47 protein-coding genes and 1 pseudogene (1 of these 48 running past the window's edge) are annotated in these 56,976 nt (G+C 71.6%); 26 read left to right on the top strand and 22 right to left on the bottom strand.

Annotation, left to right across the window (positions count from 1 at the left end; all coding sequences use genetic code 11):
- A protein-coding gene (locus ACFWYW_RS04570) for a cytochrome P450 (protein WP_379609656.1) crosses the window boundary here: on the bottom strand, window positions 1-584 show its start. Its footprint begins 673 nt before the window's first position; only the first 584 of its 1,257 coding nucleotides appear in the window; it begins with the start codon at window positions 582-584; its stop codon lies off the left edge, out of view.
- Between the two features lie 25 nt (window positions 585-609).
- Between ACFWYW_RS04570 and ACFWYW_RS04565 the strand changes: the two genes are divergently transcribed.
- Window positions 610-1,017 carry a PaaI family thioesterase gene (locus ACFWYW_RS04565; protein WP_379609655.1) on the top strand — a complete coding sequence of 136 codons (408 nt, stop codon included), beginning with the start codon at window positions 610-612 and terminating at the stop codon, window positions 1,015-1,017.
- A 50-nt stretch (window positions 1,018-1,067) separates the two neighbouring features.
- Here the strand turns inward: ACFWYW_RS04565 and ACFWYW_RS04560 are convergent, their stop codons facing one another.
- Window positions 1,068-4,358, bottom strand: coding sequence for a BTAD domain-containing putative transcriptional regulator (locus ACFWYW_RS04560; protein ID WP_379609654.1), 3,291 nt, complete (start codon window positions 4,356-4,358; stop codon window positions 1,068-1,070).
- 73 nt (window positions 4,359-4,431) lie between these two features.
- Here ACFWYW_RS04560 and ACFWYW_RS04555 point away from each other — a divergent pair, with 73 nt between their 5' ends.
- The 4 genes from ACFWYW_RS04555 to ACFWYW_RS04540 all read left to right on the top strand — a co-directional run bounded on the left by ACFWYW_RS04555 (window position 4,432) and on the right by ACFWYW_RS04540 (window position 10,617).
- The gene (locus ACFWYW_RS04555; protein ID WP_379609653.1) at window positions 4,432-4,845 is read left to right on the top strand and encodes a DUF4267 domain-containing protein; all 414 of its coding nucleotides are present in this window, start codon (window positions 4,432-4,434) and stop codon (window positions 4,843-4,845) included.
- A 15-nt stretch (window positions 4,846-4,860) separates the two neighbouring features.
- Window positions 4,861-7,377 (top strand): CocE/NonD family hydrolase, encoded by a 2,517-nt coding sequence (locus ACFWYW_RS04550; RefSeq protein WP_379609652.1) that lies wholly within the window; start codon window positions 4,861-4,863, stop codon window positions 7,375-7,377.
- The gene (locus ACFWYW_RS04545; RefSeq protein WP_379609651.1) at window positions 7,374-8,279 is read left to right on the top strand and encodes an ABC transporter permease; all 906 of its coding nucleotides are present in this window, start codon (window positions 7,374-7,376) and stop codon (window positions 8,277-8,279) included. Before ACFWYW_RS04550 ends, ACFWYW_RS04545 begins: the two co-directional genes overlap by 4 nt.
- Window positions 8,280-8,574: 295 nt before the next feature.
- Entirely contained in the window at window positions 8,575-10,617 is a 2,043-nt protein-coding gene (locus tag ACFWYW_RS04540) for an ATP-binding protein (RefSeq protein WP_379640904.1), read from the top strand.
- A gap of 1 nt (window position 10,618) precedes the next feature.
- Here ACFWYW_RS04540 and ACFWYW_RS04535 read toward each other — a convergent pair whose 3' ends face one another.
- Together ACFWYW_RS04535 and ACFWYW_RS04530 are read right to left on the bottom strand one after the other, a co-directional pair.
- Window positions 10,619-11,626 carry a hypothetical protein gene (locus ACFWYW_RS04535; protein ID WP_379609649.1) on the bottom strand — a complete coding sequence of 336 codons (1,008 nt, stop codon included), beginning with the start codon at window positions 11,624-11,626 and terminating at the stop codon, window positions 10,619-10,621.
- A 70-nt stretch (window positions 11,627-11,696) separates the two neighbouring features.
- A complete protein-coding gene (locus ACFWYW_RS04530; RefSeq protein WP_379609648.1) occupies window positions 11,697-12,077 on the bottom strand; it encodes an ankyrin repeat domain-containing protein in 381 nt (126 codons plus the stop codon).
- An 86-nt stretch (window positions 12,078-12,163) separates the two neighbouring features.
- Here ACFWYW_RS04530 and ACFWYW_RS04525 point away from each other — a divergent pair, with 86 nt between their 5' ends.
- Window positions 12,164-13,066, top strand: coding sequence for a proteasome assembly chaperone family protein (locus ACFWYW_RS04525; protein WP_379609647.1), 903 nt, complete (start codon window positions 12,164-12,166; stop codon window positions 13,064-13,066).
- Window positions 13,067-13,079: 13 nt separating this feature from the next.
- Window positions 13,080-14,120: a Gfo/Idh/MocA family oxidoreductase gene (locus ACFWYW_RS04520; protein ID WP_379609646.1), complete on the top strand. Its 1,041-nt coding sequence runs from the start codon at window positions 13,080-13,082 to the stop codon at window positions 14,118-14,120.
- 2 nt (window positions 14,121-14,122) lie between these two features.
- Here the strand turns inward: ACFWYW_RS04520 and ACFWYW_RS04515 are convergent, their stop codons facing one another.
- A complete protein-coding gene (locus tag ACFWYW_RS04515; protein WP_379609645.1) occupies window positions 14,123-14,902 on the bottom strand; it encodes a tyrosine-protein phosphatase in 780 nt (259 codons plus the stop codon).
- A 52-nt stretch (window positions 14,903-14,954) separates the two neighbouring features.
- Between ACFWYW_RS04515 and ACFWYW_RS04510 the strand changes: the two genes are divergently transcribed.
- Window positions 14,955-15,827 carry a hypothetical protein gene (locus ACFWYW_RS04510; protein ID WP_379609644.1) on the top strand — a complete coding sequence of 291 codons (873 nt, stop codon included), beginning with the start codon at window positions 14,955-14,957 and terminating at the stop codon, window positions 15,825-15,827.
- Here the strand turns inward: ACFWYW_RS04510 and ACFWYW_RS04505 are convergent.
- Window positions 15,808-18,318: an ATP-binding protein gene (locus tag ACFWYW_RS04505; RefSeq protein WP_379609643.1), complete on the bottom strand. Its 2,511-nt coding sequence runs from the start codon at window positions 18,316-18,318 to the stop codon at window positions 15,808-15,810. The two genes, ACFWYW_RS04510 and ACFWYW_RS04505, sit on opposite strands and share 20 nt — an antisense overlap.
- A 102-nt stretch (window positions 18,319-18,420) precedes the next feature.
- On the bottom strand, window positions 18,421-20,529 hold the full coding sequence (locus ACFWYW_RS04500) for a M6 family metalloprotease domain-containing protein (RefSeq protein WP_379609642.1): 2,109 nt from the start codon (window positions 20,527-20,529) through the stop codon (window positions 18,421-18,423).
- A gap of 100 nt (window positions 20,530-20,629) precedes the next feature.
- On the opposite strand from ACFWYW_RS04500, the gene ACFWYW_RS04495 reads away from it, so the two are divergent.
- The 3 genes from ACFWYW_RS04495 (at window position 20,630) to ACFWYW_RS04485 (ending at window position 24,351) form a co-directional block, all read left to right on the top strand.
- Window positions 20,630-21,772, top strand: a complete 1,143-nt coding sequence (locus ACFWYW_RS04495; protein ID WP_379609641.1) for a PucR family transcriptional regulator — start codon at window positions 20,630-20,632, stop codon at window positions 21,770-21,772.
- A gap of 121 nt (window positions 21,773-21,893) precedes the next feature.
- Window positions 21,894-22,835 carry an amidohydrolase family protein gene (locus ACFWYW_RS04490; RefSeq protein ID WP_379609640.1) on the top strand — a complete coding sequence of 314 codons (942 nt, stop codon included), beginning with the start codon at window positions 21,894-21,896 and terminating at the stop codon, window positions 22,833-22,835.
- A 337-nt stretch (window positions 22,836-23,172) separates the two neighbouring features.
- The gene (locus tag ACFWYW_RS04485; RefSeq protein ID WP_379609639.1) at window positions 23,173-24,351 is read left to right on the top strand and encodes a Cmx/CmrA family chloramphenicol efflux MFS transporter; all 1,179 of its coding nucleotides are present in this window, start codon (window positions 23,173-23,175) and stop codon (window positions 24,349-24,351) included.
- Between the two features lie 557 nt (window positions 24,352-24,908).
- Here ACFWYW_RS04485 and ACFWYW_RS04480 read toward each other — a convergent pair.
- Entirely contained in the window at window positions 24,909-25,325 is a 417-nt protein-coding gene (locus ACFWYW_RS04480; protein WP_184974820.1) for a MarR family winged helix-turn-helix transcriptional regulator, read from the bottom strand.
- Window positions 25,326-25,404: 79 nt separating this feature from the next.
- Between ACFWYW_RS04480 and ACFWYW_RS04475 the strand changes: the two genes are divergently transcribed.
- The 3 genes from ACFWYW_RS04475 (at window position 25,405) to ACFWYW_RS04465 (ending at window position 29,710) form a co-directional block, all read left to right on the top strand.
- Window positions 25,405-27,138, top strand: a complete 1,734-nt coding sequence (locus ACFWYW_RS04475) for an ABC transporter ATP-binding protein (RefSeq protein ID WP_379609638.1) — start codon at window positions 25,405-25,407, stop codon at window positions 27,136-27,138.
- A gap of 59 nt (window positions 27,139-27,197) precedes the next feature.
- A complete protein-coding gene (locus tag ACFWYW_RS04470; RefSeq protein WP_379609637.1) occupies window positions 27,198-28,736 on the top strand; it encodes a gamma-glutamyltransferase family protein in 1,539 nt (512 codons plus the stop codon).
- Window positions 28,737-29,401: 665 nt separating this feature from the next.
- Window positions 29,402-29,710, top strand: a complete 309-nt coding sequence (locus ACFWYW_RS04465; protein WP_379609636.1) for a DUF5709 domain-containing protein — start codon at window positions 29,402-29,404, stop codon at window positions 29,708-29,710.
- On the opposite strand, the gene ACFWYW_RS04460 is transcribed toward ACFWYW_RS04465, so the two are convergent.
- From ACFWYW_RS04460 to ACFWYW_RS04435, 6 genes are read right to left on the bottom strand one after another with little or no spacing between them, the layout of a single operon-like run.
- Complete coding sequence (locus ACFWYW_RS04460) at window positions 29,689-30,354, bottom strand: HAD family hydrolase (RefSeq protein ID WP_379609635.1); 666 nt, start codon at window positions 30,352-30,354, stop codon at window positions 29,689-29,691. The two genes, ACFWYW_RS04465 and ACFWYW_RS04460, sit on opposite strands and share 22 nt — an antisense overlap.
- A gap of 43 nt (window positions 30,355-30,397) precedes the next feature.
- Complete coding sequence (locus tag ACFWYW_RS04455; protein WP_379609634.1) at window positions 30,398-30,799, bottom strand: DUF1992 domain-containing protein; 402 nt, start codon at window positions 30,797-30,799, stop codon at window positions 30,398-30,400.
- Window positions 30,796-31,200, bottom strand: a complete 405-nt coding sequence (locus ACFWYW_RS04450; protein ID WP_379609633.1) for a DUF5360 family protein — start codon at window positions 31,198-31,200, stop codon at window positions 30,796-30,798. The genes ACFWYW_RS04455 and ACFWYW_RS04450 overlap by 4 nt, the downstream gene beginning before the upstream one ends.
- Complete coding sequence (locus tag ACFWYW_RS04445) at window positions 31,184-31,732, bottom strand: TetR/AcrR family transcriptional regulator (RefSeq protein ID WP_379609632.1); 549 nt, start codon at window positions 31,730-31,732, stop codon at window positions 31,184-31,186. The genes ACFWYW_RS04450 and ACFWYW_RS04445 overlap by 17 nt, the downstream gene beginning before the upstream one ends.
- 33 nt (window positions 31,733-31,765) lie before the next feature.
- Window positions 31,766-32,401: a response regulator gene (locus ACFWYW_RS04440; protein ID WP_379609631.1), complete on the bottom strand. Its 636-nt coding sequence runs from the start codon at window positions 32,399-32,401 to the stop codon at window positions 31,766-31,768.
- Window positions 32,398-33,477 (bottom strand): sensor histidine kinase, encoded by a 1,080-nt coding sequence (locus tag ACFWYW_RS04435; protein WP_379609743.1) that lies wholly within the window; start codon window positions 33,475-33,477, stop codon window positions 32,398-32,400. Before ACFWYW_RS04435 ends, ACFWYW_RS04440 begins: the two co-directional genes overlap by 4 nt.
- A 113-nt stretch (window positions 33,478-33,590) precedes the next feature.
- Here ACFWYW_RS04435 and ACFWYW_RS04430 point away from each other — a divergent pair.
- The 4 genes and pseudogenes from ACFWYW_RS04430 to ACFWYW_RS04415 all read left to right on the top strand — a co-directional run.
- A pseudogene (locus ACFWYW_RS04430) lies at window positions 33,591-34,250 on the top strand (ABC transporter ATP-binding protein); the annotation flags it as partial.
- 50 nt (window positions 34,251-34,300) lie between these two features.
- On the top strand, window positions 34,301-35,023 hold the full coding sequence (locus ACFWYW_RS04425; protein ID WP_379609630.1) for an ABC transporter permease: 723 nt from the start codon (window positions 34,301-34,303) through the stop codon (window positions 35,021-35,023).
- Window positions 35,024-35,067: 44 nt separating this feature from the next.
- Entirely contained in the window at window positions 35,068-35,667 is a 600-nt protein-coding gene (locus ACFWYW_RS04420; RefSeq protein ID WP_379609629.1) for a Uma2 family endonuclease, read from the top strand.
- A gap of 120 nt (window positions 35,668-35,787) precedes the next feature.
- Window positions 35,788-36,381, top strand: a complete 594-nt coding sequence (locus ACFWYW_RS04415; protein WP_379609628.1) for a Uma2 family endonuclease — start codon at window positions 35,788-35,790, stop codon at window positions 36,379-36,381.
- On the opposite strand, the gene hrpA is transcribed toward ACFWYW_RS04415, so the two are convergent.
- Window positions 36,371-40,237 carry an ATP-dependent RNA helicase HrpA gene (hrpA, locus tag ACFWYW_RS04410; RefSeq protein WP_379609627.1) on the bottom strand — a complete coding sequence of 1,289 codons (3,867 nt, stop codon included), beginning with the start codon at window positions 40,235-40,237 and terminating at the stop codon, window positions 36,371-36,373. The two genes, ACFWYW_RS04415 and hrpA, sit on opposite strands and share 11 nt — an antisense overlap.
- A gap of 257 nt (window positions 40,238-40,494) precedes the next feature.
- On the opposite strand from hrpA, the gene ACFWYW_RS04405 reads away from it, so the two are divergent.
- The 3 genes from ACFWYW_RS04405 to ACFWYW_RS04395 are packed head-to-tail and all read left to right on the top strand — an operon-like array spanning window position 40,495 to window position 42,494.
- Complete coding sequence (locus tag ACFWYW_RS04405; RefSeq protein WP_379609626.1) at window positions 40,495-41,256, top strand: hypothetical protein; 762 nt, start codon at window positions 40,495-40,497, stop codon at window positions 41,254-41,256.
- Window positions 41,257-41,307: 51 nt separating this feature from the next.
- A complete protein-coding gene (locus ACFWYW_RS04400) occupies window positions 41,308-41,478 on the top strand; it encodes a hypothetical protein (protein WP_184974785.1) in 171 nt (56 codons plus the stop codon).
- On the top strand, window positions 41,475-42,494 hold the full coding sequence (locus ACFWYW_RS04395) for an aKG-HExxH-type peptide beta-hydroxylase (RefSeq protein ID WP_379609625.1): 1,020 nt from the start codon (window positions 41,475-41,477) through the stop codon (window positions 42,492-42,494). The genes ACFWYW_RS04400 and ACFWYW_RS04395 overlap by 4 nt, the downstream gene beginning before the upstream one ends.
- 51 nt (window positions 42,495-42,545) lie before the next feature.
- Here ACFWYW_RS04395 and fxsT read toward each other — a convergent pair whose 3' ends face one another.
- Entirely contained in the window at window positions 42,546-45,089 is a 2,544-nt protein-coding gene (gene fxsT, locus ACFWYW_RS04390; protein WP_379609624.1) for an FxSxx-COOH system tetratricopeptide repeat protein, read from the bottom strand.
- A 139-nt stretch (window positions 45,090-45,228) separates the two neighbouring features.
- Between fxsT and ACFWYW_RS04385 the strand changes: the two genes are divergently transcribed.
- Window positions 45,229-46,212 carry an SIR2 family protein gene (locus ACFWYW_RS04385; protein ID WP_379609623.1) on the top strand — a complete coding sequence of 328 codons (984 nt, stop codon included), beginning with the start codon at window positions 45,229-45,231 and terminating at the stop codon, window positions 46,210-46,212.
- Complete coding sequence (locus ACFWYW_RS04380) at window positions 46,212-48,071, top strand: tetratricopeptide repeat protein (protein WP_379609622.1); 1,860 nt, start codon at window positions 46,212-46,214, stop codon at window positions 48,069-48,071. The genes ACFWYW_RS04385 and ACFWYW_RS04380 overlap by 1 nt, the downstream gene beginning before the upstream one ends.
- Here ACFWYW_RS04380 and ppgK read toward each other — a convergent pair.
- Entirely contained in the window at window positions 48,037-48,771 is a 735-nt protein-coding gene (gene ppgK / locus ACFWYW_RS04375) for a polyphosphate--glucose phosphotransferase (RefSeq protein ID WP_379609621.1), read from the bottom strand. The genes ACFWYW_RS04380 and ppgK overlap by 35 nt on opposite strands.
- 90 nt (window positions 48,772-48,861) lie before the next feature.
- Here ppgK and ACFWYW_RS04370 point away from each other — a divergent pair, with 90 nt between their 5' ends.
- Both ACFWYW_RS04370 and ACFWYW_RS04365 read left to right on the top strand, forming a co-directional pair.
- On the top strand, window positions 48,862-49,974 hold the full coding sequence (locus ACFWYW_RS04370) for a TIGR03118 family protein (RefSeq protein WP_379609620.1): 1,113 nt from the start codon (window positions 48,862-48,864) through the stop codon (window positions 49,972-49,974).
- A 168-nt stretch (window positions 49,975-50,142) separates the two neighbouring features.
- Window positions 50,143-50,778, top strand: a complete 636-nt coding sequence (locus ACFWYW_RS04365) for a TenA family protein (RefSeq protein WP_379609619.1) — start codon at window positions 50,143-50,145, stop codon at window positions 50,776-50,778.
- On the opposite strand, the gene ACFWYW_RS04360 is transcribed toward ACFWYW_RS04365, so the two are convergent.
- From ACFWYW_RS04360 to ACFWYW_RS04350, 3 genes are read right to left on the bottom strand one after another with little or no spacing between them, the layout of a single operon-like run.
- Window positions 50,768-51,346: an HAD family hydrolase gene (locus ACFWYW_RS04360; RefSeq protein WP_379609618.1), complete on the bottom strand. Its 579-nt coding sequence runs from the start codon at window positions 51,344-51,346 to the stop codon at window positions 50,768-50,770. The two genes, ACFWYW_RS04365 and ACFWYW_RS04360, sit on opposite strands and share 11 nt — an antisense overlap.
- Window positions 51,343-51,951, bottom strand: coding sequence for a response regulator (locus tag ACFWYW_RS04355; protein ID WP_379609617.1), 609 nt, complete (start codon window positions 51,949-51,951; stop codon window positions 51,343-51,345). Before ACFWYW_RS04355 ends, ACFWYW_RS04360 begins: the two co-directional genes overlap by 4 nt.
- 9 nt (window positions 51,952-51,960) lie before the next feature.
- Complete coding sequence (locus ACFWYW_RS04350; protein WP_379609616.1) at window positions 51,961-53,475, bottom strand: carboxylesterase/lipase family protein; 1,515 nt, start codon at window positions 53,473-53,475, stop codon at window positions 51,961-51,963.
- Between the two features lie 118 nt (window positions 53,476-53,593).
- Here ACFWYW_RS04350 and ACFWYW_RS04345 point away from each other — a divergent pair, with 118 nt between their 5' ends.
- Window positions 53,594-54,412, top strand: a complete 819-nt coding sequence (locus ACFWYW_RS04345) for a DUF4253 domain-containing protein (RefSeq protein WP_379609615.1) — start codon at window positions 53,594-53,596, stop codon at window positions 54,410-54,412.
- Between the two features lie 66 nt (window positions 54,413-54,478).
- Here the strand turns inward: ACFWYW_RS04345 and ACFWYW_RS04340 are convergent, their stop codons facing one another.
- Both ACFWYW_RS04340 and ACFWYW_RS04335 read right to left on the bottom strand, forming a co-directional pair.
- Window positions 54,479-55,306, bottom strand: a complete 828-nt coding sequence (locus ACFWYW_RS04340; RefSeq protein ID WP_379609614.1) for an SAM-dependent methyltransferase — start codon at window positions 55,304-55,306, stop codon at window positions 54,479-54,481.
- Window positions 55,307-55,620: 314 nt separating this feature from the next.
- Complete coding sequence (locus tag ACFWYW_RS04335) at window positions 55,621-56,859, bottom strand: Scr1 family TA system antitoxin-like transcriptional regulator (protein WP_379609613.1); 1,239 nt, start codon at window positions 56,857-56,859, stop codon at window positions 55,621-55,623.
- Between the last annotated feature and the right edge of the window lie 117 nt (window positions 56,860-56,976).

Below are 56,976 nucleotides of genomic sequence, written 5' to 3'. Positions count from 1 at the left end.
AGCCGTCCCATGGGGCTCAGCCGCCGCGCGTCGGCCGTGGACAGGCCCGCGTAGTCGGCGTCCTGGTAGCCGATCACCCGCGAGGCCCAGTCGTGCAGCAGCCGCCGGTCGCCGTCCGGCACGCCCATCACGTGCGCGAGCGTCCAGACCGGCAGGTCGGCCGCCACCTCCACGAAGTCGCACTCGCCCGCCGCGAACAGCGCCGCCGCCCGCCCGGCGATCGTGCGCTCCAGCAGCCGCACGGCCCGGGGCGAGAACGCCGCCGCCACGATCCTGCGCAGCCTGGAGTGGTCCGGCGGGTCGGTGTTGAGCATCATCGCCCGCACGAACGCGAGGTCGGCCGGCGTCGCGGGATCGCGGATCTGGGTGGCGCCGCGATGGGAGGAGAAATCCTCGGGTGTACGCAGCACGTGCTTGACCTCTTTATGCCGAAATACACTGAAGTATCCGGGCCCTGCCTGCCACGGCCCCACCGCGGGCTCCGGAATCCAGTGCACCGGCGCCTCATCCCGCAACCGGGCGAACAACTCGTAGGGCACGCCACTCTCGTACGTCGACGGCAGAAAAACGGTCTCCACACCCATGGCCCCCAGCGTGCATGATGACCACGTGACACCTGAAGAAGGCGACGCGATTCTCCGGGACTACTTCGCCCCCTGGATCCAGGACCTCGGGCTGCGCGTGGAAGAGGTCGGCGAACGCCACGCCGTGGTCCGGCTGCCCTGGTCCGACGCGCTGGCCAGGCAGGGCGGCGGCCTGTGCGGGCAGGCCATGATGGCCGCCGCCGACACGGCCACGGTGATCGCGATCTCCTCGGCCAGGGGCGGCTTCGTGCCGATGACGACGGTGCAGCAGTCCACGACGTTCCAGCGGCCGGTGGCGGGCAAGGACGTGCTGGTGCACGTGCGGATCACCAAGCTGGGCAGGACGCTGGCGTTCTCCGACGTCACCCTCACCCCCGACGGCGCCGCCGACCCGGCCGCCCACGCCAGCACCGTCTACGCCATCCTGGCCTGACCCGCCTCACGCCAGCCGGCGGCCCGCCATCACGGGAGCCGGAGCCCGCATCACGGCAGCGGGCGGCCCGCATCACGCGAGCCGACCGCCGCTTCACGGGAGTCGGCCGCCCAGCGGTGGGCGCCCCAGCGGGCGGCGATCTCGGCGGCGCTGGTGAAGTGGGCGCGGGCCGTATCCTCCTCGCCCAGCAGGCGGGCCAGTTGCCCGAGCGTGTGCGCGGGCGGTGGCAGCGCGACCGACATGCTGCCCGCGCCCGCGGGCGGCCCGCCGGCGTGCGGGAGCAGCGCGTCGTACAGCTCACGCGCGCCCGCACGCTCGTCCAGCGCGACCATCGCCATCGCGCGGAAGGCGGCGAAGACGGGGAAGAAGTAGTCGGCCCTGATCGGCACCGCCCGCCGCCGCATCTCGCGGGCCTCCTCCAGCCGTCCCTCCGCCGCCAGGACCACGGCGACCAGGTCCGCGGCGAGCCCGCCGTACTCCTGCAGCAGCCGCCACGCCACCTCCGGCAGGTCCTCGTCCATGAAGGCGGCCCGCACGAGCAGCAGGTACCCGTGCGCGTGCAGCGAGCCGTGCGCGGCCATCCGCGCCGTGGCCTCGGCATAGGTACGGCGGGCCGCGACGTCGTCCCCCCGGATGCGGGCGAGGGTGGCCAGCGCGCACTCCCCCACGTTCACCGGCTCGGTCATCCGGTAGCGCCTGGCCAGTTCCAGGCTCTCCCCGACCAGCTCCAGAGCCCGCTCCGGCTCGCTCCCCGCGACGGCGACCGTGGCGCGCAGGAACAGCGTGTACCACTGGTACTCGGGCGTCTCCACGCGCGCGAGCCGTTCGGCGATCCCGGCGCGTTCCCGCGCGTCGAGCACCGGGTCGAGGTCGTGGGCGAGGGTGGACAGGGCGCGGGCGAGCAGCGACGGGTCGTCCAGGCCCGCGGCGATCGCGACGGCGCGCCGGGCGGCGGCCCGCGCCTCGGGCGCGCCCTGGGCGGCCAGTTCGGCGGCGTAGGCGTCCAGCAGGCGGCAGCGCACCGCCTCCTCCAGTCCGGGCCGCTCCATGAGCCGCTCCAGCAGTGCCACGAGCGGGCGGTCGACGCTGCCGTAGGCGTGGTTCTGCCAGGGGACCGGGCCCGTCCACGCGGTGAAGGCGGCGATCTGCAGGCCGGGGTCGCCGCCGGCGGCGTCGATGGCGCGCTGCCTGGTGGCCCTGGCGCCGCCGAGGTCACCGGCCCGCACCTGGGCGCGCAGGAGCCTGCCGAGCAGGTCGATGCGCTCGGCGGGGGTGTGCCTGGCGCCCTCGCGCTCGTGGCCGTCCAGGCAGGCCAGGACGTCGGTGAGCAGGTCCACGGCGGCCGCGTGGGCGAAGCGCGCCTCGGCCAGCTCGGCGGCGCGCACGCCGTACTCGACGGCCTTGGGGGTACGCGCCCGCGCGTAGTGATAGGCCAGCGCCGGGGCGTCGTCCGGGTAGCGGGCCTCCAGGGCGTCGCCGATCCGCAGGTGCAGGCGCTTGGCGCGGGCCAGCGACACCTCCCCGGCCACCGTCTCGCGCACCAGCGCGTGCACGAACCGCACCCGTCCCGCCTCGGGCTCGGTGAGCAGCCCGGCGATCAGCGCCGACTCCAGGCCGTCGAGCACCGCTTCCTCACCGAGGTCGGAGGCGGCGACGAGCACGTCGACGCTCGCCTCCCGCCCGGCGACCGCCGCCAGCCTGAGCACGCTGACGGCGCCGTCCGGCAGCCTGGCCAGCCGCCGCAGGAGCACCTCCCGCACCCCCTGCGGCACCCCGTCGAGCAGCGCCCGCGCGCCGGCGGCGGGCCGGAAGGCGCCTTCGCTGTCGAGCAGGCGGGCGGTCTCGCGGACGAAGAACGGGTTGCCCCCGGTGCGCTCGGTCAGCGCCGCCACCGTGGGGGCGTCGACCGGCACGTCGCTCAGCCCGGACAGCAGGGCGGCCACCGCCTCCGGCGCCAGCCCGGGAAGGGGCAGGCGCAGCGGTTCGCGCCTGGCCAGCGCGGCGAACGTCTCGGTGAAACCGCCGTCGAGCTCGTCGTCGCGGTAGGCGGCCACGAGCAGCACCCTGCCCTCCAGCCCGGACATCAGCGCGAGCGTCTCGGCGTCGGCCCAGTGGAGGTCGTCGAGCATGATGGCCAGCGGGCGTTCACCAGACACTCCGGCCAGCCACGACCAGACCGCCCTGTGCATGAGGAAGCGGCCGGTGGCGGCGTCGCCGTACACGATGGCGTTCTCGCCGAGCAGCGGCGCGAGGGTGGCCGCGAGCTCGGCCGGCGGCGGCGCGTGGGCGGCGACGGCCCGCAGGATCTCACCCCACGCCCACGCGGGCGGGACCCCCTCGGCCCGCGGGCAGCTTCCCGCGGCCACCAGCCACCCGTCACGGGCCAGCCGGTCGCGCAGCCGCCGCAGGAGCGAGGTCTTGCCGAGCCCGGCCTCCCCGCTCACGAGCGCGACTCCTGGTCCGCCGGCGCGCGCGGAGGCGGCCGCGCGCAGCAGCGCCTCCAGCTCGTCCGCGCGCCCCACGAACCCCCCGCCATCCGGTACGGCCCGCGTACCCTCACCCTCCGGAGCGGCGGCCACCGGCGCCACGACGGCGTCGACCCGCCCGTTCAGGATGGCCGACTCCAGCCCGGCCAGCGCCGGCCCGGGGTCCAGCCCCAGTTCCTCGGCCATCACCTCGCGGGCCCGCCGCAGGGTGGCCAGAGCGTCTCCCTGCCGCCCCGCGTGCCACAGGGCCAGGGCGTGCAGCCGCCAGCCCTCCTCGCGCAGCGGGGCCTGCCTGATGAGCACCTCGGCCTCGGGCACCGCTTCCGCCGCGTCGCCCGCCCGCAGCCCGGCCGCCACCCGTAGCTCCCGCGCCACGTGCCGCAGTTCCTCCAGCCGCGCCACCTCGGCGAGGGCCCATCCGGCCCCTGCCGCCTCGGCGTAGGCGGGTCCCCGCCACAGCCCGAGCGCCCGTTCCACCCGGGCCCGCGCCGGCGCGCCGTCGAGGGAGCGCGCCTCGTCCAGCAGCCGCTCGAACTCCCACGCGTCCACGGCGTCCCCGGCCAGCCGCAGCGCGTACCCCGGAGAAGCGCTCACCAGCACCTGCGCGGGCGTGCGCGGCGCCCGCCCGGGTTCGAGAAGCCTGCGCAGGTTGGAGACGTACGCCTGCAGGGACGCCAGCGCCTGCGCGGGGGCGCGGTCGTGCCAGAGGTCGTCGATCAGCCGGTCGGCGGAGACCACGTGCCCGCGCGCGGCCACCAGAACCGCGAGGACGGCACGCTGAAGCGGCCCACCCAGCGGCACCGCCACCCCGTCGACCTCGGCCGCGAACGGCCCGAGCACTCTGATCCGCACCATCGCCCCACATGGTACGAGGAGCTCCAAGCCGGACTCCAAGTCCCTTCCAAGCACCGCCGCGGAAGCTGTGGCCATGAAGAACAACGCCCGCGCCCTGCGCGTCACCGCCGCCACGCTGACCTGGATCGTCGCCCTCATGATCGGCTACATCGGCTTCAGCTACCTGTTCACTCCGATGTCCACCGCCCCGGGCTTCGGCCTGCCCGCCTGGCCCGGCGCGGAGGCGGCCGGTTTCCTCAACGTGAAGGGCGTGCGCGACGTGGTGTCCGGCCTGGTCCCGCTGGCGCTGCTGCTGTCGGGTCAGCGCAGGGCGCTCGGCTGGAGCCTGGCGGTGATCTCGCTGATCCCGTTCGGCGACGCCGCGGTCATCCTGGCCAACGGCGGCTCGGTCGTGACCGCGCTCGCCGTCCACACCGCCACGGCCGTCGTGGTCCTGGCCACCGCCGCCCTCCACCTGCGGATCTCAGTGATCTCTCAGAATCGGTAAGTATGCTCCGACCTCATGAGAAGAGTGTCCGCGCTGGTCGCGGTACTTGCCCTGATCGGGGCGGTGGCGTGGCTGGTGTGGCCGTCGGGTCCGGAGGTGCGCGGCCAGGAGAGCCGCCTCGCCGTCACCGACGGACCCGCCGACGACCAGCGGGTGGAGCTCGACACGACGTTCTTCCCGCCCGCGGGCGGCGGGAAGGCGCCCGCGGTCCTGCTCGCGCACGGCTTCGGCGGCAGCAAGCAGAGCGTCCGCGACGACGCGCTACGGCTGGCGCGGGACGGCTACGCCGTCCTCACCTGGTCGGCCCGCGGGTTCGGCCGCTCGACCGGCCAGATCGCGCTGAACTCCCCCGACTACGAGGTCAAGGACGTCAAGCAGCTGATCGACTGGCTGGCCAGGCGTCCCGAGGTCGTCCTGGACCAGGCGGGCGACCCGCGCGTGGGCATCGCCGGCGGCTCCTACGGCGGCGCCATCGCGCTGATGACCGCCGCCCACGACGCGAGGGTCGACGCGATCGTCCCCCAGATCACCTGGTACGACCTGGCCGACGCCCTCTTCCCCGACGCCACCGGCCAGGGCCCGCAGAGCGGCGTGTTCAAGAGCCTGTGGGCGGGCTTCTTCTTCGGCAGGGGCGCCCCCTCGGCGCAGGGCCTGCAGGCGCTCACCCGCCGGCCGGCGCCGATGACCGCCGACGAGGCGCGCTGCGGCCGCTTCCTGCCGGAGATCTGCGCGATCTACCAGCAGGTCGCCACGACCGGCAGGGCCACGCCCCAGGCGGTCGAACTCCTGCGCAAGGCCAGCCCCAGCTCCGTCCAGGGCCGCATCAAGACGCCCACGCTGCTCATCCAGGGCCAGCGCGACTCGCTGTTCCCGCTGGGCCACGCCGACGCCAACGCGAAGGCGATCGCGCCGGGCACGCCGGTGAGCGTCATGTGGTTCGACGGCGGCCATGACGGCGGCAACGGCGAGGCCGACTGGCTCTACGCCCAGACCTCCGCCTGGCTGGCCCGCTACCTCAAGGGCGACACCGGGGCGGCCCCGGTGAAGGCGTTCACCGTGACCAGGGACGGCGGCCGCGACCCCGGCACCCGCCAGCGCATCCGCCTGCACCCCGAGACCGCCGCGTACCCGGGCCTGTCCGGCACCACCACCACGGACGTCACGCTGTCCGGCCCCGAGCAGAACATCGTCAACCCGCCCGGCGGCAACCCGGCCTCCATCTCCACGGTGCCCGGCGTCAGCGGCCTGCTCGGCGGCGGCGCCCAGAACAACCTGAGCGTCTCCCTCGACATGCCGGGCCAGGCGGCGAGCTTCGAGTCGGCCCCGCTGACCGCCCCGCTCCAGCTGACCGGCGCGCCGTCGGTGAAGCTGCGCGTCTACGGCAAGGGCGAGGTGACGCTGTTCGCCAAGCTGTACGACGTCCCCGACGCCATCCAGCCGCCCACCCTGCCCGCCGGGCTGGTCGCGCCGCTGCGCGTGAAGATCCCCGACGGGGCGCAGAGCGCCGACGTGACGGTCGCGCTGCCCGCGCTCGACCACCGGTTCACCGTGGGCCACCGGCTCCGGCTGACCGTCACCACCACGGACATGGGCTTCGCCACCCCGGCCGAGCCGGCCTCCTACCGCGTGGCGCTCGCCGCCCCCGTCCTGAGTGTGCCGACGGTGGCGACGCTGAGCGCCCCGGCGGGCGGCGTCGCGTGGTGGGTGTGGGCGATGCCGCTGGCCGCGATCGTGCTGGCCGCCGTCCTGCTGGCCCTGGGCAGGGCACGCAGGGGTACGGCGGGCCGTACCGGCGGGCAGGACGCGGCGCCGCTGGAGATCAGCGGCCTGACCAAGGCCTACCGCAACGGCGAGAAGGCCGTGGACGAGCTGTCGTTCCGCGTCGAGCAGGGCCAGGTGCTCGGCCTGCTCGGTCCGAACGGAGCGGGCAAGACCACCACGATGCGGATGATGATGGGCCTCATCCACCCGGACGCCGGAGAGATCCGCATCTTCGGCGAGCGGGTGACGCCGGGCGCGCCCGTGCTGTCGCGGCTGGGCTCGTTCGTGGAGGGGCCGGGCTTCCTGCCGCATCTGTCGGGCCGGGAGAACATCGAGCTGTACTGGGCGGCGACCGGCAGGCCCGCGGCCGAGGCGCACATGGAGGAGGCGCTGGAGATCGCCGGGCTCGGCGCGGCGCTGGAACGTGCCGTGCGCACGTACTCGCAGGGCATGCGGCAGCGGCTCGCGATCGCCCAGGCGATGCTGGGGCTGCCCGACCTGCTGGTGCTCGACGAGCCCACCAACGGTCTCGACCCGCCCCAGATCAGGGAGATGCGCGAGGTGCTGAAGCGCTACGCCCGCGACGGCCGCACGGTGATCGTCTCCAGTCACCTGCTGGCCGAGGTGGAGCAGACCTGCACCCACGTGGTCGTCATGCACCGCGGCCGCCTGATCACCACCGGCCCGGTGGCCGCCCTGCTGGCCAGCTCCAACGGCCACGGGCCACGCCTGGAGGACGTCTTCCTTGACCTGATCGGAGAGAACTCGTGAGCGAGGAGCGGACGAAGGAGGCACTCCGCACAGCGATTGAGGAGGGCGGGCGACCCAACACGGCGGAGGGCTACGCGCCGGGCAGGACGCTGCCGTTGCGGGTGGAGATCGTCCGCCAGTTCAAGCGGCGCCGGACCATGGTCATGTTCGGGCTGCTGCTCGCGCTGCCGTGGATCCTGGTCATCGCCTTCCAGTTCGGCCCCCAGCAGCCCAGCGGGCAGCAGGCCGGGCTGCGCATCTCCGACCTGGCCACGGCCAGCGGCCTGAACTTCGCCGCCTTCGCGCTGTCGGTCTCGGCCAGTTTCCTGCTGGTGGTGGCGGTGGCGCTGTTCTGCGGCGACACGGTGGCCAGCGAGGCGAACTGGTCGTCGCTGCGCTACCTGCTGGCCGCGCCGGTGCCGCGCGACCGCCTGCTGCGCCAGAAGCTGATCGTGGCCCTGGGCTTCTCCGCCGCCGCGGTCGTCGCGCTGCCGCTGATGGCGCTGCTGGCCGGGACGGTCGCCTTCGGCTGGGACGACATCCAGGTGCCGGGCACCGGCGAGGTCATCCCGGCCCTGGACGTGCTGCCGCGCTTCGGCATCGTGATCGGCTACGCGCTGGTCAGCCAGCTCGTGGTGGCGGCGCTGGCGTTCCTGATCTCCACGGTCACCGACTCGCCGCTCGGCGCGGTCGGCGGCGCGGTGGGACTGTGGATCGTCTGCACGATTTTGCAGGCGGTCGAGGCCCTGGGGACGCTGCGGGAGTTTCTGCCGACGTTCTGGAACACCGCCTGGCTGGACGCGCTCGCCCCCACCATCGACTGGGGCGGCATGGCCAAGGGCGCCTCGATCTCGGTGACGTACGCGGCGCTGCTGCTGGCCTTCACCTTCCGCCGCTTCCGGCGCAAGGACGTGGTGTCCTAGGCCCAGTGGGGCGGCTTGTTCTCCAGGTAGAAAGAGTCGTCGTCGGCCTCGCGCCAGTCGCCCCACGCCACGTCGGTGTCGTCGGCGGTCTGCTCCGGGAGAAATTCGCTCACGGAATACATGCTACCGAGACGAACAAACCCGACCCCGCGCCGTCCGCCGCCCCAAGGACATCAGGTTTGACCGGGGGTACGATGCCTGTGCAGGTGTCGCCTAACCCCCCGTGAGGCTGCCCATGGCCACCCCTACAGGTTGGCGGCGAGAAGGCAATCTGCCGGCGGAGCTGACGAGCTTCGTGGGCCGCAACCGCCTGCTCGCCAATCTCAAACGCCACCTGGGTGAGTCACGCCTGGTCACGGTCACCGGCATCGGCGGCGTGGGCAAGTCGCGCACGGTGCTGCGCCTGGCCCACCAGGTCCGCTCCCAGTTCGAGGACGGCGTCTGGTTCGCCGATCTGGCCCGGCTGCAGGACACGGGCATGGTCAAGCACACGATCGCCTCGGCGCTCGGCATCGCCGACCAGTCCTCGCGCGAGGCCTCGGAGTCGCTGACCGAATGGGTCGGCGGGCGGCACATGCTGCTCATCATCGACACCTGCGAGCACCTGGTCCAGGGCTGCGCCGAGCTGGTGGAGGAGCTGCTGGCGGCCAACCCGAGCCTGCGCATCCTGGCCACCAGCCGGCAGTCGCTGCACCTGCCGTACGAGCGGGTGGTGCCGGTTCCGCCGCTGCAGGTGCCGGGCGAGGACCTGACCGAGAGCCTGTTCACCAACGAGTCCGTGCAGCTGTTCGCGGACCGCGCCGGTTCGGTGATGCCGGAGTTCGTGCTGGACGAGCACAACATCGGCTCGGTGGCCGAGCTGTGCCGCCGCCTGGACGGCATCCCGCTGGCGATCGAGCTGGCCGCGGTGCGGCTGCGGGCGCTGTCGGTGGACCAGATCCTGGCCCTGCTCGCCGACCGGTTCAGCCTGCTGGCCGGGGCCAGCCGCACCGCGCTGCCCCGCCACCAGACGCTGCGCGCGGCCATCGGCTGGAGCCACGAGCTGTGCGAGCCGGCCGAGCGGCTGCTGTGGGCGCGCCTGTCGGTCTTCGCCGGGGACTTCGAGCTCGATGCCGCCCGGTTCGTCTGCTCCGATGACCGGCTGCCCTCCGAGGCCATCACCGACCTGGTCACCGGCCTGGTGGAGAAGTCGATCCTGCTGATCCGCAGCAACCACGCGGGCGTACGCTACAAGCTGATCGACACGCTGGCCGAATACGGCGAGGAGTGGCTGGACAAGCTCGGCGAGAGCCAGCAGATGCGCCACAAGCACCTGCAGTACTACCTGAGCCTGGCCCAGCGCAGCGAGGACGCCTGGTCCGGCCCGCGGCAGATCTACTGGTTCGTGCGCATGCGCCAGGAGCATGACAACGTCCGGGTGGCGCTGGAGCACGCGCTGCACACGGCGGGCGAGGCCGTACTGGCGCTGAAGCTGTTGTCGTCGTTGTGGTTCATGTGGATCTGCTGCGGCTTCACCCGCGAGGGCCGCCTCTACCTGGAGCGGGCGCTGCAGGCCAACCCCACCCCCAGCAAGGAACGCTGCAAGGCGCTGTGGGTGCTGTCGTACGTGCGCAGCGCCCAGGGCGACAGCACCGGCGCCCTGTCTGCGGCCGAGCAGTGCAGCACCGAGGCGGTCAGGGTCGGCGACTCCAAGGCGGTCATCCTGGCCTCCAAGATGCAGGGCACCGCCGCGCTGCTCCAGGGCGACCTGCAGAAGGCCAGCGCGCTGCTGGGCGTGGCGATCGAGTTCAACACCGACAACAAGGAGCTCAACCCCGGCCTGCTGCCCGCGATCGTCGAGCTGTCGATCGTGCTCACCTCGCAGGGCGAGCTGTATGAGGCCGAGTCGCTGCTGGTCGACTGCCTGCAGGTGTGCAAGGAGCGCGGCGAGCTGTTCGTCAGCTCCTACGCGTACTGGGCGCTGGCGCTCACCCGGCTGGCCACGGGCAGGGCCGACGACGCGCTGCAGGACGCCCAGGAGGGGCTGCGGATCAAGCGGCACTTCCACGACACGCTGGGCACGCTGATCGCGCTGGAGACCACCGCGCGCATCTACACGGCGCTGGAGCAGCCGTTGCTGTCGGCCCGCCTGCTCGGCGCCCTGCAGCAGAACTGGAAGACCGCGGGCCTGCCGATGCTGGGCGCTCCGTGGCTCACCGACGACCACGACAAGCTGGTCAAGGAGTGCCAGAAGTCGCTGGGCGAGGTGGCGTACAAGCAGGCGTCGGAGTTCGGGGCCAAGCTTGACCTGGACGAGGCGTCCGCGCTCGCGCTGGGCGAACTGGACGCCCCGTCCTGACTCAGACGGCCTGGGCCCATTCGGTGCCCGTCGGCCAGGCGTGCACGTACCTCGCGCTGCCCAGCGAGTACTCGATGTGGCCGCGGACCCAGTGCTCGAGCCCCTGCACGTACGCGCGGACGGCGCGGGTGCCCCAGGTGTCGACCGACCCGCGCAGGCGCACCATCTCGGCGACGGCGCGATCATGCATGGTCGCGACCTCGTCGAGCGCCTCCTGCAGGGAGTAGCCCCGATGGGTGATGAGCACGTTGACGAGGTTGTGCCGGGCCTTGTCGTGCTTCTTCTCCTTGGCGTAGGAGAAGAGGTCGTTGTCCCAGACCACGAGGTCGTTGGCGTGCTCGGTGAGGGCCCTGATGTCGGGATGGTGCCATTCGTCGGGGGTGAGCCGCCGGCCACCCGCGATGTCGATCAGGGCGTAGACCGGGTACATGGCACCGGTGCGGCGGCGCATGAACACGTAGTCCTCCGGGCTGGGGACCACGTTGGACTCGCGGTTGGCGGCCTCCCAGACCTGGGCGAAGATGTACTCCTTGGTGGCCGTCGACCACCGGTCGAGCTGGTCGCGCTCCGCGTGCTCGGCGATGCGTTCCTTGAGCCCCTGCAGTGACTTGGCGAACACGTTGGTGACGGGTTCGTCGGATTCGATGTCGTGCAGGACCCGGAACATCTCCGGGAGGGCCCTGGCGATGAGTGCGGTGTGGCGGCTGAGGTTCTCCGACTCGCAGAAGCCGTCGTCGAAGGCGAACAGCCAGATGCACCAGTCCATGAGGAGCTTGAGCATGTCGCGGTCGACCAGGGGGTAGGCTCGGGCGGTGAGCCATCCGAACCTGGCGCTCTTGTAACGTTCCAGCATGTCAGGCTCGTTCAGCATGCCTGACTCGAGGAGCCAGGCGAAGCTGTCTTCGCTGGCCTCCACGACGTAGGGGTTCACCTCGCTTTCGAACGGGCACTGCAGGATGGGGATGCGGAGGGATGGGTTGTTTGTGGCTTGCGCAGAGGTTCTAGCCATGACCTCATGATCGCAATGATCTTGGAGGGTGGCCATATCGCATTAATAGCGAATTTTCTGCCCTTGGGGGCTATGTCAACCAATCCTCGACCCCGAACATGCGGGCTGTGTCGATAGCCGATGGGTTGCCCGTTTTGGGGTCCGCACCCGCCTCCAGCAGCGCTTTGACCACTTCGGGCTCCTTCTTGAACACCGCCCCCGCCAGCGGCGTCTGCCCGCGGTCGTTCGGCCGCCCGGGGTCGGCGCCCAGCTCAGCGAGCATCCGCACGGTCGGCGCGTGCCCGTGGTAGGCCGCGAGCATCAGCAGGGTGTCGCCCTTGCCGTTGGTCAGATTGGCCGGCACCCCGGCCTCCACGTACGCGCGCAGCGTCTCGGTGTCCCCGGCCCTGGCCAGATCGAACATCCTCGTGGCGAACTCCTCGAGCTCCTGCTCCCCGTCCATGACGCCCATTCTGCCTCGATAGGGTGCCCTGCACGGAATCGTTCCGGCTCGCCGTGGGTTGCTGTGGAGAGTACCTAGGGAAAGGCTGTCCAACCGTGTTCGACCCGACGGATCTCTACAAGCTCGCCGAAGATGCGCCCGAGCTGACCGATCCGGTGCTGTTGTACCACTTCGATGGTTTTGTCGATGCGGGCGGCGCCGGACGACTGGCGCTGGGCCACCTCCTGGCCGAGCTGGAGCACCGGGTCGTGGCCACGTTCGACGTGGACCGCCTCCTCGACTACCGCTCCCGCCGGCCCATCATGACCTTCGACACCGACAAGTGGGTGGACTGCGAGAGCCCCGAGCTGGCCGTCTATTCCGCCGCCGACGCCACCGGCACGCAGTTCCTCGTGCTCAGCGGCCCCGAGCCGGACCGCGAGTGGGAGCTGTTCGCCAAGGCCGTGGGCGCGCTGCTCGGCGAGCTCAAGGTGAGCAAGATCGTGACCCTGCACGGCATCCCCATGGCCGTGCCCCACACCCGGCCGCTCGGCATCACCATGCACGCCAGCCGTCCCGAGCTCATCGGGCCCCAGAGCAGCAACTTCGGCCGGGTCCAGGTGCCCGGCAGCATGGCGGCGCTCCTGGAGTTCCGCCTGGGCGGCCAGGGCCACGACGCGGTCGGCTACGCCGTCCACGTGCCCCACTACCTCTCGCAGGCCGAGTACCCCCACGCGGCCGTCACCGCCCTGGAGGCCGTCACCCGCGGCACCGGGCTGGTCTTCCCGATGGAAGGGCTGCGCGACGCCGCCGAGCGGACCAACGTGGAAATCGAGGAGCAGATCCGCGGCTCGGCGGAGCTGTCCACCGCGATCGAGGGCCTGGAGCAGCAGTACGACGCCTTCGCCGCCGGGTCCGACAAGGAGAGCCTGCTGGCCGAGCCGTCGTCGATGCCGACCGGCGACGAACTCGCGGCGCAGTTCGAGCGTTTCCTGGCCGAGCGGGACGAAGATCTCTAAGTAACCTGGGGCCATGGACGACATCCAGGTTGGCCTGATCGGTTACGGCCCCGCCGGGCAGTTCTTCCACGGGCCGCTGGTCCACGCCACCCCGGGCCTGCGCCTGGCCGCCGTGGTCACGCGTAACCCGGAGCGCGCGGCCGAGGTGGAGCACAAGTACGGCGCGGCGGCCGTACCCGACGCCGAGGCGCTCTTCCCCCGCTGTGACCTCGTCGTGGTCGCCTCGCCCAACCGCACCCACGTCCCGCTGGCCACCGAGGCGCTGGCCTCGGGCCTGCCGGTCGTCGTGGACAAGCCTCTGGCCGCGACCGCCGAGGAGGCCACCAGGCTGGTGGCGCTGGCCAAGGAGCGGAATCTGCTGCTGACCGTCTTCCAGAACCGGCGCTGGGACGGCGACTTCCTCACCCTGCGCGCCCTGCTGGAGGAGGGCGGGCTCGGCCGGGTGGCCCGGTTCGAGTCGCGCTTCGAGCGCTGGCGCCCCCGTCCCAAGGGCGGCTGGCGCGAGTCCGGCGGCGCCCAGGAGGTCGGCGGCCTGCTCTACGACCTCGGCAGCCACCTGGTCGACCAGGCGCTCCAGCTGTTCGGCCCGGTCCGCACGGTCTACGCCGAGAGCGACGCCAGGCGGGAGGGCGTGGGCTCCGACGACGACACCTTCGTCGCGCTCACCCACGACAGCGGCGTCCGCTCGCACCTGTGGATGAGCGCCGTGACCGGGCGGCTGGGCCCGCGCTTTCGCGTGCTGGGCTCGACCGGCGCCTACGTCAAGTACGGCCTGGACGTCCAGGAGGACCGGCTGCGCGCCGGAGCCACCCCGGACCAGCCCGGCTTCGGCGACGAGCCCCAGGATCGCTGGGGCCTGCTCGGCACCGACGACGCGGCCCGCCCGCTGCCCACGGCGCCCGGCGCCTATCTCGCCTTCTACCGGGGCGTGGAGTCCGCGCTCAGGGACGGCGGCCCGGCCCCGGTGGATCCCGCGGGCGTGGTCGAGGCCCTGAAGGTGATCGAGGCCGCGCGCCTGTCCTCCCTCCAGGGCATGCTCACCCACCTCGGCTGAAGCTAGAGCAGGCGGGCCCGCAGGGCCGCGGTGTCGTCCTGCGTCCAGCCGTGTGAGCGCAGCCACTCCAGCGGCCCGCCGAAGCGGTCGTCGAGCACGCCGAGGAACTGCTCAAGGTAGGGCGCGCGCGGCATGTGGTCGTCGGCCGGGCGCGAGTCCAGGTCGTCGCGGTAGGTGGAGCTGGCGCGCAGCCGCGCCAGCACCCGGTCCATCCGCTCGCCCGTGGCCGTGTAGTCGGCCACGATCGCCTCCCTGGTCACCCCGGACACCTCCAGCGCCAGCGCGGCGACCACGCCGGTGCGGTCCTTGCCGGCCGCGCAGTGCACGATGGCCGCGCCGTCGTCCAGCGACAGCGCGCGCAGCGCCCCGAGCACCGAGTCCGGCCGGTCGCGCAGGTAGCCGAAGTAGAAGCCGGTGACACGCAGTTCCTCGTCCAGCTGGCGCTCCTGCCAGGGCAGCACCTTGTCGGCGTCGATGGAGTCCGCCTCGACGTCGGTGTGCCTGCCGCCCTCGGCGAAGAAGCTCAGGTTGTGATGCGTGACCTCGGCCACACGGATCAGCGGGCCGGGACCCTCCAGCGCGACCTCGGCGTGCGAGCGAAGATCCACCACGTGCCGGATCTTGAGCTCACCCACGAGATAGGAGACGTCACGCTCGGTGAGACCTTGCAGGTTGTCGGAGCGGAAAATCCTGCCGGAGCGGGTGGTCCGGCCGTCCTTCGTCGGCAGCCCGCCCAGGTCACGAGCGTTGACAGCGCCTTGTAGCTCAATCCAGCTGTTCATCTGATTAACCTACATGTGAGCGAATTCCCGGTTCATAACGCAACATGAACGTATGGATCCGCGCGCTCATCCCCCGCGGCTGGTCATCGACCCCTCTCTGCCGGCCGAGATCTCGGTCGAGCTCCGGGCCAGCCCGCACCTGCTCCACATGGCTCGCCGCGGGCGGCGGATGGAGCGGACGTTCAACCCGGCCCTGCTCATCGTGCTGCCCGGGTTCCTGCTGCTGATCTGGGTGCTGACCAGCACCGTTGGGATGATCGTGGCCGGCGTCGGCATGGGGTTGATCGCACTGCTGCGCTGGGCGGCCACGGGCATCTCCAACAACACGGCCCGGCGGCGCCTGAGGCTGGCCCACGAGTACTCGGCCCACTACGTGCTCCCCCATGACCTGGACTACCCGTGCTCGCGGCTGCTGCGCCGGGCCCAGGACGCCGTGGACACGATTCTCGCCGCCGACGTGCAACGGGCCGGGCTGCTCGACTCGGTCAACAACCGGGTCTCCCTGCCGGAGGAGGTCTGGCAGATCGGCACCCGGCTGGCGAAGCTCTCGTCCATGCACGCCGAGCACGGCCAGATCGTGCCCCAGCTGATGCCCTCGGCGCTGGAGGACGCGTTCAAGCCCTACAGCAGCGCCCTGGACGCCGCCTGGACGTCGCTGTCGAAGCGGGTACGCCGCCTGGAGGAGTACGCCCTGCAGGTACGCAAGGCCGACGAGGTCTACCACGCGCACCTGCGGCTGGAGGCGCTGGCCGCCAGGACGCCCGACTACCAGGCCCTGATCGCCGACACGGTCCGCGACGACCTGGCCCGCGCGCACATCAGGGAGCTGGCCGCCCAGGCCGCGCAGGTGCGCAAGCTCTTCGAGCAGAGCATCGACGAGGCCAGGCAGACGGCGGGGGAACTGCTCAGGACGCCGCTCGCCTGAGCAGTTCGAGCGTTCTGCGCGTGCCCGCCTCGTTGCCGAGGCTGCGGTAGATCTCCCTGGCCTGTTCCAGCGGTTCGACCGCGGCCTCGCGCTCGGCCGCGTCCAGGTGCGCCTCGCCCAGGTAGCGCAGGCACTGGGCCATCCGCCAGCGCTCGCCCAGCTCCTCGAAGGCGGCGTAGGCGCGGCGCAGCTCGTCCTGGGCCTCGCGGACCCGGCCCATGCGGCCGAGGACGCGTCCGGCCGACTGGGCGCTGCGCGCGACTCCCCAGGAGTCGCCGAGCGCGGCCAGGATGTCGCCGGACTCGCGGACGTGGTCCAGTTCGACCAGGCCGTTGGCCGGGTTTCCCACCTCTCCGGCCGAGCGCAGGCAGCGGGCCACCTCCCACAGCTCGCCGCGCTGCTTGAACATCTCGGTGGCCCGGTCGAGGCTGAGTCCCGCCCTGGTGAAGTGCTCGGCCGCGGCCCTGGCCTCGCCCTCCCTGCGCAGGCCGCGGGCCTGGGCGGCGAGGGCCTCGCCGTACACGCGGAGGGTCTGTGCCTCGGAGTAGCGGTTGCCCTCGCGCTCGAAGACCTCCAGCGCGTCCTCCAGCAGCTCGCGCGCCTCCGCGGTGCGGCGCTCGGCGAGGCGGAGCTCGGCCAGGTTGCGCTGGGTGCGGGCCATCCACCAGAGGTCGTCCACGTCGCGGAAGCCGGCGATCGCTTCGAGCAGGTAGTCCTGGGCACGGTCGAGGTTGCCGCCGCTGTACAGGATCATGCCGATGGTGCGCCGGCACCGGGCCGACCACCAGGACTCGCCGAGCTCGGTGAAGATCTCCAGGGCCGTCTCGGCGTCGGCGGTGCTGCCGCCGCCGGCCACCGCGGCGCGGTCGAGCAGCGCGATGCCGAGCATGCGCCGGTCGCCGGTACGCAGCGCCGCCTCGTGACCGATGTCGGCGACCGCCCGCCAGTCGGCCCAGTAGGCGCGCAGGGAGTGGCACAGTGAGCAGAACGCCCTGGCCAGCGCCCAGGTCTGCTCCCACAGCTCCAGCTCGCGGGCGTGGTGGATCATCGCGATCATGCTGAGCCGCTCGGCGTTGAGCCAGTCGGCCGCCTGCGACTGCCCCTCGGTGCTGGAGCGCCGCCCGCCCCTGCTCCAGTCCTGCGGCCAGCGGTCCTGGGCGGCGGCCTCGGCGCGGTGGCGGTAGCCGCTCAGCACCCGCTCCGTCGCCGGCCCGCGGCGCTCCTCGGGCAGTTCGGCGGCGAACAGGCGGACCAGGTCGTGCAGGCGGTAGCGCATCACGCCGGTCGCGTCGGTGCCTGAGCACTCGGCGAGCTGGGCGTCGATCAGCGCCTCCAGCTGGTCGCCGCCGTCGAGCTCGGAGGTGTCCAGCAGCGCGCCGGCCACCCAGCCGGGTACGTCGGGAGCCGTCAGGCCGGAGAGCATGCGCAGCAGGCGGCGCTGGATGCCGGTGCAGTCGTCGTAGCTGAGCTGCACGGAGGCGCGCACGCTCTTGTCCACCCTCGGCGCGAGCTCCAGCTGGTCCAGGCGGCGGCGCTCGTCGGCCAGGCGGCCGGCCAGCTCGCGTAAGGACCAGGTGGAGCGGGTGGCCAGCCGGGCGCCGCAGATGCTGATCGCCAGCGGCAGGTGGTCGCAGATGCCGACGATCTTCTTGGCCGACTCCAGGTCGTCCACGACCCGGGCGCCGCCGGCCAGGCGGGCCAGCAGTTCGACGCTCTGGGCCTCGCTGAAGACCGGAAGCTGGAAGTCGATCGCGTTCATCAGGAACAGCGGGTGGCGCGAGGTGACGATGACGGCGCAGCCCGGGTCGGCCGGCAGCAGCGGCTTGACCTGCTCGCCGTCGTCGGCGTTGTCCAGGCCGATGAGGATGCGCCGGCCCTTGGTCCAGGTGAGCCAGAGCTTGCGCAGCTCCTCCATGCCGCCCGGGTCGGTGGTGAGGCGGACGCCGAGCGCGCGCAGGAAGCCGATCAGCACCTCGTCCGGGCCCACGCCGCGTAAGTCGGCGTAGAGCCTGCCGTCGGGGAAGCCGCCGGCGACCTCGTGCCCGAACCTGGCCATCAGCGCCGACTTGCCGACCCCGCCCCTGCCGTACACGGAGGCGACCAGGGGCGGCGCGAGCTCGCTCGGCTTCCTGCGCCCGGCGAAGACCGAGCGCAGCTCGTTGAGTGACTCGGCGCGCCCGGTGAAGTGCTCGGGCACCGGCGGCCACTGGTCGGGCGCGCGGCCCGGCGCCTCCGGGGCGATCAGCCGCTGCCGTCGCGGGCGCACGCCGCCCTCGGTGGTGGCCCACGTGGTCAGGCCCACCAGAAGCGCGGCGGTCGCGGTGACACCGATCTTGGCTATCGGCGGGATCTCCCATTCAAGAGAGGCCGCCAGGATGCTCGCCGCCGCCGCCGCGACCCCCGCCGCGACGGGCGCGGCCAGCGGAACCCTGCGCCTTCTCGGCTTGGGCTCGGGCATCGGCTCGTCGGGCGGACGCAGTGGGCCAGTCAAGAAACACCCCCTTCGGGGCTGATTCAAGCTGATTCTGTACGGCCGGCGCCAGAGGTCCATCGATGGGGTACGGCCGGGGCCGGCCGTACCCCATCAAAGGGGTCAGAGACCGATCACCTGACAGGTGGCGGTCACGGTCTTGGCCGGGTCGCTCTCCGAGGTGGCGGTGAGCTTGACCTTGGCCAGGCGGCTGCCTCCGTCGCCGCGCACGGCGTTGACGGTGACGAGCTCGTTCTTGCCGAAGTCGACGGCGGCCAGGGCGTTGGGCAGCTGGGTGCTCCAGCCACGGCCCTGGACCTCCGCCTTCAGGCGGTAGACGTCACCGTTGAGGTAGGCGCTGACGTCCTCGGGGTGCTGCCCGGCGGCCGGGGCGGCCCTGCCGGTGTTGAACAGCGGGAACTTGCAGGTCGACACGCCCTTGGCGGTCGGCAGGCCGAGGGCGGGCAGGACCTTGACGCCGCGCTTCTGCGGGCCGGAGCCGTCGAGGGAGCGGATGGCGACCGTGTAGGACAGCACGCCCTTGCGGTCGCGCTTGACGTCGGTGACGTAGAAGTGCAGGCGGTTGGCCTGGTCGACGAACTCGTACTCACTGCCGGAGTCGGTTCCGGCGTGGAAGAGCGCGTCGGACAGCTGCCGGTAGTCGCCGATCGTGATCGGGACCTTGGTGCCGTCGGGCAGGACGTAGTCGGTCATGCCGATGTCCTGCGGATTGGCGTCGACCACCCACTCGAACGGCGCGCGGTCCTCGTTCTTGGTCTTGGCCAGGAGCACGCCGGAGTCGGGGGTGAAGGAGTCGGTGCCCATCCGGTCGACGACCTCGACGGTGTAGTTCTCGTAGCCGCCGCCGTCGCACAGCGGGTTCTGGGCGGGGTCGCAGGCGGGCGACTTGTCGCCGGTGTCGAACTGCAGGTTGACGCCCGACAGGCCGGCCGGGCCCGGCTGGACCGTGCGGGCGGTGATCTTCGCGGTGACCAGGCCGGAGTCGTCGAGCGCCTCGCGCGACAGGCGCAGGACGTTGGCCTCGTCGACCATCTCCAGCTTGATCTTGTTGCGGAGCATGTGCTGGGCGCCCATGGACGCGCCGGAGGTCGGCGGGATCAGCCAGCGGCTGTGCGGGCCGCCGGGTCCGTTGAAGCTGCCCCGGCTGAGCATCTCCCAGATTCCCGTGTACGCCCTTCTGGGCGGCACGCCGTACGGGTTGTTGTAGTTGTCGGCGATGCCGAAGATGTGGCTCAGCTCGTGGGCGTAGACGGCCATGCCGGAGCTCTCGGCCTGGACGGAGTCGACGCCGAAGCGGGCGTTGGGCCAGAAGTTGGAGCCGGCCTGCCAGGAGGTCCACTCGACGTAACGGGTCCTGACCCAGTTGGGGAGGCTGGGGTCGTCGGGGCCGAACTCCTCGGTCACATCCTCCTTGGTCGGAAATTTCATCATTCCGAACTCTTGCCAGGTGGCCGATTCGTCCTGGCCGGCGCTCAGGTAGAAGATGAAGTCGAACTTCGCCGCCTCCTCCGGCCCGATGTCGCCGATCCAGAGCGCGTTGCCCTCGGTACGCAGGTTCTTGTTGCAGCTGTCGCCCGCCGGGCAGCCGGTGCCGCCCTGGAACTCCATGGCGTACTCGTGGTCCTTGCCGGTCATCGTGTACGGGCCGAAGCCGGTCAGCTCGACCCCGATGCGGCCACCGGAGTCCTCCATCCAGTACTCGTGGATGGTGTGCCCCTTGTTGAGGGCGTTCGGGGTGTTGAGGAAGTCCTGGTAGAACTTGGCGACCTGGCCGCGCGGCACGTCGTGCGCCTCGGCGCTGGGGTTCTTGTAGACCGTCGAGCCCTTCGGCTGGGTCACCACGAACGGCTGGTTGGGGTAGTCCAGCAGCACCAGCGCGCCCTTGAACGTGCGCTTGGAGCCCTTGACGTTCGGGTCGTTCCACTTGGTGCCGGGAGGCTTCTTGTAGTCGGCCCACGTCATGTGGTCCGGGTTCTCCCAGTTCTGCGGGTCGATCGGCTTGAGCGGGCCGTCGCCGGGACGCGAGCGGAGCGCCTGCGCCCCTTCCGGCTCGTCGCGCTGCCAGGGCTGGGTCTGCGGCCAGTGGTCCTGGCGCCAGGGGTGTTCGGGGTCGGTGGGAGGTGCTGCGGAAGCGGGGGTGGCTGTCCAGGCCAGCGGGACGAGCACGATGCCCGCTAAAAGGCCTTTAAGCAGCTTCTTCGGGAGATTCACGGATTGGACGGTATATACGTTATTGACGGAGATCACCGATCAGTTGTAGGGAAGAGCCATCACTTCCTATCCGACAAATGTCGAAATCGCCTGGTGACCGGTGGCTGATCTTCAACGCATCGTGGACGACCTCGCCGCCCGCCTCGACCGGCCCCTCCTCCTGGAGGACCGGGTGCAGCGGGTGGTCGCCTACAGCGAGCAGAGCGGCGCGATGGACGACATCCGCCGCGACTCCATCCTGCGCCGGCACACCACGCCCGAGGTCCGCTCCTGGCTGCGCGCCGCCGGCATCCACGACGCGAGCGCCCCGCTGCGCACCCCGGGCGCGCCCCCGCTCGGCCTGTTGCCGCGCGTCTGCGTCCCGGTACGGCACGGCAGCGCCCTGCTCGGCTTCCTCTGGTTCATCGACGCCGAGCCCGAGATGCCCGACGCGGACATCGCCCTGGCCGCCGCCTCGGCTCCCCTGCTGGCCCTGGCGTTGTTCCATGAGAGCCTGGCCTCCGGGCTCGCCTCACACCGCGAGCTGGAGGCGGTCACCGGCGTCCTGCTCGGCGAGCGCGACGCGGCCCGGCAGCTCATCGAGGCCGGCGCCTTCCCGCAGGGGCAGCCGGTGACCGCGCTGGTGGCCAGGCCCGTGGCCGCCGAACCCGACGAGCCGCTGCGGATGGCGCTGGAGCAGGGGCTGCTGGCCCTGCGCCGGCGGCTGTCCGGGCACCATCCGCTGCACCTGGTCCGCTACGACCACGGCGTGCTGCTGGTGGCCGGGCCGGCGGTCCCGGCCGAGGACGTGCACGCGGCGCTGGCCGTACCGGTGGTGGTGGGGGTCGGGCGTACGCGGCCCGCGCTCGCCGACGCGGCGGGCTCCTACACCGAGGCCCTGCACGCGGCCGAGACCGCCGCCCGCGTCCCCGGCCTGGGCCCCTCGGCCGAATGGGCGCGGCTGGGCGTCTACCGGCTGCTGACCGGCCTGCCCGACCACGAGCTCCACCCCGGCCTCGAACACCTGCTCGCCGACCCCCAGCACCTGCCGCTGCTGGAGACGCTGGAGACCTATCTGGACCTGGCCGGCAGCGCCGTGGCCACCTCGCGCGCCCTGCGGCTGCACCGGACCTCCCTGTACTACCGGCTCCAGCGCGTCGAGGAACTCGCCCAGACCGACCTCAAGGACGGCGGCGAACGGCTCGCCCTGCATCTTGGCCTAAAACTGGCCCGATTGTCTGGCAGGTATCGCCCCCGTGTCTGATTGCATACGCGGCCCAAGCTGCCGTTTAATGCCAAAAGGAGAAGATCCGACGGGAGAGTTGATGCCGGCAGGAGCGCGTGCCGCAAGAGTCCTTCGCAGCCGCGCGCCCGCGCCTGTGGTCGTGCATTCCGCGCCTCTGGTGCTGCCCATCTGCGCGGAACCGATCCGCGACGGCGCCGTCGCGGTCCGTCGCGACCGGGTGCTCCAGGTGGGGCCGAGGACGTCGGTGCTCGCCGCCCACCCCGCCGTCGAAGAGGTCCGCTGGAAGGGCATGATCACGCCCGGCCTCGTGGACGCCTGCTCCCCCGCCGCCGCCCCGCCTCCCGGCGTCACCGCCCGCGCCACCGTCGTCACCGGCCTGGCCGACCCGGCCGCCGTACCCGCGCTGCGCGGCGTCACCTACCTCGCGGTGAAGACGGAGTCGGAGGAGGCCTGGGAGGACACCGGCCGCGACGCGCTCATCACCGCGATCCGCGAGGTGGCCTTCCCGGTCGGGATGGCCGCGCACACCGGCGACCCGCTGGTCCTGGAGGACCTCGCGGTGCTCGCCAGGACCTTCGGCCTGCGGGTACTCGTCGACCTCGAGCGCCACAGCGCCGCCGCGCTGGACGAGTCCGGCATCCTGGGCCCGCACTGCCACGTCGCCTGCGCCGGACCGCTCGACCCGGGTGAGCGCAAACTGCTGCGCCTGCGCAGAAGCGTGGCCGCCGTCTGCCCGTCGCTGCTGCGCGAACGCCCCGAAGACGCCCTCGCCCTCCTCGACGAGGGCAATCTGCTCGCCCTGGGCACCCGCGGCGAAGGCTCCCCGCTCGACCAGGCCCGCGCCATCCGCGACTACGTCCGCGGCCGTGGCCAGCGCCCACCCGGCCTGGACCAGCGCCTGGTCGAGGCCGCCACGCTGGGCGGGGCGCGGGCGATGGGCATGCACACGGGCCCCGGCCGCCTGGGCATCCTCGCCCCGGGCGCCCGCGCCGACTTCGCCGTCTTCGACGCCCGCGGCCGTTACCCGTACTCCGCCCTCCTTTCCGGGCCGCCCTGCCTGGCCACCGTGATCGCGGCCTGAGCCGGGGTCGTCCCGGAAACAGCAACGAAAGTTGCCAGGAGGCTGGTGAGAGCCGCAGCATCGGGCCAGAGGTGATCGCCGACGGGCGATGAGCCCTCCCACGCCCGCCCACTTCGCGGGCCGGTGCCCTCTCACCCTTGAAGGAGAACTTTCGCATGCCCACCTTCACGCCCCCTCTCAACCGACCCGCGTCCGCGATCCCTCCCGAACGGCCGGATTTTTTGGCTTCTGTCGCGTTCACCACCTCCCTCGGACAACCCGCGTTCGCTCCCCCTCTCCCGTTCGCTGTTTCTGTTGAACGGCCCGCGTTTGCCGCTTCTGTCGAACGGCCCGTGCGATGAGCGTCGAGGCCCAGGCGCCGCCCGTCCGGGGGCGGTTGCCGCTCGGGGTGTACCTGCTGGCGTTCAGCCTGTTCGCGATGGGCAGTGCGGAGTTCCTGCTCGCGGGAGTTCTGCCGGCGATCGCCGCGGACCTCGACATCTCGCTGTCGGCGGCCGGCGGGCTGATCTCGGCGTTCGCCGCCGGGGTCGTGGTGGGCGGTCCGCCGCTGGCCATCCTGACCCTGCGCTGGCCGCGCCGTACCACGCTGGTGGCCACCCAGGCCGTCTTCGCCGTTTGCCTGGCGATCGGGCTGGTCACCGACGACTACGCGGTGATCGTGGTGACGCGTTTCGTCTGCGGGCTGGCCTATGCCGGGTACTGGGCGGTCGCGGCGGTGACGGCGATCAGCCTGGTCACGCCCGACCGCACCGCCCGCGCCTCCGGCGTCGTGGTCAGCGGGCTCAGCATCGCGATGATCGCCGGCGGCCCCGCGGGCGCGCTGCTCAGCTACTTCACCGGCTGGCGGGGCGGCTTCTGGGCCGTAGCCGCCCTGACCATCGCGGCCGCGGTCCTCACCATGGTGGCGTTGCCCGCGACGAGCGCGAGCGCCGTACCCAGCGTGCGGGCAGAACTGCGCACCATGCGACGCCCCCAGCTGTGGGTGGTCCTCGCCATCACGCTGCTGAGCACCGCCGCCTACATGATCACGTTCAACTACCTGGCGGCGTTCCTGACCGGCATCACCGGTGTACCGGCCGTGTGGGTCCCCGCGATCCTCACCCTGTTCGGCGTAGGCGCGTTCGCCGGACTGTCGGTGGGCGGCAGAATCGCCGACCGTAAACCCACCCGCGCATTGCTCGCCGGAGCGATAGGGATCGCCACCGCCTCCGCCCTGCTCGCACTCCTGTCCCGCAACATGGTGGCCGTGGTAGCCCTGGTCCTCGTGCTCGGAATCGCCGGATTCATCCTGAACCCAGCGATCTACGGCCGAGTGTTCACCCTGGCCGCCAAGGCCCCCACACTGGCCGGAGCCACCACGGTCTCGGCGTTCCAGCTAGGCATCAGCCTCGTCCCCGCCCTGGCCGGAGCCGCGCTCAACGCGGGAGCAGGGCTCACCTCGGTCATATGGATAGGCGCCGCCCTGGCCATAGCCACAGTGCCCCTGATCCTCCTGGACCGCCGCCACCCGGACTAACCCACACCACCTCGCACGGGCCGACCCACCACCGTCACACGGGCCGACCCACCACCATCACACGGGCTGACCGCACCACCATCACCCGGGCCAGCGTGGACAGCGGCACGGACCACCACCCACCCACAGGCCCGACACCCCCACCACGCGGAGCGCACGTGCCCCGCCCAGAAGCACCGCGACGACGGGGCCGACGAGGCCCCAGCGTTGCAGGCGGCGACACCGCAGGCTGCGGCGTTGCCGCCTGTGGCGTTGCGGGCGGCGACCTTGCGGGCGGCGGCCTCGCGGGCGGCGGCCTCGCGGGCGGCGGCCTCGCAGGCAACGGCACGGCACCAGAGGCGGCAGCGTTGCCGACAGCGGCACTGCCGTCCAGGGCGTTGCGGGGCAGCACCGAGGTCCGCAGCGCTACGGACTGCGGCGGAGCGGGCCGCAGCGCTACCGGCGGCGACACCGCCGGCCGTGGCGTTGCGGGCCGTGGCATTTGCGGGCCCTGGCGTTGCGGGCGGCGGCGTTGCCGGTGCCGTGGGAGGTCGGGATGCGAGGTGGGGATGGGATGGTTAGGGTTCGTCTACCAGGGTGAGTAGGTCGCGGAGGGTTTCGCGTTGCTCGGCCGACAGCGGGGCGAACAGGTCGGCGGCGACCTCGGCGCGTACCAGCTGCACCCGTACGAAGGCCCCGCGCCCCTCCTCGGTGAGGACGACCAGTGTCGAGCGGCGGTTGGCCGGGTCGACCTCGCGGCGCAGCAGCCCCGCCTCCTCCAGCGCGTCGACCACCGGCGTCACCGAGCGGGGCGCGATGCGCAGGGCCTCGGCGAGTTGCACCATCCGCAGCGGCTGCCCGGCCTCCATGAGGACCTTCAGGGCACGCGCCTGGCTGGGACTCAAGCCGAGCGGCTCCAGGCCGGTCCGGTAGCCGCGCCGGAAGCGGTGGCTGATCCGGTGCACGAGTTCCAGCAGTTCGGTGGCGTCCTTCACCCCGCTGAGCTTATCTCACTGTTCGCTGGAATGAATATGAGGTAACCTCCGTTTGAGTGAACATCTGAAAAGGAGCCCTATGACAGAGGAACCCCGCGCGCCCCTGCGGCGCATCATCCGACTCTTCCGCCCCTACCGGGGCCAGCTGGGCGTCGTGCTCGGCCTCATCTTTCTTTCCTCGCTGGTGTCGCTGGCCTCGCCGTTCCTGCTGCGCGAGGTTCTCGACGTCGCCATCCCCACGCGCGCGGTCGGGCTGCTGTCCCTGCTCGTGCTGGGCATGCTGGCCGTGGCCGTCGCGACGAGCATGTTCGACGTGGTGCAGACGTTCATCTCCACCCGCGTCGGCCAGCGCGTCATGCACGACCTGCGCACCACCGTCTACTCCCACCTGCAGCGCATGTCGCTGGCCTTCTTCACCCGGACGCGCACCGGCGAGGTGCAGTCGCGGCTGGCCAACGACATCGGCGGCATGCAGGCGGTCGTCACCAGCACCGCGACGTCGATCGTCTCCAACCTCACCACCGTCGTGGCCAGCTTCGTCGCCATGCTCGTGCTCGACTGGCGGCTGACTGCCGCCTCGCTCGTCCTGCTGCCGCTGTTCGTGTGGATCAGCCGCAAGGTCGGCGAGGAGCGCAAGCGCATCACCGCCCAGCGCCAGCGCAAGCTCGCCACGATGTCGTCGATGGTGCAGGAGTCGCTGTCGGTGAGCGGCATCCTGCTCGGCCGCACCATGGGCCAGTCGCCCGAGCTCACCGGCCGCTTCACCCGCGCCTCCGACGAACTGGCCGACCTCGGCGTGCAGTCGAGCATGGCCGGGCGCTGGCGGCAGTCCACCATCCAGATCGTCATGGCCGCGATGCCCGCGGTCATCTACTGGGTGTCCGGAATGACGTCGGCCGTCTCCATCGGCACCGTCGTGGCGTTCACCACGCTTCAGGCGGGACTGTTCCGCCCCGCCCTCTCGCTGATGCGCACGGGCGTGGAGGTGCAGAGCTCCCTCGCGCTGTTCGGCCGCATCTTCGAGTACCTGGACCTGCCCGTCGACATCACCCCCGGCACCCGCGCGCTGGAGCGTCCGCGCGGCGACGTGCGCTTCGAGCACGTCTCCTTCTCGTACGGCGACGCCCCCACCCTGACCGGCATCGACCTGACCATCCCCGCGGGCAGCAGCCTGGCCGTCGTCGGCGAGACCGGCTCGGGCAAGACGACGCTGAGCTACCTGCTGCCGCGCCTGTACGACGTGAGCTCGGGCCGCGTCACCATCGACGGCGTGGACGTGCGCGAACTCTCCTTCGAGACGCTGGCCGCCACCGTCGGCGTGGTGTCCCAGGAGACGTACCTGTTCCACTCCTCCATCGCCGACAACCTGCGCTTCGCCAAGCCGGACGCGACGGACGAGGAACTGGTCGCCGCCGCCCGCGCGGCCCGCATCCACGACAACATCGCCGGCCTGCCCGAGGGGTACGACACGGTCGTCGGCGAGCGCGGCTACCGCTTCTCCGGCGGCGAGAAGCAGCGCCTGGCCATCGCCCGCACGCTGCTGCGCAACCCGCCCGTCCTCATCCTCGACGAGGCCACGAGCGCTCTCGACACCCAGACCGAGCGCGCCGTCCAGGAGGCGCTGGACACGCTGGCCGAGGGCCGCACCACGATCACCATCGCCCACCGCCTCTCCACGGTCCGCCACGCCGACCAGATCGCCGTCCTCGACCACGGCCGCGTCGCCGAACTCGGCACCCACGACGAACTGCTCGCCGCCGACGGCCACTACGCCGCGCTGATCGCCCGGGATCTCCCGCTCACCCTCATCTGACCGCCCATGAGCTGGAGCTCCTTCCCCGGCGGCACCCCGCACGGGCGTACCCTCAATGCGTGCAGAACACCAGATTCGCCCGCTCCGGCATGGTGTGCAGCGTGGACCACCTCGCCTCCGCGGCCGGGATCGCCATGCTCGACCGTGGTGGCTCCGCGGCCGACGCCGCCATCGCCACCAACGCCGTTCTGACCGTCACCGCGCCCCATATGTGCGGCATGGGCGGCGACCTGTTCGCGCTCGTCCACGACGGGCAGGTGAGCGCGCTGAACGCCTCCGGCCGCGCCGGATCCGGCGCCGACGCCGAACGGCTGCGCGCCGAAGGGCGCACCAGGATGCCGCACCTGCACGACATCAGGTCCGTGCCCGTGCCGGGCTGTGTGGACGGGTGGATCGCCCTGCACGGCAGGTACGGCAGGCTGCCGCTGGCCGACGTGCTCGCCCCGGCGATCCGGCTGGCCAAGGACGGCTTCCCCGCCTCGCCGCTGATGCTGCAGGGGGCGAAGGCCGCGGCCACGCGTCCCGGCGGCGGCGACTTCGCCGGCGTCACCGCCGAGGGCGACCTGGTACGCCGGCCCGGCGTGGGCCGCACGCTGGAGGCGGTCGCCGCCTCGGGCAGGGACGGCTTCTACCTCGGCGAGTTCGGACAGGGCCTGCTGGAGCTGGGCGCGGGCGAATACACCGCGGCCGACCTCGAACGGGTCAACGCCGACTGGGTCGACCCCCTGCGCGTACGCGCCTTCGGGCACGACGTCTGGTCCGCCCCGCCCAACTCCCAGGGCTACCTGCTCCTGCTCGCCCTCGGCATCGCCGACCGCCTGGACCTGCCGTCCGCCCCTGCCCGCTCGGCATGGGCGCACCTGCTGGCGGAGGCGGCGCGGGCGGCCGGTCACGACCGCCTCGCCGTACTGCACGAAGACGCCAAGGACCTGCTCGGCGAGCACGAGATCGCGCGGCGGCGGGCGCTGGTGGACCCGGCGGCGCGCCGCAGGGTGCGCGTCCCCGCCGCGGACGGCGACACCACCTACCTGTGCGCGGTGGACGGCGACGGCATGGGCGTCTCGCTCATCCAGTCGAACGCCTCGGGGTTCGGCAGCATGGTCTTCGAGCCGCGTACCCGGATCAACCTCCACAACCGGGGCATCGGGTTCTCGCTGACGCCGGGGCATCCGGCCGAGTACGCGCCCGGCCGCCGCCCGCCCCACACCCTCACGCCCGCCCTCATCACCCGCCCCGACGGATCGTTGCGCACCGTCGTGGGCACCATGGGCGGCGACGCGCAGCCGCAGATCTTGCTGCAGGTCATCACCCGCCTGCTCAGGTACGGCGAGGCGCCGGGCACGGCCATCTCGGCACCACGCTGGAAGCTCGGCGGGACCACCGGGTTCGACACGTGGGACGCGCCCGACGAGATGGCCGTGGAGGTGGAGGCGGGCACCGCGTGGGGCGACGGGCTGGCCGCCCTGGGCCACCCGGTGCTGGAACGGCCGTACGGGACCGGCTTCGGCCACGCGCACCTCATCGACGTGCGGCCTGACGGGGTACTCGCCGGCGCCGCCGACCCCCGCTCAATGATCGGCGCCGCCATCGGCCGCTAACCCCGCCCCGGCCACAACCCAACGGCAGCCACGCCCATCGGCCATCACCGACAGCCGGCGGCCCACCCCACCGCACTCTGGGCCGAGATGGCCGAACGGGCGACTTCCGCGCCGTGGGCCGAGGCAGCGACCTCGAAGGCACAGGTAGGGGACACGCGGACCAGCGGGACGCGGCGTGAGAACACGCGGCGCACGGGCACGAGGGCCCGGGCCGCTACCCAGGCGGCACACGACGCAGAGGCCGTGCAGCGCGGGGGCGCGCATGCGGCGCGGGCTGCGGGGGCGGGGCGCGCGGGGCGGAGGACCCGCGGCGCGGGGCGGGGCGTGCGGGGTGGGGCGCGAGGTGGGGCGCGCGAGGTGCGGGGTGGGCTGGGGGGCCAGATTGCGCTCGGCGCGAGGCGCAGGGCGGGCGCGCGGCGCAGGCGCGAGGCGCAGGGCGCAGGCGCGAGGCCCAGGGCGGGCGCGCGGCGCAGGCGCGAGGTGTAGAGCGCGCGACGCGGGGCGAGGGGTGGAGCGCGGGGCGCGCGGGGTGCAGAGCGCGGGTGTGGGGATGGTGGGGTTGGGGTGAGGGGTGGGGGTGGTGAATGGGCAAGGATGGGTTGGTTGAGGGGCTTTGGGGGGCCAAGTCGTTGGGTTTCCGGGGGTTGCGTGGGTAGGGAGCGCGTATGACCGAAACACCGGACCGCTACGGATACAGCGACGAGCAAGGCATAGAGGTCGAGGAGTGGAACGACGACCTCGGCCTCAACCACGAGATCCGGGAGGAAGACCCGGGGCGCGGTGACACGCTCGACGAGCGGCTCCGGCGGGAGCTGCCCGACGGCCCCGGCCGTGAACCGCGCGCCGACCACCGCCTCACCGCCCCCGACGAAGGGCTCGTCGACGGCGAGGAAGTGGGTGAGGACTGGGGCAGCGACGCCGGCGAGGATCTGTCAGCCGAGGAGCGTGCCGTTCACATCGAGCCGGATCGCTGAGCTAGGGCGGGCAGCAGCGCCTGGAGGTCGTTCACGACGAGGTCGGCCACTTCGGCCGCCTCGGGGCGGTCGGCGTGCAGGTGCCCCCACGGGCCGCGGCGCAGCAGGGCGGTGCGCATGCCCGCCGCACGCGCCGGGCGGACGTCGTTGTCGAGGCGGTCGCCGACGTACAGGATCTCGGCGGGTTCGCGCCCGGCCACCGAGGCGACCTTGGCGAAGAACTCGGGCGCCGGCTTGGCCACGCCCCACCCGTCGGAGGTGTGGATGGAGTCGGCGGGCAGGTCCATGGCGACGAGGGCGTCGTAGGCCTCGACGGGCTGGTTGCCGGCGATCACCACCTGGTAGCCGGCCGCGCGCAGGGCGTGGAGAGCGGGGCGTACGTCCGGGTAGAGGTCGCCGGCGTCGAAGTTGTTGCGCAGCCCGTCCGGGTCGTCGCGCCGCCAGGCGGCGATCTCGGCGTCCACGTCGAGGCCGGGCCGTACGATCTGGAAGGCGTCGCGGTGCGAGCGGTCGAGGGCGGCCACGCCCCCAAGCACGCCCATGAACGTCAGCCGCGTCACCCCGAGCCGGTCGGCCCAGCGGCTCCAGATGCGGGTCTCGTCGATGAGCGTCTCACCGACGTCGAACACCAGCGCCTTGATCATCTGCCTCTTCCCTCGTGCGCGGACGCACACCAGGGTACGAGACCTACGGCCGGGCCTCGCGCCAGCGCTCCACCACGCGCTCGACGTTGAACGGGAACAGGTCGACCGGCGGCCCGCCCGCCCCCCGCTTGATCGCCTTGTTGATCTTCTCGTTGATCCCCTGGACGAGGGTGCGAACCTCGCCCTCTGAGCCCGCGTTCAACGCCAGTTCGAGCACCTCGTCGGCCTCCTTGCGCAGCGCGAGGCTGGGCGGCAGCGGCATCGACAGGCCTTCTTCGGCGAGTTTGTTCTTGATCCACCAGTTGTCGTCCTGGGGGCGGCCCGCCCCGGGGATCGGCTTGCCCGCGCCCGGCAGATCGTCGAACTCACCGCGTTCGGCGGCCTCGCGGATCTGCCGGTCGATCCATGACTCGAACGGCGTGCCAAGGGGTTTGCGCTCCGTCATGCCTCGATCGTACGTGCCGTGATCAGGCAGGAGATGGCGGGGATCGGGAAGAGCATCAGGTAGAGGTTGGGGATCCACCAGGCCAGGGAGAAATCGCCGCGCAACGTCCAGAACGCGATCGCCATCAGCCCCGAGGCCATGGTCAGCACGAGCGAGACCAGCATGAGCGGCGGGCCGCCCGGCCGGGGCACGCCCCCGCGCAGCAGCCACAGGCTCGTCAGCCCGGTCGCGCTGGCCAGCATGTCGATCCAGAGGAACGACCAGTTCCAGTCGGCCATGAGCGGGTTGGCGTAGTCGGCGAAGGCCCACTCGGGCGGGATCAGCCCGAGGCCCGTCACGCTGAAGTAGACGACGAAGCCGACGTCGGTGCCGAGCATCAGGGCCTTAGTCGCGCGCAGCACGGTCGATCATCTCCAGGAGGTAGCGGCGGGTGCTCTCGTGCAGGTCGGGTGCCGGCTCGCCGAGTCCGAGCAGCCGCGCCGCCCACCATCCGTCCACGGCCAGGCGTACGGCCGTCGCGGCCGCCGGGTCGATCCCGTCGTCGGTCAGCCGTTCCTGCCAGGCGGCGTAGCGCTGCCTGAGCGGCTCCAGCCCGGCGGGATCGACCAGCACCCCGGCCAGCAGGGCGACGGTGACCCGGTCGGCGGGCGCCGCGGCGGCGGGCCGTTCCGGGATGGTGGCCTCGATGTAGGCCCGCAGATAGTCACCGGGCCGCTCGCCCGCGCGCGCCAAAGCGTCGTCGAAGGCGGCGGTCAGGCGTTCGACCATGCCGGCGACCAGCGCCTGCTTGGTCGGGAAGTGGTAGAAGAGCCCCCCTTTGGAGACTCCGGCCCGCTTGGCGACGGCTTCGAGCGTGAGCGACTCGGCCCCGTCGGCGAGCAGGACGTCGGCGGCGGCGTCGAGCAGCCGCTCCTTGGAACTGGGTCTGGGCACGCCTCAAAACTGTACCGGTCAGCCGGTACACTTTCAATCGGGCAGCCCGGCCTCGAACGCCAGCAGCCCCGCCTGGGTCCGGTTCGAGCAGCCGAGCTTGATCAGGATGCGTGAGACGTGCCCCTTGACCGTGGCCTCGGTCAGGAACAACTCTCTGGCGATCTCCGCGTTGCTGCGCCCCGCGCCCAGACCGGCCAGTACGTCCCGTTCACGCCCGGTCAGCGCCTCCAGCCTGCGCCGGGCCGTCTGGCGGCGGACCGCGCCGTCCAGCAGCCGGGACGCCGCGGGACCCGACAGCACCGTGTGACCGCCCGCCGCCGACTTCACCAGATTGATCAGGTCGGCGGGCGGCGTCGACTTCAGCAGGTACCCGCCCGCCCCGGAGGTGAGCGCGCGCAGCACGTAGTGGTCGGCGTCGAACGTGGTCAGCACCAGCACCACGGGCGGCGCGGGCAGCCTGGCGATGCGCGTGATGGCCGCCAGCCCGTCCACGCCGGGCATCCGCAGGTCCATGAGCACCAGGTCCGGCCGGTGGCGCACCACCGCCTCGACCCCGGCGGCGCCGTCGTGCGCCTCGTCCACCACGGTGATCTCGCCCGACGATCCGAGGATCGCGCGCAGGTGGGCGCAGACCATCGGCTCGTCGTCCACCACGACGACGCTGATCACGACGCCACCGGCAAAGTGAGGTCGACCACGAAGCCTCCCGCCTCCGACGGGCCCGCCGCCAGCGTCCCGTCCACCAGTTCCACGCGCTCGCGCAGGCCGAGCAGGCCGGTGCCGGAGCCGGCCGCCGCCAGCTCGGGGTCGCCGGGACCGGCGGGAGCGGAGTTGGCCACCGTGATGCGCACCCGGTCGCCGCTGCGGCGCAGCCGTACCGTGGTCTCGGCGCCGGGCGCGTGCTTGCGCACGTTCGTCAGCGCCTCCTGCAGGGCGCGCTGCGCCGTACGCAGGACGACCGGCGAGACCAGCGCGTCGTCGGCCTCGAACCCGACGCGCAGACCCGAGCCCTCGACCAGTTCCGCCAGCGCGGGCAGGAGCGGCACCTCGGGCTGGCCGCGCACCGGCGCCGACGGGGCGCGCAGCACGCCGACCAGTTCGCGCAGTTCCTCCAGCGCCTGGCAGCCGGTGGCGCGCAGCGTCTCGGCCGCCTCCCTGGCCGGGCGGTCGGCGGCGGTCAGGCCCAGGGCGCCCGCCTGGAGCACCATGAGGCTGACCCGGTGGGTGACGAGGTCGTGGATCTCGGCGGCGAGCCGTACCCGCTCCTCTCCCCTGGCCTGCTCGGCGAGCAGGTGCTGCTCGCGCTCGGCCCGCTCGGCGCGGTCGGTGAGCGCCCGCAGCAGGTTGACGCGCGTGGACAGGTACAGGCCGAGCACCCCCGCGGCCGCGGTCAGCAGCACGGTGCGGATCCCGAACTCCGACGTCGGCCCCCACCACACCGCCAGCGCGGTGAACAGCGCGACGGGCACCACCGCGGCCGGGCTGCGGGGCGCGTGCCGCAGCGCCAGATAGGCGGCGAACGGCGCGGCCGGCGGCGCCCAGAGGAGCATCTCCAGGTGCACCGGCGCCGCGAGCAGGTGGACGAGGGCCGCCCCCACCGTCGCCCAGGCGACCACGAGGGGCGAGCGGATCAGCAGGACCAGCCCGGACGCGACCAGCGCGACGGCCACCGGCCACGGCGGGCCGAGCGTGCCCACGACGTGGAGCGAGAGCATCAGGGCGGCGAGGGTCATCACGACGCGCATCAGCACGCCCTCACCCTAGGCCGCCACCGCCCGCACCGGACCCTACGAAAGTCGCAGGTGTCACCACTTTCCGAGCTTCTGCCCGACGGCCCCGCGACGGTGGAATCTCTCCCATGAACCACACCATCACCCTGGAAGGACTCACCAAGAGGTACGGCCGCGCCACCGCCGTGGACGACCTGACCTGCGCCGTCCACCCCGGAGTCGTCACCGGCTTCCTCGGCCCGAACGGGGCGGGCAAGAGCACCACGATCCGGATGATCGTCGGCCTCGACCGTCCCAGCTCGGGGCGGGCGGCCGTCGGCGGCCGGCCGTACCACGGGCTGCCCGCGCCGCTGCGCGAGGTCGGCGTCCTGCTGGACGGGCGGGCCGCGCACCCGCGCAGGAGCGCCCGCGACCACCTGCGCATGCTCGCGGCGAGCAACCGCATCCGCGACAGGCGCGTCACCGCCGTACTGGAGCAGGTGGGCCTGGACGGCGTCGCGGACCGGCGGGCCGGGACGTTCTCGCTGGGCATGTCGCAGCGGCTCGGCATCGCGGCGGCGCTCCTGGGCGATCCGGGCGTGCTGATCTTCGACGAGCCGGTGAACGGGCTGGACCCGGGCGGCATCCGCTGGATCCGCGGCCTGATGCGCGGGCTGGCCGCCGAGGGCCGTACGGTCCTGGTCTCCAGCCACCTGCTCGCCGAGATGGAGCAGACCGCCGACCACCTGATCGTCATCGGCCGGGGCCGCCTGCTGGCCGACACGCCGATGACCAGCGTGACCGGCTCCCTGGAGGACGCCTACCTCGCCCTGACCGCCGACAGCGTGGAGTTCGGATCATGAGAGCGGAATGGATCAAACTGCGGACGCTTCACTCGACCTGGTGGTGCCTGGCCGCCCTCGCCGTCCTCACGGCGGGGCTCGGTGTGATCATGGCAGGCGCCGCGGCGGAGGCGGCCCGCGAGGGCGAGCGCCTGGAGCCGGTCGCCGCCAGCCTCCAGGGCGGCCTGCTGTTCGGCCAGGTCGCGATCGGTGTGCTGGGCGTGCTCGCCGTCACCTCCGAGTACGCGGGCGGCACCATCAGGACCAGCGTGATGGCCGTACCGGGCCGGAGCCGCCTCTTCGCCGCCAAGTGCGCCGTGGTGGCGTCGCTGGGCACGGCCGCCGGGCTCCTGACCGCCGTGGCATCCTTTCTGATCGGCCAGCACGTCTTCGCCGCCTCGGGCCTGCCGCACGCCGCCCTGGGCGACCCGGGCGCGCTGCGCGCGGTCGTGGGCGCGGGCCTGTACCTGGGCATGCTGGGGTTGTTCGGGCTGGCGATGGGGTTCCTGGTCCGTTCGACGGCGGGCGGCGTCATCATCGTCGTCTCGGCCACGGTGCTGGTGATCGCGATCCTCCGGCTGCTGCCGGAATGGGTGGCGCGGATCTGGCCCACGGTCGCGGGCCTGTCCGTCCTGTCGCCGGACGGCCACCTCGGCGGCTTCGCCCTCTACACCGCCTTCGTCGCCCTGGCCGTGGCGGCCGGGCTGGCGATCTTTTACCGGCGAGATGTCGGGGCATGATGCAATACTGAGCGTACCCGCCCGGACACGAAGGGACAGGTCCCATGGCCGCTACTGCGCGTAGGCAAGGCGTGACGCCCTACGAGGCTCCGCCTGCCGAGCTGCCTTCCACAGTGCGGGAGCTGTTCGATGCCCTACCCCCCCTGCCCGGTCTCCGGGTCGAGGTCATCGAAGGGAACCTGCACGTGAGCCCCGTTGGATCCCCGGAACACCAGGGCGCCTTCGCAGATCTTCACGATCTGCTCTTCCCGGTCAGGAAGGAGCGAGGCTGGAAGGGATATCCGGGTGGCCTGGACGTGTGCGTCGAAGGCCCGCGTGAGCCGGTCGTGCCCGACTACGTCCTCCTGCCGCCCGACTGCCCCCGATGGGGAGAGCGCGAGATGCGCTCATCGGGCCTGATCATGGTGGCCGAAGTCGTCTCGCCCAGCAGCAAGCACGACGATCGCGTCACGAAGGTCGGCCTCTACGCGACCGGCGGCGTCCCCGTCTACCTCCTGCTCGACCCGCTCGAGCGGAAGGCGACCGTCTACAGCGACATCGCCGACGGCGCCTATCAGACCAAGGACGAATGCGTGCTGGGCGAGACCCTGCACCTGCCCGAACCCGTCGACTTCGACCTGGAGACCACCGCTTTCAAGGAGTGAGCTTCTCCATCGCCTTCGTCGCCCTGACCGTGGGCGCCGGGCCGGCGGTCTTTACCGGCGAGATGTCGGGGCATGATGCAATACTGAGCGTACCCGCCCGGACACGAAGGGACAGGTTCCATGGCCGCTACTGCGCGTAGGCAAGGCGTGACGCCCTACGAGGCTCCGCCTGCCGAGCTGCCTTTCACGGTGCGGGAACTGTTCGATGCCCTACCCCCCCTCCCTGGTCTCCGGGTCGAGGTCATCGAAGGGAACATGCGCGTGAGTCCCATAGGTGCGCCGAGGCACCAGCTGATCGCCGGGCTGCTCTATGAGCTGATGATCCCCGTCCGGCGCAAGCACGGCTGGGCGAGCTACGGAGGGGTCGGCATCTGCATCGAAGGACCCCGGGACACGCTCGTGCCCGACTACGTGCTCGCTCCGGCAGACTGCTCCCTGTGGGGAAACGAGCTGCAGTCACGTGGTGTGATCATGGTGGCCGAGGTGGTCTCCCCCGGCAGTGTCCGCGAGGACCGCGTCGCCAAGCCGAAGCTCTACGCGGTCGGCGGCATCCCCGTCTGCCTCGTGATCGACCCGATCGCGCGCACGATGACCGTCTACAGCAACATCGTCGACGACGCGTACCAGGACGTGCACACTAAGCCCCTCGGCACCACCCTGCACCTGCCCGAGCCCGTCGACTTCGAGCTGGAGACCACCGAACTCACGGAGTGAGCTTCTCCATCGCCTTCGCGATGCGCTTCTCCGAGACCGGGGTTGGGGTGCCCAGGGTCTGGGCGAAGAAGCTGACGCGGAGTTCCTCGATCATCCAGCGGATCTCCCGCACGTCCGGGTCGGTACGGCGGGCCGGGGCGAGCCGGTCGAGCAGGTCCTGGTAGTCGTCCTCGACCTTGTGGACCCGGTCCATCCACTCCTCATCCCGCCACGGCTCCTCGGGCAGCTTGGTCAGGCGGCGCTCAAGGGCCCGGAGATAGCGGGAGATGTCGGGTAGGCGTTTCACTCCGGTCCCGGTCACGAAACCCGCGTAGACGAGCTTGCCGAGCTGGTCGCGGGCGTCGTCCGTGGAGGCGCTCCGGCGCAGGCCGGACAGCTGGGTGCCGATCGTGTGCCAGGTACTCAGGATCTGCTCCACCTTCCCCAGCACGTCCCGGGCGGTGTCGTACAGGTCGGCCCGTACGTGCTGGTAGAGGCGGTCGAAGGAGACCGGGTCCCAGGCGGGCCCGCCCACGTCGGCCATCAGCTGGTCCACCGCCGCGTTGACCACGTCGTCGAACAACGCCACCGCGCCGCCATGGGGGCTGCGCGACAGCGCCAGCTTGGCCTGGTTGGACAGGCCGCCGAGCAGCGACCTGGCCGGGTTGGTGACGTTGAGCAGCAGGAGGCGGCGGGTGCCGGTCCACATGGAACGGCGCTGCTCGGCCGGGGTCTCGTAGATCTTGACGCCGACGCTGGAGCCCTCGTCCACCAGCGCCGGATAGCCCTTCATCCGGCCCTGCTCGAACACCTTGGGCAGCGTGCCGAAACTCCACGTGTGGAGCCCGGTGCGCTCGACGTCGTCGCCGGCGGCCGAGAGCGTCTTGCGCAGGCGCGGGGCGAGCTGCTTCTTCAGCCCGTCCAGGTCCTTGCCCTCGGCGATCGTGCGCTTGCGCTCGTCGATCACCCGGTAGGTGACGCGCAGGTGGTCGGGCACCTGGTCGAGCTGCCAGGCGTCGCGCGGGACGCGTACCCCGGTCAGCCGCAGCAGCTCGCGCTCGACCGCGTCGAGCAGCGGCTCGCCGGTCGGCTTGACGCCCGCGAGCACCTGCTTGGCGTAGTTGGGCGCGGGCACGAAGTTGCGGCGCAGGTGCTTGGGCAGCACGCGGATCAGCGCGGTGATCAGCTCCTCGCGCAGGCCGGGGATCTGCCAGTCGAAGCCGTCGCCGTTGACCTGGTTGAGCACCTGCAGCGGCACGTGCACGGTGACGCCGTCGGCGTCGGCGCCCGGCTCGAACTGGTAGGTCAGCTTCATCCGCTGGCCGAGCTGCCGCCACGTGTCGGGGTAGTCCTGGGCGCTGACGTCGGCGTTCTCGTTGACCAGCATCTCCGGCGTGAACGTCAGCACGCTCTTGTCGGAGACCGTCTTCCACCAGGAGTCGAAGTGCCGCGCGGAGACGACGTCGGCCGGCACGCGCTGGTCGTAGAAGTCGAACAGCGCCTCGTCGTCGACCATGATGTCGCGCCGCCTGGCCCGCGCCTCCAGCTCCTCGACCTCGCCGAGCAGCTTGCGGTTCTCGCGCAGGAACGCGTGGTGGCTGTCCCAGTCGCCCTCGACCAGGGCGTGCCGGATGAACAGCTCCCGTGACAGCTCCGGGTCGATGCGCCCGTAGTTGACCTTGCGGCCGACGACGAGCGGCACGCCGTACAGCGTGACCTTCTCCAGCGCGATGACCGCGCCCTGGTTCTTCTCCCAGTGCGGCTCGGAGTAGTTGCGCTTGACGAGATGCTGCGCCAGCGGCTCCACCCAGTCGGGCTCGATCTTGGCGTTGACCCGGGCCCACAGGCGCGAGGTCTCGACGAGCTCGGCCGACATCAGCCACTGCGGCTGTTTCCTGGCCAGCGCCGAGCCGGGGAAGATCGCGAAGCGCGCGTTGCGCGCGCCCACGTACTCCTGGATCGGCCGCCGCCCGTCCTGCCCGCGCTGCTTGTCCACGACGTCCTTGACGCCGATGTGCGACAGCAGCCCGACGAGGAGCGAGGAGTGGATCTGGTACGGCGCGGCCGGCGCGCTGTTCGGCTGGACCCCGAGCGTCTGCCGGATCTGGCTGTAGATGTCCTGCCACTCGCGTACCCGCAGGTAGTTGAGGAACTCGGACTTGCACAGGCGGCGGAAGGCGCTGGAGGACAGCTCCTTCTGCTTGTCCTTGAGGTAGTTCCAGAGGTTGAGATACGTGAGGAAGTCGGACTCGGGGTCGGCGAAGCGCCGGTGCTTCTCGTCGGCTTGCTGCTGCTTGTCGGCGGGGCGCTCGCGCGGGTCCTGGATCGACAGCGCGGCGGCGATGACCATGACCTCGCGCAGGCACCCGTTCTTGTCGGCCTCCAGCACCATGCGCGCCAGGCGCGGGTCGACCGGCAGCCCGGCGAGCTTGCGGCCGACGCCGGTGAGCTTGCCCTGGGCGTCGAAGGCGCCGAGTTCGACCAGCAGGTTGACGCCGTCGCGTACCTGCCGCTTGTCCGGCGGCTCGACGAACGGGAACGCCTCGATGTCGCCCAGCCCGATCGAGGTCATCTGCAGGATGACGCTGGCGAGGTTGGTGCGCAGGATCTCCGGGTCGGTGAACTCGGGCCGGTTGAGGAAGTCCTCCTCCTCGTACAGCCGGACGCAGATGCCGTCGGAGGTACGCCCGGACCGCCCCTTGCGCTGGTTGGCGCTGGCCTGCGAGATGGCCTCGATGGGCAGGCGCTGCACCTTGGTGCGGTGGCTGTAGCGGGAGATGCGGGCGAAGCCCGGGTCCACGACGTACTTGATGCCCGGCACGGTCAGCGACGTCTCGGCCACGTTGGTGGCCAGCACGACGCGCCTGCCGGTGTGGCGCTGGAAGACGCGATGTTGCTCGGCGGCGCTCAGCCGGGCGTACAGGGGGAGGATCTCGGTGTTGCGGAACTCGGCCTTGGACAGCGCGTCGGCGGCGTCGCGGATCTCCCGCTCGCCGCTGAGGAAGACCAGGATGTCGCCCGGCCCTTCCAGGACCAGTTCCTTGCAGGCGTCCACGATGCCCTGCGTCTGGTCGTCGTCCTCGTTGAGCGGGCGGTAGCGGACCTCGACGGGGTAGGTGCGGCCGGAGACCTCGACGATCGGGGCGTCGCCGAAGTGGCGGGAGAAGCGCTCGGGGTCGATGGTGGCGCTGGTGATGATGATCTTGAGGTCGGGACGCTGGGGCAGCAGCTGTTTCAGGTAGCCGAGGATGAAGTCGATGTTGAGGCTGCGCTCGTGGGCCTCGTCGATGATCAGCGTGTCGTACTGCTCAAGCAGCCGGTCGTTCTGCAGCTCGGCCAGCAGGATGCCGTCGGTCATGAGCTTGACCAGGGTCTTGTCACTGGCCTGGTCGGTGAAGCGGACCTTGTAGCCGACGGCCTGGCCGAGGTCGGTGCCGAGCTCCTCGGCGATGCGCTCGGCGACGGTGCGGGCGGCGATGCGGCGGGGCTGGGTGTGCCCGATGAGGCCGCGCACGCCCCGCCCGAGTTCGAGGCAGATCTTGGGGATCTGCGTCGTCTTTCCCGATCCGGTCTCGCCCGCGATGATCACGACCTGGTGGTCGCGGATGGCCGCGAGGATGTCGTCCTTGCGCTGGGAGACGGGCAGCTCCGGCGGATATTTCACCACGGGTACGGCTTCGCGGCGGCGGGCCAGGCGCTGCTCGGCGCGCTCCACGTCGGCGAGGATCTCCGCGGTGATCTTGTCCCGCGCCTCGCGCGAGCGCACCCGGCGCACGCCGTCGAGCCTGCGCCGAAGCCGCCGCTGGTCGCGCGGCATGAGCTCGGGCAGGCGGCTCTGGAGCTCGGTGAGTGGAGAAGACAACGACGAGGTTCCCATACTGCTTTCAGGATATTTGAGCCCCGCGTGCCGGGTGCCAACGGTCCATCGTGCCTGACCGCGCCGTGGATCGCATCCCAATATCGGCAGCGTCCGTGACCGGCCGCGGTGTGTCAGCACTCTCCCCAGAGTTCACCACGGTCGATCACGGACACTAGTGAGACTCCTGAGACGCCTGAAGGGTTGCATGATCCCGAAGGATTTCTGGCCGTATGGACGCGCCTCCTGACCGATGACACGATCGAGGCGGAGGTGCCATGCGCCGTTCAGCCCGCCGCATCCTGCGTGATGTCCGTGAGCGCAGGAACCTCGACGCCTACGTAATCGCGGTCGTGGCGATCGTCTTCGCGGTGCTGACGCTGGTCGGGGAGGCCGTGGCCGAGCAGTACCGGTGGGCGGCGATCCTGGCCGGAATGGGCGTGCTGCTCCACCGGATCACCGTGCCCGACCGCTCGCGCCCGCCGCTGGGTGACCGGGCCGACTTCGAGACGCATCCTCTGCGCGACCGGCTCACGGACGCGAAGGAGGTGTGGCTGTTCGCCCCTTCCGGCATCAACCTGCTGTCCGAGGCCAACTGCGAGATCATCCGCCGGACCGTGCTGAGCCGTTCCGACGGCGTCTTCCGCGTCGTGCTCCTGGACCCGGAGGAACTCCACGCCGTCGACCTCGCCACCCGTCAGCTCGACGCCGGGCTGGAGTTCCCCTTGCAGAACCTGCCGGCGAGCATCGCGACGGCGCTCGACCGGCTGGCCGCGATGACGGACTGGCATGTGGCGGGCGGGGTGGAGTACGCCACTTTCTCCTACAATCCGGGATTCAGCATTCTCGCCGTCAATCCGGCGGGCGGCGACGGCACGGTGATCGTGGAGCTCCACGGCGTCGGCAACCGGGCGACCGACAACCGTATGCACCTGGAATTGACCCGGCGCGCGCATGGGTACTGGTACCACTACTGGATTGAGCAGTTCGAGAGGATTTGGGACTCTTCAAGAGTGCTTAGCCGACAACACGGTGAATAGCGACTGAGAAAGGGACACCACATGGCCGCAGGGGGTTCTATGGGCGAGTCCATGCTCGTCGATCTGACCCATATCCCGTTCGACCGCCTGGCAACGGTGCCGGATGAGGTCCTGCGCGAGTCTCTGGCCCGCCACATGGCGACCGACCCCGCCAGCCGGCGATGGAACAAGAGCGACAAGGCCTGCCCCCAGCCCGATCAACCTGGCCCGCGAGATCGGTGACCGGCGGCTACGCCCGGCACACGCTGTCGCCCGCCGACCTGGCCGGGCTGGGCGCGGGCGAGCTCCCGCCCGCGCTCGCCGACACGCTCAAGCGGGCGATCGCCAGCAGGAACATCGCCCTGCTCGAATCGGTCCGGCGGCTGTCCGGCTCGGCCGCCATCGACGACCTCTGGCGGCGCCTGGGCGCCCATCCGGGCCACGCGCTGGACGTCCTGATCTCGCCCCAGCTCGGCGCCTGGGCCGACGACGCCCTGCGCTACGGAACCGGCGACACCGGCGTACTGCTGGCCGCGCTGGAGCGTGAGCAGGGGCCGGTCGCGCTCGACGGTCCGAGGCCGCTCAGGCTCCGGTTGGAGACCGGTGAGCCGCTGCGGGGGCATTTCGGGCTGGCGGTCGCCGACCGGCTCGGGCCGGTGGACTGGACGGGGTTGTGCCGCCAGGCGTACCGGCTGCTGCGCGCGCGGCACCCGCGCGTCGCCGCCGCGATGGCCGAGCTGGTCACCACCGTCGTGCCGGTCGTCCCGCCGGCTCCGCCCGAGACCTTCAGCGCCACCTCCGGCGCCGCCTTCGGCGCGGTGGCGCTCTCCGCTCCCGCCGACGCCGCGGAGCTGGCCGCCACGTTCACCCACGAACTTCAGCACCAGGTGCTCGGGGCGGCCGAGGAGATCGTCGCACTGACCGTGCCGGGACATCCGGGCCGGTTCGCGGTGCACTGGCGGGACGGCGAGCGCGACGCCGGCGCCACCCTGCAGGGCATCTTCGCGCACGTGGCCGTGGTGGAGTTCCACCGGGCCGAGTGGCTGGCGGGGCCGCGGGAGGACCGGCCCGGCCACGCGGCGGCCTTCGCCCTGTGGCGGCTGGCGACCGGCCGGGCCATGGAGCAGCTCGGCCGGTCGGGGGCGCTGACACCGGCGGGGGCGGTCCTGGCCCGGCCGCTGGAGGCCCGCATCCGCGCCGCCCTGGCCGAACCGGTCCCCGCCCCGGCCGCCCGCGCGGCCGAAGCCGCCTTAGCCTGAACGCGCGCCAAGCCAGCCTGAGTGCCCGAGAGACCGCCCTGGCCCGGGGGTTCAGCTCATCATCGGTTCCACGTCGAGGTTGATCCGGCCCTGCTGGGCGGCCAGGCGGGCCTCGGGGTGCTCGATGGACAGCGTCTCGGCGTAGGCCGCCAGGATCTCCTCGCGCAGCCGCGCGGCGCCCTCCTCGTCGCCGTCGGCCAGCCGGTCGACGGAGAGGTTGGCCCCGGTGGCCAGCGTGCAGGGGTGGAACCCGCCGCGTACCCGCCGATGGCCCTCATAGGCCGCCTCGCCCAGCTCGCGAGCCTGGCGCACCGCGCCCATCATGGCCAGGTCGCTGGCGAGGTTGTGCATGACGACCAGCGTGCTGGTGTGGTCGTCGCCGAAGTGGCGGCGGAACCCGGCGAGTGCCTGTTCGTTCAGTTCGCGGGCGGCGCGCGGGTTGCCGCGTACCCTCATCACGACCGCGAGGTTGGCGCGGGCCGACAGCGTGTTGGGGTGGTCGTCGCCCGCCGCCTTCACCCAGCCGGCGACGGTCTGCTCGCCGAGCGCCTGGGCTCCGGCCAGGTCGTCGATCAGCCGGCGGTCGTTGATGACGTTCGTGGACACCAGCAGCGTCATCCTGTGGTCGGGCCCCTTGGACGCGATCTGCGTCGTGAGGGTCTCCTCGGCCTGGGCGGCGGCCTGCTGGTGGAAGCCCACGCGGCGCAGCGCGATCGCCAGGTCGAGCGCGGTGAACACGCGCAGCGCGTCCCAGGGGGCGTTCATGCGCACGAGCAGCTGGTCGACGTCCCTGATCATGTCCAGGCCCTGCTCGTAGCTGCCCATGCGGCGCAGGTCGCGGGCCACGGCGAAGCGGGAGGTCAGGGTCTGGTCCTCCTGGGGCCCGAACATGTTCTCGCGCATGGTCAGCGCGATCCGGTCGTGCTCCAGGGCCTCCTCGAAGCGGCCCAGGCAGCGCAGGCTGATCGCGATGTTGTTGCGCACCTGGAGCGTGAACTCGTGCTCGGGGCGGAAGACCCGCTCGTAGCGCGGCAGCAGATCGAGGTCGTTGTCGAGCGCCTGCTGGTAGCGGCCCATCATGCACAGGTCGACGCCGTGGCTGAGGGCGCAGGCCAGGTAGGTCTGGTCGTCCTCGCCGAAGGTGCGCAGCCGTTCGAGCGTTTCGAGGTTGAGCGCGTAGGCGCGCTCCCAGTGGCCGCTCAGCCGGGTGGCCTTGCCGACCTCGATGGCCAGCGCGAGCGTGTGCCGGTCGTTCTCCCCGAAGCGGAGCTTCCATTCGTCCAGGGCCAGCTCGCCGAGCGAGAGGCTCTCGAAGAAGCCGCCGCGGCGGTGCAGGCGGCGCACCTGGTTGATGATCAGCTGCCGGACGGTGGCGTCGGCGCTCTCGACGGCGCCCGACGGCACGATGTGGCTGCGCGAGCGCTCGTAGAGGGGGTCGCTCTCGTCGAGTCCCGGCGCGCCGGGATCGGATCCGGCCAGCAGCAGGTGTACGGCATGGCGGAACCGCTCGGCCTGCTCCGGGTCCTCGCGCGTCAGGCGGCTCCGGGTCACGGCCTGGACCACGCGGTGCATCTGCACGGCGTTGAGCACACCGTCGATCTTGGCCAGGGAGAAGCGGGCGAGCTGGCGGGCGGCCTGCCTGAGCTCGCCGACGTCCCCGAGCACCCGGCCGAGCTCCTCGGGCAGGTCACCGGCCTTGGCGGGCTGCGCGAGCAGTTCCTCGGCGATCGGCTCCGGCGCGAAGAACGCCATGACCTGGAAGAGCGTGTCGGCCTCCGGCGAGATGGCGTCGCGCGAGACGCCCCAGGTGGCGGCCACGGCGAGCGGGTAGGGGATGTCGACCTCCCGCGCCAGCAGCTCGTGCGCGTTGTCGCGCAGCTTGGTCAGGTACTCGGCGGCGGAGGTCCCGGTCTCGTTCATGTACGCGGCGGCGTGCTCGGCGGCCAGCGGCAGGTGCCCGAGTTCGGCGGCCAGCGTGGCGGCCTCGGCCCCGCGGCCGGCGAGGGCGGGCACCCGCTTGCTCAGGAACTCCACCGTCTCGTCGGGGGTGAACTCCCCCACCTCGATCCCCGAGACGCCCAGCGCCTTGCGCCAGTGGGAGTCGCGCGAGGTGATGATCACGTGTCCCCGCCCCCGCGGGATGTACTCCGAGATCATCCCGGCGTTGTTCGCGTTGTCGAAGATGATCAGCCAGTCGCCGTACGGCTCGCCCTTCTCCAGGGCCTCGATCACCAGCTGGGCCGAGTAGTCGCGCTCCTCGGCGCGGAAGCCGGGGGGCTGCATCCGGCGGCCGAGCGCGACCAGGCCGTTGACCACGGCGGTCTCCTGCTCCGACCGGATCCACCAGACGAGGTCGTAGTCGCCGCGGTGGCGGTGGGCGTACTCGGCCGCGATCTCGGTCTTGCCAACGCCGCCGAGACCGAACAGTGCCTGGGGCGGCTGGTCGATCACGGCCGCGCTCTCCCGGGCCAGGCCGCGTCTCAGTTCCTCGATCTCGGCGATACGCCCGGTGAAGTTGGGGTTACGGAAAGGGATTTCCTTGCCCCATGCGGTGACGCGGGATCTCGCTCCGCCCTCGGACGCCCCTAGTGTCACGCCGATCGCTCCCTGCTCATATTCAAACCGGAGATATGTCCCACGAATGGGGATTTGTACGCATTGAACGCCTCACCTTGTCAAGCTTCAATGGTAGGCGAGGACTTCTTGCTTCCAGACTGCCCGCCGCCGAGGAGATATGGCGTTTTTCCTGGCCGTTGACTCACGCCGTTCCATCCGGATTACTGAAGATTCCACCTGGACCAGAACGGCAGGGAACGTGCAGAGCACTAGAGGCTGGGAGAATCTGGTTAAGTCAATTAAGGAGAAAGAGTGTGTCCCTTTCTTGGGTGCGGGCGCGAGCCAGGGCCTGCCCACGGGCGCGGCGCTGGCCAAGGACTGGGCCGAACAAGTCCGCTATCCGTACCATGACGCCGACAACCTGTCCAGCGTCATGCAGTATGCAGTTGTGATGGCGTTCAATCACGATGCAAACCAACTCAAACGGGCACTCCACCGGACAGTTTTCTCGCAAGTCACGTTAACTACCAATCAGCTTGATATCCACCACATCTTGGCACGTTGCGATCTTCCTCTATATCTGACGACGAACTACGACGATTTCATGGTGGAGGCGCTGCAACGAGCTGGTAAAAGACCGACCTGGAATGTTAGTCCGTGGTATTCCTCCGGGATGGACGATGACGACGACCGGCGGCCGCCCCTGCCCGCCGACGACCCCACGGCCGAGCGTCCCCTCGTCTTCCACCTGCACGGCCACCACTCCATCCCGCACTCGATGGTGCTGACCGAGGACGACTACATCGACTTCCACGTCCGTCACGCCCGCGACGGCCGGGACAAGAGCCTGACCCCTGAGGGCGACCGGGCGGCCATCGTGCCGTCCTACGTCCGCACCCGGTTACGCCGCGCGCCGCTGCTCTTCCTCGGCTACAGCCTGCGCGACTCGACCTTCTGGACGCTCTTCAAGTCGCTCATGATCGCCATGCCCGACGGGCAGCGAAGCAGCCACGTGTGCCTCCAGCTCGATCCGCGGGTGAAACGAAGGGCCGCGGTGCGCGAATACCTAGACAAGCGGTTGGGCCGGCAGCAGATCGAGATCTTCTGGATGTCACTGGAGGAGTTCACCGCCATGCTCGACTCGCGGCTGAGAGGGACGTGATGAACGACTCGCCCTACGTCGGTCCACGCCCGTTCCTGCGCTCCGAGGCGGGCCTCTTCTTCGGCCGCCGGGTCCAGGCCCGCAACCTCTCCCTCGACTGGCTGGCCGACCGCGTCACCGTACTGCACGGGCCGCCGGCGGTGGGCAAGACCTCACTGCTGCAGGCGGGCATCCTGCCGCTCCTGGAACAGGAGCCGCACGTCGTCACGCTGCGCCCGAGCCGCCTCGCCCCGCCCGCGCCACCGCGCGCGGTCGCCGCCGGGCACAACGCCTTCGTCTACTCGGTGCTCAGCGACTGGGGAGCGCCGGCCTCGCCGGGCACCACCGTCACGGAGTTCCTGGCCGGGCGGGTCACCCGGATGCCGCCGAGCGGGCGGCTGCTGGCGGCCGTCGACCAGTTCGAGGAGGTCTACAGCGCCTTCCCGACCCGGGTGGCCGAGCGCGAGGGCCTGCTGCGCCAGCTCGCCGGGGCATTGGCCGACATCCCCTCGCTCAACCTGCTGCTGGTCGTGCGCGACGACCATCTCGCCTCGGTCAAAGCCAGCGAGGCCCTGCTCGGGGTGCTCCCGAACTACCGGCAGCTCTACGGGCTCGACGAGCGGGCGGCGGCGGAAGCCGTACAGGGACCAAGGCGTGGGACCGGCAGGGAACTGCCGGACGAGGAGACGCGCGCGCTCGTGGACCGGCTGCGCACCAGCACCCACGCCGACCTGCTGGGCAACGTCGTCACCGTGGAGGAGCCCCTGGTCGAGCCGCTGCACCTGCAGATCGTCTGCGCCGAGAGCTGGGCCGATCCCGGCCTGACCGGCATCCCCGGCGTCGCCCAGGCGCTGAGCGCCTTCTACCGGCGGGCCACCGAGGAGGCGGGCCTGGAGACCGGCGTCCCCGTGGCGAAGGTGCGCGCGTGGGTGGAGTCGGCGTTCATCACCGAGTACGGCACCCGCGACACCAAACTCCGCGGGCTGACCAGAACGGCCGACATGCGCAACGAGCTCGCCGACGCCCTGGTCGCCCGGCACCTGCTGACCGCGACGACACGCCTGCGCGGCACGTGGTACCAGCTCGGGCAGGACCAGATGATCGAGGTCGTACGGCGGGCCGGCGACGACGGGTTCGCCGAGGCGGGGCCGGCCGGGATACCCGCCGACGCCGGTGTCTTCACCGAGGCCGCCGCGGCCGCCTTCGGCGAGGGCAACTTCACCGGCGCCCGCCGCCTGGCCTCCGTCGCCGCCAGCCGCTACCAGGAGGAGGGAGACACCCGCAGGCAGGCGCAGGCCATGGCGCTGCACGGCGAGATCGCGCTGGTGGAGGGCGACCTGAACGCGGCCAGGGAGAGCTTCAGGAGCGCGCTCAACGGCTTCGAGTCGCTGGCCGACCGGGTCTCGACGGCGCGGTCGCTGTCGGCGCTGGCCAACGTGGTGGCCACCAGCGGCGACCACCGGGCGGCGGCGGACCTCTACCGGCAGGCCGTGGAGATCAACCGCACCGACGTCGAGGCCAGGACCGGCCTCGGCTTCGCGCTGTGGCGGCTGGGCTCGCCGGCGGACGCGGAGGCGGAGTTCGCGCAGGCGATCACGGCGCGCCCCGGCGCCGAGGCCGCCGCGACCGCCCGCGCGCTGTCCGGCCGCGGTCAGGCCCGCGTCGACCTGCGCCTGTACGCCAGGGCTCTCGCCGACCTCGACCGGGCCCTGGCCTCCGGCCTGAACCCGGAGGACGAGGCGGACGCCCACTCGGCGCGGGCGCTGGCCCTCGCGGGGCTCGGACGGCACGAGGAGGCGGCGGCCGCCATGGAGACGGCCCTGCTGCTGGCGCCGGGCCATCCGCTCACGCGGGAGCGTGCGGCCCGCCTGCGCAGGTGAGGGCGGCGCCGATGATGCCCGCCTCGTTCTGCAGCGCGGCGGGCACGATCGGGGTGTCGATCTTCACGTGCGGCAGGAACCTGTCGGCCTTCTTGCTGACGCCGCCGCCGATGATGAACAGCGAGGGCGAGAACAACATCTCCACGTGCTTCAGGTAGGTCTCGACGCGTTCCGCCCAGTCCTTCCAGCCGAGGTCGTGCTCCTCGCGGGCGCGGTCGGAGGCGCGGTGCTCGGCGTCCTTGCCGTGCAGTTCGAGGTGGCCCAGTTCGGTGTTGGGCACGAGCGTGCCGTCGATGAACAGGGCGCTGCCGATCCCCGTGCCGAACGTCAGCATCAGGACGGTCCCCTTCCGTCCCCGGCCCTCTCCGAAGGCGAGTTCCGCCAGGCCCGCGGCGTCGGCGTCGTTGATCACCCGGGCGCCGTCGAACAACTCCGAGGCGTTGACGCCGACCCACGAGTGGTGGACGTTCGCGGCGGTCTTGACCACGCCGTCCATCACCACGCCGGGGAAGGTCACGCCGACCGGACCGGTCCAGGCGAAGTGCTCGACGATCTCGGCCACGGTCGCGGCGACGGCGGCGGGCTTGGCGGGCTGCGGCGTGGGGATGCGCAGGCGCTCCTTCGTGAGGCGCCCGGCGGCGACGTCCACCGGTGCGCCCTTGATCCCCGAGCCGCCGATATCAATGCCCAAAACTTCCATGTCTGTCCCATTCCCGGTCCTAGCGAGCGATGAACCAGTCTCCAGCCTCCCGCGTATCTCGCGTCACAAGCGCATATCAAGGAGGCACGGATGCGGCACCCCCATAGACGCGGCATCATCACGCTCGGTGCTGTCGCGGTCGTGCTGGGAGCTACCCTCACCACCCCGGCGCAATCCACCACTCCCCGCAACCGCTTCGACGTCGTCAATCTCGTCTCCGACGTCCGTGGCAAGGCCGCCGTCACCGATCCCAAGGTCGTCAACCCCTGGGGCCTGGCCATGGGCAAGACCCTGTGGGTCTCCAACACCGGGACCGGCACCGCCACCGTCTACTCGGGCAACGGCGCCAAGGAGAAGACCGAGGTCGCCGTCCCCGGCGGCGCGCCCACCGGCCAGGTCGTCAACACCGGCGAGGGCTTCACCGTCAAGGGCAAGCCCGCCACCTTCATCTTCGCCAGCCCGAGCGGCGCCATCACCGGCTGGAACGCCGAGGCCGACCCCGCCAACGCGATCATCGCGGCGTTCACCCGGGGCGCCGACTACAAGGGCCTGGCCATGCTGGACGGCGACGACGGCTCGTTCCTGCTGGCCGCCGACTTCGCCGGTGGCCGTATCCACGCCTTCAACGAGGACTTCGAGCGGGTACGGCTGGGCCGCTCGCAGTTCCGCGACCGGGCCCTGCCCCGGAACTACCACCCGTTCAACGTGGCGGTCGCCAACGGCTCGGTGTGGGTCGCCTCGGCGCTGCGCGACCCCCAGACCGGCAAGGCGGTCCCCGGGCGCGGCAAGGGCTTCCTGAGCCGGTTCAGCCCCGACGGCAGGCTCACCGGCCGCATCGGGCGCGGCCCGCTCAACGCCCCGTGGGCGATCACCACGGCACCGCGCGGCTTCGGCGCCCTGACCGGATCGCTGCTGGTCGGCAACTTCGGCGACGGCACCGTGCACGCCTTCAGGAGCGGCCGCCACCTCGGCGCGCTGCGCGGCGCGAACGGCCGCCCCGTCGTCCTGCCCGGTCTGTGGGACCTGGAGCCCGGCACCGCGGCCACGGGCGGCGAGAACGCCGTGTGGTTCGCGGCGGGCATCGACGGCGCCAAGCACGGCCTGATCGGACTTCTCCGGCCGGCGGGCTCTCGCCCCGCCACACCCGCGCCCGCCGGCGATCCCACCCCGAAGCCGACGAAGACGACGGGAGGTGGTTACTAGGTCCTTCTCCAGCCCGGCGCGGGCGGCGCGGCCCGCGCCGCGGCGGTGATCTCCTCTGGTACGGAGTTCTGCACGCGCCGCACACCCCGCCCGGCCGGGCCCCGGCCGCGGCGGGGTTCGCGCGTCCCCCCGAGGCGTCCGCGCGCACGGGGTGTCTAGAGTCGCGGCATGAGTGATGAAGCCTTCAGTACGTGGCTGCGCGCCCAGTGCGCCGAGGAATGGGAGGCGGTGGCCGGGCACCCGTTCGCCGCCGCCATCACGAACGGCACCGCCGACATGCGGCACTACCTGGAGCAGGACTTCCTGTTCGTCGACTCCTTCACCGCCCTGCTCGGGGCGGCCGTGGCGAGCGCGGACACGTTCGCGGCCCGCGTGCCGTACGGGAAATTCCTGGGACAGGTCGCCACCACGGAGGAGAAGACCTACTTCCACCGGGCGCTGGCGGAGCTGAACGGCAGCACGGACGCGGCGCCGGAGCCGGTCACGGCCGAGTTCCGGGCGCTGATGGACGAGGTCAGGACCGCGCAGGACTATCCGCTGATCGCGGCGGTGCTGTGCGTGGCGGAGTGGAGCTATCTCGACTGGGCGGCGCGGGCGAAGGAGCCGCTGCCGGAGGGATTCGTGCACCGGGAGTGGATCGAGCTGCACGAAGGTGCGGACTTCCGCGCCTGGGTGGGGTTCCTGCGCGGGGAGCTCGACCGGCTCGGGCCCGAGCTCGGCGAGCGGCGCAGGGACGAGGTGCTCGCGGTCTTCCGGCGGGCGGTCGCCCTGGAACGGCGCTTCTTCGACATGGCTAGCGCGTGAGCGGCGCCAGGTCCGCGATGCCCCGGTAGTGGATGCCGGTCATGCCGATCGCCCGGGCGCCCTCGACGTTCTCCAGCCGGTCGTCGATGAACAGGCAGCGCTCGGGCGCCACCCCGGCCTGTTCGGCGGCGATCTCGTAGATGCGCCGGCCGGGCTTGGCGTGGCCGACCTTGGCGCTGCTGACCACGGCGTCGGCGAAGTAGGTGAGGCCGAGCCGGTCGAGGTGGGCGTCGAGGCTGTCCATGGCGTTGGTGACGATGATCAGCGGCATCCGCTCCTGGACCTTGGCCAGCACCGCCCTGACCTCCTCGTCGACCCAGAACGGCACCTCGGCGAACTCCTCCACGGCCTGCCTGGCCCGCTCGTGGCCGCCCAGCTCGGCGGCGACGGCCTCGACCCACTGCCGCTCGGTGATCCGGCCCAGCGTGGCGGGCAGGATGAGGTCGGACCGGAACGCGGTCTTGATCAGGGGCAGGCCGTAGCGGGCCTCGATGTCGGCCTGGGCGGCCTCGTCGAAGATCCGGAGGACTCCATCGAGGTCACTCAGTACCGCGTCAAAGGTCGTCACAACCACCCATTGTGCCGTGCCAGCTGGGCCGCTTCGATCCGGTTCCTGGTGTGGGTCTTGCCGATGGCCGAGGACAGGTGGTTGCGTACCGTGCTCTCCGACAGGTGCAGCCGGGCGGCCACGTCGGCGATGGTGGCGCCGTCGAGCGCGGCGGCCAGCACGTCGCGCTCGCGGTCGGTGAGCGGGCTTGGCCCGGCGTGCAGGGCGGCGGCGGCCAGCGCCGGGTCGACGATCCGCTCCCCCGCCACCGCCCGCCTGATCGCCGCGGCCAGTTCTTCCACCGGCCCGTCCTTGACCAGGAAGCCGGCGGCGCCCGCCTCCATCGCCCTGCGCAGGTACCCGGGCCGGGCGAAGGTGGTCAGGACCAGCACCGCGCAGCCGGGCAGCGCCGCCCGCAGTTCCGGCAGGACCTCCAGCCCGCTGCGGCCGGGCAGTTCGATGTCCAGCAGCGCCACGTCCGGCGCGTGCTCCAGGGCCGCCGCGACGATCTCCGGGCCCGTCGGCACCTGGGCCACGATCTCCAGGTCGTCCTCCAGGCCGAGCAGGAGCGCCAGGGCGTCGCGCATCATGCCCTGGTCCTCGGCGATCAGCACGCGCACGGTCATGGGTCCACGCTAGTTCCAGAACGCCAGCCGGTGTTCGGCGGCGTAGTCGATGGGGCGGATCCTGCCCGGCTCCAGCGACAGGGTGCCGCCCTTGAGCTTGGGCCAGGCGGGCAGGCCGGCGCCGTTCGGGTCGCCGGTGCGGGCGAAGTTCGTCCAGTAGGAGAGCATCTGGCCGGAGAGCTTCTTCTGGGCCGGGCTCAGCTTCACGCCCTTCTCGGGGAAGAGGTACGGCAGGTCGCCCGCGTGGTAGGCGCCCAGGTCGAAATCGGCCTTGATGGGCAGGAACATCGGCGCGTCCCGGTCGGCGAACTCGAAGCCGTAGACCGGGGTCCGCCTGGCCAGCAGGGTGTTCTGGGCGTGGGTGCCGCGGGCCCACACGCGGTCGGTCATGACGGCGGCCCAGGCCACGGCGGGCTTGCCGTACCTCTTGAGCGGGTACTCCCTGGCGACCTCGGCCGTGCGCTCGCCGAACGTCTCCTTCAGCGCCTGCGGGTAGGCGATCTTGCCGCGCATGGCGGCGAAGATGCGGTGCTCGTCCTTGGTGGCCCCGGCCAGCACGGGTACGCGGTGGAAGCGGCCCTTCTCGATGGCCTTGGAGGGGATCTCGGGCAGGACGGCGTTGCCGTAGGCGTAGGACTGGAAGACGTTCATGATCTGCGGGACGGCGAGGATCTTCTTGACCGGCAGGCCCTTGAGGCAGGCCAGGTCGGCGCAGCCGAGTTGCTTGGCGTAGATCTGGCCGACCGCCTCGATCTGGGCCGCAGGGCGCCAGGCGTAGGACGGCTGGGCCTCCAGGCCGGGGATCATGCTGCCCGCGGGCATGTCCATCATGGTCTCGCCGCTCTGCATGGCGGCACGCTGGAACAGGCCCTTGGCGCCCGGCGAGGTGAGATGGCCGCCGATGGCCAGCGCGCCGAAGGAGATGCCGAACACCGTCACGTTGCCGGGGTCGCCGCCGAAGGCCGCCGCGTTGCGGCGTACCCAGCGCAGCGCCTCCTGCTGGTCCTGCAGGCCGTAGGTGCCGCCGTCGCGCAGGCCCGGGTAGCCGAACCCGCTGAACACCCCGAGCCGGTAGTTGATCGTGACCACGACCGCGTCCCCCGCGGCGGCGATCGCCCTGGCGTTGGAGTAGTGACCGGCGCCGAGCGCGCCGTCGCCGTGGATCCACACCATGACCGGCCGCTTGGCGCCCTTCCTGGCCGGGGTGGTGACGTTCAGGAACAGGCAGTCCTCGTTCTCGCTGGTGACCTTGGCGTAGTCGGACCCGACCTGTGGGCACGGGCTGCCCGGCTTGGTGGCGTCCTGGACGCCCTTCCAGGCCGCGGTGGGTCTCGGGGAGTCCCAGCGGGGCGCGCTGGCGTAGCGGATCCCCTCGAACAGGCGGTGCTGCCCGTCCTCCCTCCCGCGCACCGCGCCCTTGTCGGTGGTGACGACCGTGTCGATGATGGCCGGGTCGGGGCCCGCCGCCGTGCGCGCGTCGGCGCATCCGGTCAGCAGTACGGCTGCCGCGAGCAGAATCTTCATGCACCCCACGGTGCCGATCTCCGCACCTCCGCCGGAAGGAACGTCGATCCAGGATCGCCCAGGACAAATGTCCTGCCGCTCGAAGCGATGTCGGCGTTCGGCACTACCATCTCCGTCGATGGGCGTGAATGATCTGCGGCTGCCACAGGAGCTGCGCCAGCTGTTCACCGACGGCGGCATGGGGCGCACCCTGGCCGTCGGCATGCCCGCGGGCGAGCTGGTCTGGCCCGATCCCGGGTTCGCGCAGAAGGCGTCCAGGCCGGCGTTCTGGATGAGCGAGGAGCCCGTCGGCGGCGCGCTGTGGTCGGCCTTCCGCGCCGAGCACGCCCGCAGCGGGTTATGGCCGGTGCTGCTCGACGAGTCGGCCCAGGCGTGGGCGGCGGGCCAGGTGGTGCCCGACGACGCCGGCCAGATCGAGCACTTCACCGCCGAGGGCTTCATGGCCGAGGTCTGGCAGGAGTGGGTGGCGCAGGTGCCGGCCGAGGCGCTGAGCGAGCTGGAGCCCTTCGGGGCGCTCTGCCCGGGGCTGGCGCCGCCCGGCGTGCTGGTGGCCGAGCCCGGCGCGGTCGCCGACTGGTACGCGGGCGAGCTGGCGGTGCGCGGCATGCCGATGGGCCTGGCCGCGGTCGACCGGGGCGCCGACGCGCTGGCCGTCATGGGCTGGCAGGGCGCGCTGCACCACAACGAGTGGATGGTCCCGCTGGCCGCCGTGATCCGCAGCTGGGAGGACCGCTTCGGCGCCCGTGTGGTGAGCTTAGGCTTCAACACCCTCGAACTCAGCGTGGCCGCGCCGCCCGGGGACGTCGAGCATGCCCTGCACGTGGCGGCCGAGCACTGGACGTTCTGCCCGGACAACGTGGTGCAGGGGGCCGGCGACCTGATCGGCTACGCGGAGCAGCTGGTCGGCGGCCATGCCTGGTCGTTCTGGTGGGACTGACTCCAGGGGCCTCTCCTCCTTCCTGCCGGCCGGGGGTACGGCGGGCGCCGCGCCCCCGGCCGGTGTTCAGTGCAAGACGGCCAGCGCCCCGTAGTTGCCCGAGGACTCCGGTGGAATGGGGCCGCAATGGTCGTCAGGACGCCATTGCGAGACCCACGCCAGGCCGGGGTCGACCAGGTCGAGACCGTCCAGGACGGCTGCCAGGCGTTCGCGGTCGCGGGTCGCGTAGCCGGGCAGGGTCATGGCGATCAGGTCGTAGACGGCGGGCAACAACTCGGCGGGGATGCCGTCAAGGGTGGCCTGGAGGAGCCCCAGATGGCTGCCGGGTGGCCCGGCCTGTCCGAGGCGTTTGAGCACATATCTGAACTCCTCGTCGTCCAGGATGCTGTGTCCCGAGACGATCAGGATGCCCACCGGCCGATCCCAGTCGATGAACGTGTTCACGATCCGGTCGCCGAGCAACGTGTCGATCTCCCGGGCCTCTCCTTCGACGACGCGCACCAGGTCGGTGATCGGTTCGATAGTCGCGTGCGCGTTGGCCAGGATCATCGGGTCGGATTCGGCGTAGACCACGCGAGCGCTGGGGGTGAGCGGATGAGCTCGGGCGACGTCGTGGAGGAGGCGTCCGGCCGGCAGGCCGCCGGGGACGCCGCTGCCGATCACCAGGTGCTGGTCGGTTCCCACTGACGACAGATGGCGGATGACTCGGGCCAGGAAAGCGTGGACTTCCCTGGCGGCGGTAGCGCTCACGGCGGCGGCGCTGTCGTAGCGGCGGACGGCGTCTCGGTCAGCGAAGAAGTTGTTCTTTCCTCCGGCTGCCGCGTCTAGGACTCGGGTCGGCGTGGCTTTCTCTGTTACGAGATTGGCCAGGTTTCGGATGGCGCGTTGACGCATTGAGTGTGGGCCCTTTCCCCTCGCCACAAACAATCACGGGAAAGTTGGCACCTGACCCCACGCGGTGACCGAAGTCAATAATGATCCATAATCGCCGTGGTCTGGCAATAGCTATTTCGGGAAATACTTCTTTTTTGTTTGGGCGTTCAGAGGGGTCTCGGAAAACCCCTGGTAGAAGCTCTCCCGGCGCGGGCCGCGCCCATACCGGACAGGCCTGTTTACGCGGGCCCCGCACCGGACAAGCTCCGCGGCCCCCTCCGGCGCCCCGGCGGGCCCCCTGCCCGAAACCCGGTGCGCCGATGTACGCAGCGTGATCAGGGACCGAGGCGCTGGCGGTGGGCGTAGAGCAGGTCGAGCGTCTCGTCGCGGGTCGTGGTGATCACCGAGAGCTTGGCGAACGCCTGGTGGTAGACCTCGATCGAGGTCGTGTCGGTGACCAGCTCGTCGGACTCGATCCAGTGGGCGCAGGCCAGGTCCGGCTCGTACGGCTCGGCGAACCGCCACAACGTGAACGGCCCGGTCCGCGGCAGGTACGCCGGGTCGGTGATCGGCGCGATGTGGATCGACACGTTGGGCCGCTTGGCGTGCTGGATCAGCGCGTCGAGCTGCGCCGCCTGAACGTCTTCCCCGGCGATCGAGCGCATGAGGGCGCTCTCGTCGACCACGGCCCAGAAGACGGGCCCGTCGGGCCTGGTCAGCAGCGCCTGCCGGGTCAGCAGCACCTGGACGGCGTCGTCGACGGAGGTCAGGCCGGGCGTGGCCAGCCCGGCCACCTGGATGGCGGCCCTGGCGTAGAGCTCGGTCTGCAGCAGGGGCGGGACGATCTGGGTCTGGTAGGTCCTGATGACCGAGGCCCGCTCCTCCAGGGCGTAGGCGGTGGCCGCGAGCGGCGAGACGGTGCTGGCGTCGTACCAGGACGGCTCGCGTTCGCCTCTGGCCAGCGTCATCAGGTGCTCGCGCAGGTGCGGGGCGGCCACGCCGTACAGGGAGAGCATGCGGGCGACGGTCGCGGGCGCGGGGGCGAGCTTGCCCTCCTCGATCGCGGCGACGGCGGCCACGCCGCGGCCGAGCGCGAACTCCACGTCGGCGGGCGACATGCGGGCGGCCACCCGCAGGCCGCGCAGGCGGTCGGCGAGCGCGGTCACGGCGATGTCGCTGAGCCTGGCGGCGTCGGGCAGGTCGTTGGTCGCGGTCCTGGCGGGCAGGCCCTCGGCGCGGCGGGCGATGTCGACGACGTCGCGCAGCAGGTCGAGCGAGCCCTCGGACAGGCCTGACGCGGAGGCGCCGATCGCGGCGGCGCGCAACTGCAGGTCCTGCATGGCCCCGGACTCCAGATAGTCCTCACCGAGGAGCCACCCGACACTCACCTGAAGGTAACTGGCCAGGGCCTGGAGCACCTGCAGCGTCGGGTTGGTCTGCTTGCCGGTGCGCAGCTGGCTGACGTAGGCCCTGGTGATCGGGATGCCGGCGGTCGTCAGGGCGGCGGCCACCTGAGCACCCGTGTATCCGCGCTTGCTCAGCGCGTGATCGAGTCGCTCAGCGAAATTTGCCACCAAACCTCCCGTCGGGAGCGGACTGACCACAGCGTAAAGGAAGGCCCCCTGACCTGCGTAATCTTCCCATGACGAAAGTGACAGTTGACACGCTAGAACACATCTGAGCACTATCAA

It is taken from the genome of Nonomuraea sp. NPDC059023 (assembly GCF_042740095.1).
Lineage (GTDB): Bacteria > Actinomycetota > Actinomycetes > Streptosporangiales > Streptosporangiaceae > Nonomuraea.
This window is presented reverse-complemented; position numbering and strand designations above follow the sequence as displayed.

Coding starts and splice junctions, on each gene's coding strand:
- ppgK (WP_379609621.1), bottom strand. CDS start 48,771: ATGGAAGTTTTGGGCATTGATATCGGCGGCTCGGGGATCAAGGGCGCA.
- ACFWYW_RS04560 (WP_379609654.1), bottom strand. CDS start 4,358: ATGGTGCGGATCAGAGTGCTCGGGCCGTTCGCGGCCGAGGTCGACGGG.
- ACFWYW_RS04520 (WP_379609646.1), top strand. CDS start 13,080: ATGGACGACATCCAGGTTGGCCTGATCGGTTACGGCCCCGCCGGGCAG.
- ACFWYW_RS04465 (WP_379609636.1), top strand. CDS start 29,402: ATGACCGAAACACCGGACCGCTACGGATACAGCGACGAGCAAGGCATA.
- ACFWYW_RS04365 (WP_379609619.1), top strand. CDS start 50,143: ATGAGTGATGAAGCCTTCAGTACGTGGCTGCGCGCCCAGTGCGCCGAG.
- ACFWYW_RS04340 (WP_379609614.1), bottom strand. CDS start 55,306: ATGCGTCAACGCGCCATCCGAAACCTGGCCAATCTCGTAACAGAGAAA.
- ACFWYW_RS04435 (WP_379609743.1), bottom strand. CDS start 33,477: ATGCGCGTCGTGATGACCCTCGCCGCCCTGATGCTCTCGCTCCACGTC.
- ACFWYW_RS04530 (WP_379609648.1), bottom strand. CDS start 12,077: ATGGGCGTCATGGACGGGGAGCAGGAGCTCGAGGAGTTCGCCACGAGG.
- ACFWYW_RS04510 (WP_379609644.1), top strand. CDS start 14,955: ATGGATCCGCGCGCTCATCCCCCGCGGCTGGTCATCGACCCCTCTCTG.
- ACFWYW_RS04345 (WP_379609615.1), top strand. CDS start 53,594: ATGGGCGTGAATGATCTGCGGCTGCCACAGGAGCTGCGCCAGCTGTTC.
- ACFWYW_RS04515 (WP_379609645.1), bottom strand. CDS start 14,902: ATGAACAGCTGGATTGAGCTACAAGGCGCTGTCAACGCTCGTGACCTG.
- ACFWYW_RS04415 (WP_379609628.1), top strand. CDS start 35,788: ATGGCCGCTACTGCGCGTAGGCAAGGCGTGACGCCCTACGAGGCTCCG.
- hrpA (WP_379609627.1), bottom strand. CDS start 40,237: ATGGGAACCTCGTCGTTGTCTTCTCCACTCACCGAGCTCCAGAGCCGC.
- ACFWYW_RS04420 (WP_379609629.1), top strand. CDS start 35,068: ATGGCCGCTACTGCGCGTAGGCAAGGCGTGACGCCCTACGAGGCTCCG.
- ACFWYW_RS04455 (WP_379609634.1), bottom strand. CDS start 30,799: ATGACGGAGCGCAAACCCCTTGGCACGCCGTTCGAGTCATGGATCGAC.
- ACFWYW_RS04485 (WP_379609639.1), top strand. CDS start 23,173: ATGAGCGTCGAGGCCCAGGCGCCGCCCGTCCGGGGGCGGTTGCCGCTC.
- ACFWYW_RS04400 (WP_184974785.1), top strand. CDS start 41,308: ATGCTCGTCGATCTGACCCATATCCCGTTCGACCGCCTGGCAACGGTG.
- ACFWYW_RS04350 (WP_379609616.1), bottom strand. CDS start 53,475: ATGAAGATTCTGCTCGCGGCAGCCGTACTGCTGACCGGATGCGCCGAC.
- ACFWYW_RS04385 (WP_379609623.1), top strand. CDS start 45,229: ATGGCGTTTTTCCTGGCCGTTGACTCACGCCGTTCCATCCGGATTACT.
- ACFWYW_RS04475 (WP_379609638.1), top strand. CDS start 25,405: ATGACAGAGGAACCCCGCGCGCCCCTGCGGCGCATCATCCGACTCTTC.
- ACFWYW_RS04460 (WP_379609635.1), bottom strand. CDS start 30,354: ATGATCAAGGCGCTGGTGTTCGACGTCGGTGAGACGCTCATCGACGAG.
- ACFWYW_RS04380 (WP_379609622.1), top strand. CDS start 46,212: ATGAACGACTCGCCCTACGTCGGTCCACGCCCGTTCCTGCGCTCCGAG.
- ACFWYW_RS04550 (WP_379609652.1), top strand. CDS start 4,861: ATGAGAAGAGTGTCCGCGCTGGTCGCGGTACTTGCCCTGATCGGGGCG.
- ACFWYW_RS04425 (WP_379609630.1), top strand. CDS start 34,301: ATGAGAGCGGAATGGATCAAACTGCGGACGCTTCACTCGACCTGGTGG.
- ACFWYW_RS04370 (WP_379609620.1), top strand. CDS start 48,862: ATGCGGCACCCCCATAGACGCGGCATCATCACGCTCGGTGCTGTCGCG.
- ACFWYW_RS04555 (WP_379609653.1), top strand. CDS start 4,432: ATGAAGAACAACGCCCGCGCCCTGCGCGTCACCGCCGCCACGCTGACC.
- ACFWYW_RS04535 (WP_379609649.1), bottom strand. CDS start 11,626: ATGGCTAGAACCTCTGCGCAAGCCACAAACAACCCATCCCTCCGCATC.
- ACFWYW_RS04405 (WP_379609626.1), top strand. CDS start 40,495: ATGCGCCGTTCAGCCCGCCGCATCCTGCGTGATGTCCGTGAGCGCAGG.
- ACFWYW_RS04355 (WP_379609617.1), bottom strand. CDS start 51,951: ATGACCGTGCGCGTGCTGATCGCCGAGGACCAGGGCATGATGCGCGAC.